53 protein-coding genes, 1 tRNA gene and 3 pseudogenes (2 of these 57 running past the window's edge) are annotated in these 56,410 nt (G+C 72.3%); 39 read left to right on the forward strand and 18 right to left on the reverse strand.

Annotation, left to right across the window (positions count from 1 at the left end):
- On the reverse strand, positions 1 to 125 hold the 5' portion of the coding sequence (locus CHB94_RS24540) for a hypothetical protein (protein ID WP_141137494.1). The gene continues 112 nt to the left of window position 1, outside the view; only the first 125 of its 237 coding nucleotides appear in the window; it begins with the start codon at positions 123 to 125; its stop codon lies off the left edge, out of view.
- A 278-nt stretch (positions 126 to 403) separates the two neighbouring features.
- On the opposite strand from CHB94_RS24540, the gene CHB94_RS13660 reads away from it, so the two are divergent.
- From CHB94_RS13660 to CHB94_RS13695, 8 genes are all read left to right on the forward strand, one after another.
- On the forward strand, positions 404 to 922 hold the full coding sequence (locus CHB94_RS13660; protein WP_089337118.1) for a CarD family transcriptional regulator: 519 nt from the start codon (positions 404 to 406) through the stop codon (positions 920 to 922).
- A gap of 172 nt (positions 923 to 1,094) precedes the next feature.
- Entirely contained in the window at positions 1,095 to 2,084 is a 990-nt protein-coding gene (locus CHB94_RS13665) for a LysR family transcriptional regulator (protein WP_089337119.1), read from the forward strand.
- 63 nt (positions 2,085 to 2,147) lie between these two features.
- The gene (locus CHB94_RS13670) at positions 2,148 to 3,524 is read left to right on the forward strand and encodes an MFS transporter (protein ID WP_089337120.1); all 1,377 of its coding nucleotides are present in this window, start codon (positions 2,148 to 2,150) and stop codon (positions 3,522 to 3,524) included.
- A 1-nt stretch (position 3,525) separates the two neighbouring features.
- Complete coding sequence (locus tag CHB94_RS13675; RefSeq protein WP_089337121.1) at positions 3,526 to 5,415, forward strand: FAD-dependent monooxygenase; 1,890 nt, start codon at positions 3,526 to 3,528, stop codon at positions 5,413 to 5,415.
- Positions 5,416 to 5,430: 15 nt separating this feature from the next.
- On the forward strand, positions 5,431 to 6,645 hold the full coding sequence (locus tag CHB94_RS13680; protein ID WP_089337122.1) for a homogentisate 1,2-dioxygenase: 1,215 nt from the start codon (positions 5,431 to 5,433) through the stop codon (positions 6,643 to 6,645).
- Positions 6,642 to 7,526, forward strand: a complete 885-nt coding sequence (locus CHB94_RS13685) for a hypothetical protein (protein ID WP_089337123.1) — start codon at positions 6,642 to 6,644, stop codon at positions 7,524 to 7,526. Before CHB94_RS13680 ends, CHB94_RS13685 begins: the two co-directional genes overlap by 4 nt.
- Positions 7,523 to 8,707 carry a fumarylacetoacetase gene (gene fahA, locus CHB94_RS13690; RefSeq protein ID WP_089337124.1) on the forward strand — a complete coding sequence of 395 codons (1,185 nt, stop codon included), beginning with the start codon at positions 7,523 to 7,525 and terminating at the stop codon, positions 8,705 to 8,707. Before CHB94_RS13685 ends, fahA begins: the two co-directional genes overlap by 4 nt.
- A gap of 125 nt (positions 8,708 to 8,832) precedes the next feature.
- Positions 8,833 to 9,327 carry an inorganic diphosphatase gene (locus tag CHB94_RS13695; RefSeq protein ID WP_089337125.1) on the forward strand — a complete coding sequence of 165 codons (495 nt, stop codon included), beginning with the start codon at positions 8,833 to 8,835 and terminating at the stop codon, positions 9,325 to 9,327.
- Positions 9,328 to 10,474: 1,147 nt separating this feature from the next.
- On the opposite strand, the pseudogene mobF (CHB94_RS13700) reads toward CHB94_RS13695, so the two are convergent.
- A pseudogene (gene mobF, locus CHB94_RS13700) lies at positions 10,475 to 13,622 on the reverse strand (MobF family relaxase); the annotation flags it as partial.
- A gap of 426 nt (positions 13,623 to 14,048) precedes the next feature.
- Between mobF (CHB94_RS13700) and CHB94_RS13705 the strand changes: the two are divergent.
- Complete coding sequence (locus CHB94_RS13705) at positions 14,049 to 16,133, forward strand: CapA family protein (protein WP_089337126.1); 2,085 nt, start codon at positions 14,049 to 14,051, stop codon at positions 16,131 to 16,133.
- 209 nt (positions 16,134 to 16,342) lie between these two features.
- Complete coding sequence (locus CHB94_RS13710) at positions 16,343 to 17,620, forward strand: GAF domain-containing protein (protein WP_254920637.1); 1,278 nt, start codon at positions 16,343 to 16,345, stop codon at positions 17,618 to 17,620.
- Here the strand turns inward: CHB94_RS13710 and CHB94_RS13715 are convergent.
- From CHB94_RS13715 to CHB94_RS25200, 3 genes are read right to left on the reverse strand one after another with little or no spacing between them, the layout of a single operon-like run.
- Positions 17,592 to 18,611, reverse strand: a complete 1,020-nt coding sequence (locus CHB94_RS13715) for a poly-gamma-glutamate biosynthesis protein PgsC/CapC (protein ID WP_089337128.1) — start codon at positions 18,609 to 18,611, stop codon at positions 17,592 to 17,594. The genes CHB94_RS13710 and CHB94_RS13715 overlap by 29 nt on opposite strands.
- Positions 18,604 to 19,983 (reverse strand): poly-gamma-glutamate synthase PgsB, encoded by a 1,380-nt coding sequence (gene pgsB, locus CHB94_RS25195; protein ID WP_176445556.1) that lies wholly within the window; start codon positions 19,981 to 19,983, stop codon positions 18,604 to 18,606. Before pgsB ends, CHB94_RS13715 begins: the two co-directional genes overlap by 8 nt.
- Positions 19,980 to 20,873 (reverse strand): GGDEF domain-containing protein, encoded by an 894-nt coding sequence (locus tag CHB94_RS25200; protein WP_176445557.1) that lies wholly within the window; start codon positions 20,871 to 20,873, stop codon positions 19,980 to 19,982. Before CHB94_RS25200 ends, pgsB begins: the two co-directional genes overlap by 4 nt.
- A 207-nt stretch (positions 20,874 to 21,080) precedes the next feature.
- Between CHB94_RS25200 and CHB94_RS13725 the strand changes: the two genes are divergently transcribed.
- Entirely contained in the window at positions 21,081 to 21,977 is an 897-nt protein-coding gene (locus CHB94_RS13725; protein WP_141137495.1) for a hypothetical protein, read from the forward strand.
- 482 nt (positions 21,978 to 22,459) lie between these two features.
- Here the strand turns inward: CHB94_RS13725 and CHB94_RS13730 are convergent, their stop codons facing one another.
- Positions 22,460 to 23,560 carry an IS110 family RNA-guided transposase gene (locus tag CHB94_RS13730; RefSeq protein WP_089337131.1) on the reverse strand — a complete coding sequence of 367 codons (1,101 nt, stop codon included), beginning with the start codon at positions 23,558 to 23,560 and terminating at the stop codon, positions 22,460 to 22,462.
- 295 nt (positions 23,561 to 23,855) lie between these two features.
- Between CHB94_RS13730 and CHB94_RS13735 the strand changes: the two genes are divergently transcribed.
- From CHB94_RS13735 to CHB94_RS26195, 3 genes and pseudogenes are all read left to right on the forward strand, one after another.
- The gene (locus CHB94_RS13735) at positions 23,856 to 24,923 is read left to right on the forward strand and encodes an NlpC/P60 family protein (RefSeq protein WP_089337132.1); all 1,068 of its coding nucleotides are present in this window, start codon (positions 23,856 to 23,858) and stop codon (positions 24,921 to 24,923) included.
- 773 nt (positions 24,924 to 25,696) lie between these two features.
- Positions 25,697 to 26,508: pseudogene (locus CHB94_RS13740) on the forward strand (tyrosine-type recombinase/integrase); the annotation flags it as partial.
- A 6-nt stretch (positions 26,509 to 26,514) separates the two neighbouring features.
- The gene (locus CHB94_RS26195; protein WP_254920638.1) at positions 26,515 to 26,697 is read left to right on the forward strand and encodes a hypothetical protein; all 183 of its coding nucleotides are present in this window, start codon (positions 26,515 to 26,517) and stop codon (positions 26,695 to 26,697) included.
- A 368-nt stretch (positions 26,698 to 27,065) separates the two neighbouring features.
- Here CHB94_RS26195 and CHB94_RS24545 read toward each other — a convergent pair whose 3' ends face one another.
- Positions 27,066 to 27,491 (reverse strand): hypothetical protein, encoded by a 426-nt coding sequence (locus tag CHB94_RS24545; protein WP_141137496.1) that lies wholly within the window; start codon positions 27,489 to 27,491, stop codon positions 27,066 to 27,068.
- A 353-nt stretch (positions 27,492 to 27,844) separates the two neighbouring features.
- Here CHB94_RS24545 and CHB94_RS13745 point away from each other — a divergent pair, with 353 nt between their 5' ends.
- The 6 genes from CHB94_RS13745 to CHB94_RS13770 all read left to right on the forward strand — a co-directional run bounded on the left by CHB94_RS13745 (position 27,845) and on the right by CHB94_RS13770 (position 31,376).
- On the forward strand, positions 27,845 to 28,144 hold the full coding sequence (locus CHB94_RS13745) for a hypothetical protein (RefSeq protein ID WP_089337133.1): 300 nt from the start codon (positions 27,845 to 27,847) through the stop codon (positions 28,142 to 28,144).
- A gap of 39 nt (positions 28,145 to 28,183) precedes the next feature.
- Positions 28,184 to 28,489, forward strand: coding sequence for a hypothetical protein (locus CHB94_RS13750; RefSeq protein WP_089337134.1), 306 nt, complete (start codon positions 28,184 to 28,186; stop codon positions 28,487 to 28,489).
- Positions 28,490 to 28,585: 96 nt separating this feature from the next.
- On the forward strand, positions 28,586 to 29,575 hold the full coding sequence (locus CHB94_RS13755) for a hypothetical protein (RefSeq protein ID WP_141137497.1): 990 nt from the start codon (positions 28,586 to 28,588) through the stop codon (positions 29,573 to 29,575).
- Positions 29,559 to 30,299: a hypothetical protein gene (locus CHB94_RS13760; RefSeq protein WP_141137498.1), complete on the forward strand. Its 741-nt coding sequence runs from the start codon at positions 29,559 to 29,561 to the stop codon at positions 30,297 to 30,299. Before CHB94_RS13755 ends, CHB94_RS13760 begins: the two co-directional genes overlap by 17 nt.
- Positions 30,296 to 30,766, forward strand: coding sequence for a hypothetical protein (locus tag CHB94_RS13765; RefSeq protein ID WP_089337137.1), 471 nt, complete (start codon positions 30,296 to 30,298; stop codon positions 30,764 to 30,766). Before CHB94_RS13760 ends, CHB94_RS13765 begins: the two co-directional genes overlap by 4 nt.
- A complete protein-coding gene (locus CHB94_RS13770; protein WP_141137499.1) occupies positions 30,753 to 31,376 on the forward strand; it encodes a hypothetical protein in 624 nt (207 codons plus the stop codon). Before CHB94_RS13765 ends, CHB94_RS13770 begins: the two co-directional genes overlap by 14 nt.
- Here the strand turns inward: CHB94_RS13770 and CHB94_RS24550 are convergent.
- Both CHB94_RS24550 and CHB94_RS25205 read right to left on the reverse strand, forming a co-directional pair.
- Positions 31,363 to 32,034 carry a tetratricopeptide repeat protein gene (locus CHB94_RS24550; RefSeq protein WP_141137500.1) on the reverse strand — a complete coding sequence of 224 codons (672 nt, stop codon included), beginning with the start codon at positions 32,032 to 32,034 and terminating at the stop codon, positions 31,363 to 31,365. The two genes, CHB94_RS13770 and CHB94_RS24550, sit on opposite strands and share 14 nt — an antisense overlap.
- Before the next feature lie 26 nt (positions 32,035 to 32,060).
- On the reverse strand, positions 32,061 to 32,639 hold the full coding sequence (locus CHB94_RS25205; protein ID WP_176445558.1) for a hypothetical protein: 579 nt from the start codon (positions 32,637 to 32,639) through the stop codon (positions 32,061 to 32,063).
- 21 nt (positions 32,640 to 32,660) lie between these two features.
- On the opposite strand from CHB94_RS25205, the gene CHB94_RS25210 reads away from it, so the two are divergent.
- From CHB94_RS25210 to CHB94_RS13790, 3 genes are all read left to right on the forward strand, one after another.
- Complete coding sequence (locus CHB94_RS25210; RefSeq protein WP_176445559.1) at positions 32,661 to 33,188, forward strand: DMP19 family protein; 528 nt, start codon at positions 32,661 to 32,663, stop codon at positions 33,186 to 33,188.
- Between the two features lie 271 nt (positions 33,189 to 33,459).
- Positions 33,460 to 34,524, forward strand: a complete 1,065-nt coding sequence (locus CHB94_RS13785; protein ID WP_141137502.1) for a MarR family transcriptional regulator — start codon at positions 33,460 to 33,462, stop codon at positions 34,522 to 34,524.
- Between the two features lie 99 nt (positions 34,525 to 34,623).
- Positions 34,624 to 35,325: a hypothetical protein gene (locus CHB94_RS13790; RefSeq protein ID WP_089337141.1), complete on the forward strand. Its 702-nt coding sequence runs from the start codon at positions 34,624 to 34,626 to the stop codon at positions 35,323 to 35,325.
- Between the two features lie 201 nt (positions 35,326 to 35,526).
- Here CHB94_RS13790 and CHB94_RS13795 read toward each other — a convergent pair whose 3' ends face one another.
- The gene (locus tag CHB94_RS13795; protein ID WP_089337177.1) at positions 35,527 to 36,618 is read right to left on the reverse strand and encodes a plasmid pRiA4b ORF-3 family protein; all 1,092 of its coding nucleotides are present in this window, start codon (positions 36,616 to 36,618) and stop codon (positions 35,527 to 35,529) included.
- On the reverse strand, positions 36,615 to 37,649 hold the full coding sequence (locus CHB94_RS13800; RefSeq protein ID WP_141137503.1) for an SEC-C domain-containing protein: 1,035 nt from the start codon (positions 37,647 to 37,649) through the stop codon (positions 36,615 to 36,617). Before CHB94_RS13800 ends, CHB94_RS13795 begins: the two co-directional genes overlap by 4 nt.
- 257 nt (positions 37,650 to 37,906) lie before the next feature.
- Here CHB94_RS13800 and mobF (CHB94_RS13805) point away from each other — a divergent pair.
- The 4 genes and pseudogenes from mobF (CHB94_RS13805) to CHB94_RS26200 form a co-directional block, all read left to right on the forward strand.
- Positions 37,907 to 39,187 (forward strand): annotated as a pseudogene (mobF, locus tag CHB94_RS13805) (MobF family relaxase); the annotation flags it as partial.
- Between the two features lie 173 nt (positions 39,188 to 39,360).
- Positions 39,361 to 39,981: a hypothetical protein gene (locus CHB94_RS13810; protein ID WP_089337144.1), complete on the forward strand. Its 621-nt coding sequence runs from the start codon at positions 39,361 to 39,363 to the stop codon at positions 39,979 to 39,981.
- A gap of 240 nt (positions 39,982 to 40,221) precedes the next feature.
- Positions 40,222 to 40,434, forward strand: coding sequence for a helix-turn-helix transcriptional regulator (locus CHB94_RS13815; protein ID WP_089337145.1), 213 nt, complete (start codon positions 40,222 to 40,224; stop codon positions 40,432 to 40,434).
- A 57-nt stretch (positions 40,435 to 40,491) separates the two neighbouring features.
- Positions 40,492 to 40,614 (forward strand): hypothetical protein, encoded by a 123-nt coding sequence (locus CHB94_RS26200; RefSeq protein ID WP_254920630.1) that lies wholly within the window; start codon positions 40,492 to 40,494, stop codon positions 40,612 to 40,614.
- 200 nt (positions 40,615 to 40,814) lie between these two features.
- Here CHB94_RS26200 and CHB94_RS13820 read toward each other — a convergent pair whose 3' ends face one another.
- The 6 genes from CHB94_RS13820 to CHB94_RS13845 all read right to left on the reverse strand — a co-directional run bounded on the left by CHB94_RS13820 (position 40,815) and on the right by CHB94_RS13845 (position 44,084).
- A complete protein-coding gene (locus CHB94_RS13820) occupies positions 40,815 to 41,429 on the reverse strand; it encodes a hypothetical protein (RefSeq protein ID WP_089337146.1) in 615 nt (204 codons plus the stop codon).
- Between the two features lie 129 nt (positions 41,430 to 41,558).
- Complete coding sequence (locus CHB94_RS13825) at positions 41,559 to 41,801, reverse strand: hypothetical protein (protein WP_089337147.1); 243 nt, start codon at positions 41,799 to 41,801, stop codon at positions 41,559 to 41,561.
- Position 41,802: 1 nt separating this feature from the next.
- A complete protein-coding gene (locus tag CHB94_RS13830; protein WP_089337148.1) occupies positions 41,803 to 42,609 on the reverse strand; it encodes a hypothetical protein in 807 nt (268 codons plus the stop codon).
- The gene (locus CHB94_RS13835; RefSeq protein ID WP_141137504.1) at positions 42,606 to 43,451 is read right to left on the reverse strand and encodes a TIGR04255 family protein; all 846 of its coding nucleotides are present in this window, start codon (positions 43,449 to 43,451) and stop codon (positions 42,606 to 42,608) included. The genes CHB94_RS13830 and CHB94_RS13835 overlap by 4 nt, the downstream gene beginning before the upstream one ends.
- A 217-nt stretch (positions 43,452 to 43,668) precedes the next feature.
- Positions 43,669 to 43,962, reverse strand: a complete 294-nt coding sequence (locus CHB94_RS25215) for a hypothetical protein (RefSeq protein WP_089337150.1) — start codon at positions 43,960 to 43,962, stop codon at positions 43,669 to 43,671.
- A 49-nt stretch (positions 43,963 to 44,011) separates the two neighbouring features.
- Positions 44,012 to 44,084, reverse strand: a tRNA-Lys gene (locus CHB94_RS13845).
- Positions 44,085 to 44,261: 177 nt separating this feature from the next.
- Here CHB94_RS13845 and CHB94_RS13850 point away from each other — a divergent pair.
- From CHB94_RS13850 to CHB94_RS13865, 4 genes are all read left to right on the forward strand, one after another.
- Positions 44,262 to 45,434, forward strand: a complete 1,173-nt coding sequence (locus CHB94_RS13850; protein ID WP_254920631.1) for a L,D-transpeptidase — start codon at positions 44,262 to 44,264, stop codon at positions 45,432 to 45,434.
- A 74-nt stretch (positions 45,435 to 45,508) separates the two neighbouring features.
- Positions 45,509 to 46,030 carry a hypothetical protein gene (locus tag CHB94_RS26205; RefSeq protein ID WP_254920632.1) on the forward strand — a complete coding sequence of 174 codons (522 nt, stop codon included), beginning with the start codon at positions 45,509 to 45,511 and terminating at the stop codon, positions 46,028 to 46,030.
- Positions 46,031 to 46,157: 127 nt separating this feature from the next.
- Complete coding sequence (locus CHB94_RS13860; RefSeq protein WP_089337152.1) at positions 46,158 to 47,240, forward strand: WD40/YVTN/BNR-like repeat-containing protein; 1,083 nt, start codon at positions 46,158 to 46,160, stop codon at positions 47,238 to 47,240.
- Positions 47,241 to 47,250: 10 nt separating this feature from the next.
- On the forward strand, positions 47,251 to 47,532 hold the full coding sequence (locus CHB94_RS13865) for a MoaD/ThiS family protein (protein WP_089337153.1): 282 nt from the start codon (positions 47,251 to 47,253) through the stop codon (positions 47,530 to 47,532).
- Between the two features lie 3 nt (positions 47,533 to 47,535).
- Here the strand turns inward: CHB94_RS13865 and CHB94_RS13870 are convergent, their stop codons facing one another.
- Positions 47,536 to 47,778 carry a hypothetical protein gene (locus CHB94_RS13870; protein WP_089337154.1) on the reverse strand — a complete coding sequence of 81 codons (243 nt, stop codon included), beginning with the start codon at positions 47,776 to 47,778 and terminating at the stop codon, positions 47,536 to 47,538.
- 210 nt (positions 47,779 to 47,988) lie between these two features.
- Between CHB94_RS13870 and CHB94_RS13875 the strand changes: the two genes are divergently transcribed.
- From CHB94_RS13875 to CHB94_RS13910, 8 genes are all read left to right on the forward strand, one after another.
- Positions 47,989 to 49,188: an acyl-CoA dehydrogenase family protein gene (locus CHB94_RS13875; protein WP_176445560.1), complete on the forward strand. Its 1,200-nt coding sequence runs from the start codon at positions 47,989 to 47,991 to the stop codon at positions 49,186 to 49,188.
- Between the two features lie 32 nt (positions 49,189 to 49,220).
- Entirely contained in the window at positions 49,221 to 50,435 is a 1,215-nt protein-coding gene (locus tag CHB94_RS13880; RefSeq protein ID WP_089337155.1) for an acetyl-CoA C-acetyltransferase, read from the forward strand.
- A 25-nt stretch (positions 50,436 to 50,460) separates the two neighbouring features.
- Positions 50,461 to 52,611, forward strand: coding sequence for a 3-hydroxyacyl-CoA dehydrogenase NAD-binding domain-containing protein (locus CHB94_RS13885; RefSeq protein ID WP_089337156.1), 2,151 nt, complete (start codon positions 50,461 to 50,463; stop codon positions 52,609 to 52,611).
- A gap of 17 nt (positions 52,612 to 52,628) precedes the next feature.
- Complete coding sequence (locus CHB94_RS13890) at positions 52,629 to 53,258, forward strand: TetR/AcrR family transcriptional regulator (protein ID WP_176445561.1); 630 nt, start codon at positions 52,629 to 52,631, stop codon at positions 53,256 to 53,258.
- 11 nt (positions 53,259 to 53,269) lie between these two features.
- Positions 53,270 to 53,473 (forward strand): NAD(P)-binding protein, encoded by a 204-nt coding sequence (locus tag CHB94_RS13895; protein WP_089337158.1) that lies wholly within the window; start codon positions 53,270 to 53,272, stop codon positions 53,471 to 53,473.
- 287 nt (positions 53,474 to 53,760) lie between these two features.
- Positions 53,761 to 54,423 (forward strand): GntR family transcriptional regulator, encoded by a 663-nt coding sequence (locus tag CHB94_RS13900; protein ID WP_176445562.1) that lies wholly within the window; start codon positions 53,761 to 53,763, stop codon positions 54,421 to 54,423.
- A gap of 405 nt (positions 54,424 to 54,828) precedes the next feature.
- Positions 54,829 to 56,295, forward strand: coding sequence for a GntP family permease (locus CHB94_RS13905; RefSeq protein ID WP_089337159.1), 1,467 nt, complete (start codon positions 54,829 to 54,831; stop codon positions 56,293 to 56,295).
- A gap of 40 nt (positions 56,296 to 56,335) precedes the next feature.
- Positions 56,336 to 56,410: the 5' portion of a transketolase gene (locus tag CHB94_RS13910; RefSeq protein WP_089337160.1), read on the forward strand. The gene runs 807 nt beyond the window's last position; the window shows 75 of its 882 coding nt (coding positions 1–75); its start codon is at positions 56,336 to 56,338; the stop codon falls past the right edge of the window.

Raw genomic sequence — 56,410 nt, forward strand, 5'->3', positions numbered from 1 at the left:
CCCTCGCTGACGATCGCTTCGAAACCGAGGCGGAAGAGGAGGTCCCGGATCCGGTCCAGGCCCACTCCCGCGTCGATCAAGGGACGGATGACCCAGTACCGCTGCTCCGGAGTAAGCGATCCCACCTACGACCTTCGCGCGCAACGACCCGTACGGATGCGAGGCCACGACGGCAACTGCGGCCCAGATCACAGGCGCTGCAGGGGCTGCCCCTCTGAGACAATGGAGGCACCGGTTCGCAGGGGATCCGCGCGCTCATCCGCATGACCGCGCCGACCTCTGCGCTCCCACAGGTGTCCCGGCACCGGCCCTCCGCGGTCGGGCTGGAGCGTGGGACGGCCATGCGTCCCGAACGAGGGCGCGGTCGAGCGCGGTGCGGAGCGCACAGCGAAGGTCGTACGACATGCAGTTCCCGAAGGGTCGGACGGTCATCCACCCCCAGCACGGCCCGGCCACCGTCGTCGAGGTGTTCTCCCGTTCGGTCAACGGCGCGAGCAGGGATTTCATCGGGCTCCAGGTGCACCGCAGCGACCTGCGCATCGGCGTCCCGGTCGACCGGGCCGACGACGTGGGGCTGCGCCCGGTCTCCGCTCCCGAGCAGGTCGAGGAACTGCTGGACGTCCTGCGGGGACCCACGGGCGAGCAGGAGGAGACCTGGTCACGGCGGTTCAAGGCCAACCAGGAGAAGCTCCGGCTCGGCGACCTCCTCGTGACCGCCGGCGTGGTCCGTGACCTCACCCGGCGCCAGGAGGAGCGCGCGCTCTCCCTGGGGGAGAAGGACCAGCTCAAGCATGCCCGTGTGCCGGTCCTCGCCGAGCTCGCGCTGGCCCTGTCGCTGGCCGACGAGGAGGCGGAGAGCCTGCTCGCCTCCGCCATCAACCGCGAACCGGTTGCCGTCCGGCCGGACCTCGTCGCCTCCTGACGCAGCCGACGGCCGGCGGAGCCCTCCGGCATCCCGCCGTGGGGGCGCGCCCGGTCGCGACGTCGAGCCGACCACCCGGGCGACCATGCGGGAATGGCGGAGGGGAAGCCGTGGCACTGGTCCAGCCGACTTCCGCGTCGGCGGTCGTGATCAGGGCAGTAGCGTCACTGGGGTGTCCAAGGCCGAGGGCGCCCCTGCCTTCACGATGAACCAGCTGGCTGCCTTCATCGCTGTTGCCGAGGCCGGAACGATCAGCGCCGCCGCCGAGAGGCTGCACGTGTCGCCGTCGGCCCTGTCGGCAGCCGTCACCGAGCTCGAGCGATCCCTGCAGAGCGAGCTGCTGCGACGGCGCAAGGCCAAGGGGGTCAGCCTCACCCCGACCGGAGAGGCGGTCCTCCCGCGGGCGAAGTTCCTCCTGCACCAGGCCTCCGAGCTGGAGGCCGATGCCCGCGGAGAGGAGCGGGGGGTGTCCGGGGTGGTCCGGATCGGCTGCTACCCGTCCCTGGCGCCCACGGCGCTGCCCGCCCTGATCAGTGACTTCACGCAGACCCATCCCGATGCGCGCCTCGAGGTGCACGAGAACACCCAGGACCAGCTCGGCAAGGGTCTCGAGACCGGCGAACTCGACCTGGCGATCATGTACGACCTGGACCTGGATCCCACCAGACAGTCGGCGGCCCTGGCGCATCTGCCGCCGCGCGTGGTCCTGCCCGGTGACCACCGGCTGGCAGGGAGCGAGGGCCCGGTCGACCTGGCGCACCTCAGGGACGATCCGATGGTCCTGCTCGACGCCCCGCCGAGCTCGGCCCACGCGTACTCCTGCTGCGCCCAGGCAGGCTTCACGCCCCGGGTGATCTACCGGGCCCGCACCTACGAGACAGCCCGATCCTTCGTGGGTCGCGGGTTCGGCTGGACCCTGCTGCTGCAGCGCCCCAGCGCCAACGTCACCTACGAGGGCCGGCCCGTGGTCGTCAAGGACATCTCCTCGCCGGTGCTGGCCCCGGTCGCCGTCGCCGTGGTCTGGCACCCCGACTCCCTCCTGAGCAGGGCATCCAGGACGTTCATCACCCATGCCGTGCGCATGGCGCGGAACGGCTCACTCGGTCTACCTCGACAGAACCGGGGAACCAGACCGGAAAGCTCTGCTTTTCCGACGAGGTGACCGCGGCCACTCTGTAACGGCGGCCACAGGGGCCGTCCCCCCACAGAGTGCGAGGTCATTCGCATGACTCATCCGACAACGCAGGAGCGAGCGCCGGCCGAGACGGGCGCGCGGCGAGCGGTCGCCAGCAGCTTCGTCGGCACGGCGATCGAGTGGTACGACTTCTTCATCTACGGCACCGCGGCCGCGCTGGTACTGGGACCGCAGTTCTTCCCGGCCACCTCCGACCTCGCCGCCACGCTCGCCGCCTTCGCCACGCTCGCCGTCGGCTTCATCGCACGGCCCTTCGGCAGCGCGATCATGGGCCACTTCGGGGACCGGATCGGCCGCAAGTCGATGCTCGTCGTCTCCCTGTCCATCATGGGCGCGGCGACCGTCGGCATCGGCCTGCTCCCCACCTACGACGCCATCGGGGCGTGGGCGCCGATCCTGCTGGTCGCACTTCGCTTCCTGCAGGGCATCGGTGTCGGGGGCGAGTGGGGCGGCGCGGTCCTCATGGCCACCGAGCACGCCCCGAAGGGCAAGGCCGGCCTCTACGGATCTGCTCCGCAGATGGGTGTTCCCGCCGGAGTCGTCCTCGCCAACGTCGTCTTCCTGGTCTGCACCCAGCTCATGACCGAGCAGCAGTTCCTGGCGTGGGGCTGGCGCGTCCCGTTCCTGCTGAGCTTCGTGCTCATCGGCGTCGCCCTGTGGATCCGCCTCGGCGTCCTGGAGAGCCCCGCGTTCCGGGCCGTGGCGCGCGAGGGGCGCATCGCGCGCATCCCGATCCTCGAGGTGCTCACGACCAGCTGGCGGACCGTCCTGCTGGCCGGCGGCACGTTCATCGCGACCAACGGCATCGCCTACGTCTTCATGGTCTACGTCCTGAGCTACGGCACCACGGAGCTCGGCTTCAGCCGCGGCACGATGCTGACGCTGCTCATCGCCTCCTGTCCTGTCTGGATGGTCGGCATGGCGCTGTCGGCCTACCTGTCCGACCTCGTCGGCCGGCGCCGGGTCTACGTCACGTCCGCCGTGGCGCTGCTGGTGGTCTCCGCGGTGTTCTTCACCCTCATCGACACCGCCTCGCTCCCGGTCATGCTCGTCGCGATGCTGGTCCTGGCCTTCGTCCTCGGGTCCACCGTCGGCCCGCAGTCGGCGCTGTTCGCGGAGATCTTCCCGGCCCACATCCGCTACACCGGCGCCTCGCTGGGCTACCAGGTCGGCGCCATCCTCGGCGGCGGCATCGCCCCCTTCATGGCGACGTGGCTGTACGCGCAGTACGGCACCACGGTCGCCATCTCGGCCTACTTCGTGGCGGTGAGCCTGGTCAGCCTGACCTGCACCTTCGTACTGCTGCGCCGACCGCACGACGCGGATATCCCCGCGCCGGCCGCCACCGTGGCGCCCGTCGAGGCCGCGCCGGTCGCGCCGGCCGTGGTCCCCGGGGCGGTGCGCTGACATGACGACCGCGACCTACTACGTGCCCCGGACCTACGCGCCCGCGGACGTGCCGTCGATGACCGAGTCGGACGCGCCACTGCCCGTCGTCGTGGCGGGCGCCGGCCCGGTCGGCATGGCCGTGGCGCTCGGACTGGCGCAGCGCGGCATCGCGGTGACCGTGCTGGAGGCGGCCACCCAGGTCTCCTTCGGCAGCCGGGCCATCTGCGTCTCCCGGCACAGCCTCGAGGTGGCCGACCGGCTCGGCTTCGGCGAGGAGCTCTCGCGGCGGGCGCTGCCCTGGGCCGGCGGTCGCAGCTTCTACCGCGACACGGAGGTGCTGCGGTTCCTCATGCCGAACGAGCCGCACGCCGTCCGGGCGCCGATGGTGAACGTCTCGCAGTCCGAGCTCGAGCAGATCATGGCCGACGCGCTCACCGCGCACCCGCTCGTCACCCTGCACTGGGGTGCGAGCGTCGCGCGGTACACCACCCACGCCGACGGTGTCGACCTCGAGGTCGACACCGCCGGGGGCGCCCGGCACCTGCGGGCCCGCTGGGTCGTCGCGGCCGACGGCGGTCGCAGCCGGATGCGGGAACTGACCGGCGTCAAACTGCAGGGAACGAGCTACGAGGGCCGGTACGTCATCGCCGACATCCACTGGGAGTCCGACCTGCCCACCGAGCGGCGGGTCTGGTTCGATCCGCCCAGCAACCCCGGCTCGACGGTGATCATGCACCGCCAGCCGGGCGACATCTGGCGCATCGACTACCAGCTCGATCCCTCCGAGGACGCGGAGGCGGAGACCCAGGAGGACCGCATCCGGGCCCGCATCGCCGGCCACTTGGCCTGGCTGGGCGACGACCGTCCCTGGTCGCTGGAGTGGTACGGCTTCTACAAGGCGCACGCTCTGGCCCTGGAGAGCTTCGTCCACGACCGCGTGATCTTCGCGGGGGACGCGGCTCACCTGGTCCCGATCTTCGGGGTGCGCGGACTCAACTCCGGCATGGAGGACGCCGAGACCCTCGCGTGGATGCTCGCGGCGGTGATCGGCGGCGCGGCCGGCCCCGGACTCCTGGACGCCTACGCGGTCGAACGGCACCACGCCTGGGAGCAGAACGTGGCCAGCGCCGGCAAGTCGACGCTGATCATGACGCCGGGCAGTCACGGACACCGGACCACCCGCGACGCCCTGCTCGCGCTGGCCACCGTCCGGCCCGAGTTCAGCCACCTCATCGACCCGCGGCAGAGCAGCGCCACCCACGCCCGCCGTTCACCCTTGACCGTCGCCGCCCCGGCCGGCACCGGCGGGATCCTGCCCGGCGACCCGGTGGAGGACCACCGGGTCCGTCTGGCGGACGGCAAGCAGACCTCCCTCAACGAGATCCGTGGGCCGGGCTTCGCCGTCTTCGGCGTGGGGCTGGACGTGGCCGCGGTCGAGCTCGCCGTCCGGCTGAGGCAGGACCTGGCCGCGGCTCTCCCGGCGGAGCAGGTGACCCTGGCGCTGGTCGGCGGCGCGGACGATCGGCATCCGTTCGTCCCCGTCGTGGACGACCGGTCCGGAGACCTGAGCCGGGCCTGGGAGGCTCGGGCCGGCGAGGTGTTCGTCGTCCGCCCCGACGGGCTGCTGCTGGCCCGCGGACGGGCCGAGGAGCTGACGGGCCTGCCGGCGCGCGTGCTGGCCGGCGGTGCCGGGGGCCCCCTCGCCGACGACACCGGCCGGGGACACTCCGTGCTGCCGCCCGAGCAGGCCCGGCGGGAGGCGTCCTGGCTCGCGCTCTCGGAGGGCATCGACACCGTGCCGGAGGACGACCGCGAGGGGTTCCTCACCCGACTGGCCCTGCTGCTCGGCGACCAGGTCGGCACCACCGAGTTCCTCGCCGCCGTCTCGACCGCCGCGACCACCCGCTGAAGAAGGAGACCCCAGATGGCTCACTACCGGTCGGCCGGCTCCGTGCCGCCCAAGCGACACACCCAGCACCGCACCCCCGAGGGCGGCCTGTACTACGAGGAGCTGATGGGGGAGGAGGGCTTCTCCTCCGACTCCTCCCTGCTCTACCACGTCAGCATCCCGTCGGCCGTGGTCGACGTGCGCGTCTGGGACCTCCCGGACCTGACGCTCACACCGAACCATCCGCTGGCCCCGCGGCACTTCTCCACGCACGACCTCTTCGACGGTCAGAGCTCCGGGGTGGACGCGGTCACCGGGCGCCGGCTGCTGCTCGGCAACGCCGACGTGCGGCTGTCCTACGTGGTCGCCGACGCGCCCAGTCCGCTGTACCGCAACGCGATCGGTGACGAGTGCCTCTACGTCGAGTCCGGCCGGGCGGACGTCGAGACGCTGTTCGGGGACCTTTCGGTCGGCGAGGGCGACTACGTGATCGTCCCGCGGGCCACCACCTACCGCGTGCTGCCCTCCGGCGGGCCGGTGCGGATCTACGCGATCGAGGCCAACTCGCACATCGGGCCGCCCAAGCGCTTCCTGTCCAAGTACGGCCAGTTCCTCGAGCACGCCCCCTACTGCGAGCGGGACCTGCGTGGGCCGGGGGAGCCGCGCGTCGTCGACGGCGAGGACGTCGACGTCTACATCAAGCACCGCGGACCCGGGCCGGGCGGCATCGCCGGAACGGTGCACACCTACCCCCAGCACCCGTTCGACGTCGTCGGCTGGGACGGCTGCCTCTACCCGTACGTCTTCAACATCGCCGACTACGAGCCGATCACCGGCCGCGTGCACCAGCCGCCGCCGGCGCACCAGGTGTTCGAGGCGCAGAACTTCGTCATCTGCAACTTCGTGCCGCGCAAGGTCGACTACCACCCGCTGGCGATCCCGGTGCCCTACTACCACTCCAACGTCGACTCCGACGAGGTGATGTTCTACTGCGGCGGCGACTACGAGGCCCGCAAGGGCTCGGGCATCGGCCAGGGTTCGATCAGCCTGCACCCGGGCGGCCATCCGCACGGGCCGCAGCCGGGCGCGGTGGAGCGCTCGATCGGTGCGGAGTTCTTCGACGAGCTCGCCGTCATGGTCGACACCTTCCGGCCGCTCGAGCTGGGTGAGGCCGCGCGGGCCACGGACGACGGCCGGTACGCCTACAGCTGGTCCGGCCGCCGCCTCGAGCGCGCGGAGCAGCCGCGGTGACCGCCGGGACCGCTCTCGACGTCCCCCCGCTGCTCCGCGGTCTCTGCGACGACGCGGCGATCTTCCCGCCCGGCAACCTGCCGCTGGACCGGGCCGTCCCGGCCCACCGGGAGCACCGCGCTGCCGGCCACGCCGGTCTCGTGGGCGCGTTCGTCCTCGACGCCGATCGGCTTCCGCAGCTGGCCGGGCTGGTGGCCGGCCGGCCCGGCGGGAGCCTCGATGTCGCGCTCACGGTGGCCGACCCCGCGTCTGCGGCCGCGGCGCTGTCGGTCGCCGAGGGGATCGCCGCCGTCCGGGTCGTGGGGCTGGAGGTCGCCGTCCCCGCCGGCCTCGCCGTCGGCGAGGTCGTGCCGGTCCTCGACGCGGCCGTCGACGGACGCCGCGGGGTCACCGTGTTCGTCGAGCTGCCGCGGGACGAGCGCCGCCCCGACCTGGTCCGCGCGCTCGCCGGCACGGGTCTGCTCGCGAAGCTGCGCACCGGCGGGGTCCGCGCGGAGCTGTACCCCGGTGAGGAGGAGCTGGCCCGGGCCGTCGTCGCCACCGCGCGGGCGGGCCTGCCGTTCAAGGCGACGGCCGGCCTGCACCACGCCCTCCGCAACACCGACCCGCGGACCGGCTTCGAGCAGCACGGCTTCCTCAACGTGCTGACCGCGGTGGACGCCGCCCTGTCCGGAGCCGACGTGGACGACGTCGAGCAGCTGCTGGCCGAACGGGACCCCGACGTCGTGACCGGACGGATCCGCGCCGCGGCTGGGCGGGCGCCCCGTGTGCGCGAGCAGTTCCGCTCCTTCGGGACCTGCAGCATCGCCGAGCCGCGGGACGAGCTCGTCGCCCTCGGCCTGCTGGACAGCGCCGACCCCACGAACGGAGACCCTCGATGACCACCGTGACCGTCCCGGACGACTCGCTGTTCGGGGTGCACAACCTGCCCTACGGCGTCTACTCCGTCGCGGGCTCGCCACCCCGGGTCGCCACCCGCCTCGGCGACACCGTGATCGATCTCGCCGTCCTGCTGGCTGACGACGTGTTCGCCGCCCCGTCGCTGAACGGCTTCATGGCCCAGGGGTACGACCGGTGGGTCGCCGTCCGACGGGAGATCGCCGAGCGCGTGACCGGCGACCTCCCGGACGAGGCGCTGCACGACCTCGCCGACGTCACGCTGCACCTTCCGGTCGAGGTGGCCGACTACGTCGACTTCTACGCGTCCGAGCACCACGCGGCCAACCTCGGCCGGCTCTTCCGGCCGGACAACCCCGATCCGCTGATGCCCAACTGGAAGCACCTGCCGGTCGGCTACCACGGGCGTGCGGCCTCGATCGTCGTCTCGGGCACCGACATCGTGCGGCCGTGCGGCCAGCGCAAGGGCAAGGACGACCCGGCCCCGGTGTTCGGGCCCTCGGTGCGGCTGGACATCGAGGCGGAGCTCGGCTTCGTCGTCGGCACCGGGTCGGCGATGGGGGAGACCGTGCCGGTCGAGGAGGCCGAACGGCACATCTTCGGGGTCGTGCTGTTCAACGACTGGTCTGCCCGCGACATCCAGGCCTGGGAGTACGTGCCCCTGGGCCCCAACCTCGGGAAGTCCTTCGCGTCCACCATCTCGCCGTGGGTCGTGCCGCTGCTGGCGCTGGAGCCGGCCAAGGTGCCCACCCCCGTCCAGGACCCGGAGCCCCTGCCCTACCTCGCGATGGAGCGTCCGTGGGGGCTGGACGTCGACCTGTCGGTGCAGTGGAACGGTCACGAGGTCAGCCGCCCGCCCTACCGGGAGATGTACTGGTCGCCGGCCCAGATGCTGGCGCATTTGACCGTGAACGGCGCCCCGTCGCGCACCGGGGACGTCTTCGCCTCGGGCACGATCTCGGGTCCGGACAAGGACACCCGGGGCGCGTTCATCGAGCTCACCTGGGGCGGTGCCGACCCGGTGTCCGTCGGCGGCGAGCAGCGCACCTTCCTCGAGGACGGCGACGAGGTGACCCTCTCCGCATCGGCCCCCGGGCCGGGTGGCACCAGGCTCGGCTTCGGCGAGGCCCGCGGACGGATCCTGCCCGCGCGGAAAATCTCCTGACACCGCTGACCGGCCCGACCGGGAGGCGATGACGTGGACGTCCGAGCGGGGTGCCGACAACCCAGGAGCGAGGCGCCCCCGAAGTCGCTGGGGCGAGCAGGGAGGTCTGTGGGTAGGGCTCGAGGGTGATCGAGTCGGATCAGGTGGACGTGGTCATCGAGAGTCCTCGCGGCAGCCGCAACAAGTACGAGTTCGATGAGGAACGCGGCGTCATGCGGCTCGACCGGCGCATCGTGGGCGCAGTGACCTTTCCTGCCGACTACGGATTCGTCCCGGGGACGGTAGGGGAGGACGGGGAGCCGCTGGACGCCCTGGTTCTTCTCGACGAGCCGACCTATCCCGGCATCTGGGTGGTGGCCCGAGTCGTCGGGGTGTCGTGGATCGGTACCCGCACCGGACGCGAGGCGAAGCTGCTGTGCGTCCCTGTCGGTGACCCCGCCTACGAAGACGTCCACGACCTCCCTGACCTTCCCCGCCATGTCGTTCAGGAGATCGGGCAGTTCTTCGACGTCTACAAGCAGCTCGACGACGGCACGACGACGACCGACGAAGGCCAGGACGGGCGCGATGTCGCCATCCGGGTTCTCGCCGAAGCCCGCACCCGGTATCCCGGGACCTGATCTCCGCGGAACAGCGGCGGCGGAGTCTTCCCGGTGGGTGCTGGGCTCCATCGGGTGGCGCGGCGCCTGGCCGCGACCGCCGGCACGGGGCACGCCTGGTCATCCATCAGGGCCGCTCCGGCCCCACGGCGTGGGAACTGGCTGTGACAGTCGGGTATGTCCGCGGGCGGCGAGCAGATTGACGTTCACACGGCCTTCGGGCCGGGTGAACCGTGGGTGCGTGATGGTTCTGCCGGTCAGCACCCGCTCGGCGCGGACGGTGGCCCCCCTGGTGCCGCTCCTCGGCAGCTGTCCTGCTCGGCCACGGCCGTCCGCGTACGCAAGTGGAGAGCACGGGGGGCTCGAGGGTCCCTACACAGGACAGCGGCGACACCGCTCGGGTGTCGCCGCTGGTCAGGATCGTGCGTGGTGCGCCATCAGGGACTCGAACCCCGAACCCGCTGATTAGAAGTCGCGTGAGTTGATCACTCCTGGATCTTGTGGAGAAGTGTTGTAAACGGGCAGGTCAAGGCATGCATCGATTGATGGCCAAGGTCGAAGATCGTCGGTGGATGCCGGGCGTTTCTGATGAGTAAACGGTGACTAACCGATGGCCGACGTCCGTATGCTGTGGCCCCCGAACGTCGCTCTCCGGCGCGACCGTGACTCCGAGCGGGGGCCTCGTGGCAAGACCCGCATCTGGAACTCGGCACCCACGGGCGCGTCCGGATCTACCCGGACCCCGGCCGGATACCGCGCCGTGTGCCGCTACCGGGACTGGGACGGAGTCACGCGCCTGGTCCAGCGGCAGGCCAAGACCAAGGGCGCGGCTGAGCGCGCCCTCGCCCGGGCTGCGAGACCGGGGGCGATCGGGGAGGGACCACGCGATCACGCCCGACACCAAGATGGCCGTGCTCGCGGAGAAGTGGTTCAGCGAACTCGAGGGCAGAAGTCCGTCGACCATGCAGGCATACCGCGATCGGCTCGATCGCCAGGTCCTCTCGGCGCCAGGCAACGTGCGGGTGCGTGAGATCAGCGTCGGTCTGCTCGATCGTCACCTGGCGGCCGTGCGGGCATCGCACGGCGCGGCGCTGGCGAAGATGACCAAGTCCGTCATCAGCGGCATGTGTGGCCTGGCCTGCCGCCACGATGCCATGAAGTCCAACCCCTGCCGGGACGTGGCCCGCATCCCCAGCCGGGCGTGCTCGCGGGCATGCTGGGTGGTGTCGGCGGCGGCGCGCAGCGCGGCGTGCTCGGGGTGGGCGTGTTCGGCGGCGCGGCGCGCGGAGGCGTTCAGCGCCGCCGACAGTGCGGGTCGATCGTCGAACCAGCCGGCGACCCGGGCGAGCTGCCCGGGCTCAGTCGGCAGCGCCGGCACGTGCGGGCGCCACCGGTTGGCCCAGTCGACCATCTGCTCGCCCGCTCGCGCGACGGCGGCCCGCCGGAGTCCGAGCCGGCCGGGCCCGTCGAGTACGACTCGCGCCGCCGCGTGGGCGGCGCCGCGTTCCTTGTCCCAGCGGCGGAGCAGCGTGTCGCGGAGCCGGTCTGCCTCGGCGGCGACCCTCGCCCCGCTGGTCTCAGCTCGCTGCTGCGCCTGTTCTGCGGCGAGGGCGGCCCGCCGGTAGGTGCCGGTGAGGGCGGCCAGCCGGTGGGCCCAGTCTGGCTGGAGCACGATGAGCTCCCGCAGCGCCTCGCGGATCGGCTCCTGGTAGGCGAGCCGGTCCCGGCAGCGCTGCTCGGCCGTCCATGCCGCGTGCAGCTCGGTGAGTATCTGGACGAGCGGTCGGGGTGGGGCGTAGCGGGCGGCCTCGTCGGCGGCGAGCTCGGCGGCGAGCTCGGCGGCGTGGGCGGGGCCGAGGTCGGCGCGGTGGCGGGCGAACACCGCCATCCACTGCCTGCGGGCCTCGGCGAGATCAGGAGCGACGAGGTGGGCGGTGTTGGCGGTGCGCCCGCGGGTCATGCCGACGTAGGCGGCCGCGGCGCCGGTGTGCTCGCCGATGACTACGTGCGCCGCGGTGACGGTCCAGGTGTCGCGGTTGGCCACGCCCAGGTCCCGGTCGTTGCGGCGGGTGGCGATCTGGTCCCCGGCGCCGATCCGCTGTCCCGCCTTGGTCGCGACAACGCTCGTGTCGTCGACGCGGCCGTCGGCCACCCGCCGGGCCCGAATGGCGGCGTTGAGCGCGGCGGCCTGCTCGCGGGTGTCCACCACCACGGCCACCGCCCCCCGTCGGCATCCGCGGCCGAGGCAAGCAGGGCCAGCGACTCCTGCCGGGCGACAGGATCGGCGTGCAGGCAGATCTGGCCTCGAGGTGCAGCGCGTCGAACACCGCCTTCGGGTCGTCGTCGCGGCGCATGGCCAGGGTCAGCTCGGCGTAGTCGGTGTCCGGCACCGTCCGACCGGCATCGTCGGTGCGGACGAACCGGTGCACCGCATCCAGGGTCAGGCAGGCGGCCGGGTCGGCTGCGCGGAGGGCGAGGTCGAGGACGCCGCCGCGGCCGACCGCGGGCAGCTGGTGGCGGTCGCCGAGCAGGGCGACCCGGACCTGGCATTCGTCGGCCACGGTCAACAAGCCGCGGGCCGTGTCCTGGTCGAGCATGCCCGCCTCGTCCACCACCAGAAGATCCCCCGGCCGCAGCCGTGCTCCGTCGCCCGTCCCGGCGTAGACGGTGCCGGTGACGGGGTCGGCCTGCCCGACGGTGAGCCGAGTCCAGGCGCCGTCGCCGGTCCAGCGCCAGCCGTGCTGGAAGGCCAGCCAGGCCGCCGAGCCGGTGGCCACGCCGACCTCTCCGGAGGCGACCTTGGCCGCCTTCAGCGTCGGGGTGACCACCATCAGCCGGCGTCCCCGGTCGGCCATCAGCTTCCGGGTGGCGGCGAGGGTGGTGGTCTTGCCGGCGCCCGCCGCGCCCTCCACCACGACCAGCGGCCGGTCGCCGGCGAGCGCCGCCGCGGTGGCGGCCTGCCCGGCATCCAGCTGGTCCCGGCCGGCCGCCAGGTCCGGCCGGAGGTCGGCGTCAGACCCGCGATGGGTGCCGCGGGCGGCGAGCCGGGCGGCCAGGTCGGCCTCGACCTCGACCACCGCCGGCGAGGTCCACGCCCGGACGTGCTCGGGCAGGGCAGCGTGCTCCAGCAGCGGCACGCAGCGGGTCAGGGCGCGGGCGGTGAGGTCCTCGGCCAGCTCGGCGCGGACCCCGGCCTCGACCACCATGCCCGCGCCGGCGATGAGCCGTTCGGCCTCGACGCGGAGGTCGGCGGCGTTCCACGCCGAGCGGCCCGCGGCCAGCCGGATGAGGATCTGCTCCACGGTGCGGTCGCGGTCCAGCGCGCCGACCGAAGTAGGCCGCAGGGCGACCGGCTGCTCCGGGTCACGGTAGCCGAGCGCGGCCAGTTCGCCCCGCCACCGCGCGATCAGGTCGGCGCTCGAGCGGGGGGTGACCTTGTCCGGGCGGCCGTCGGCCCACGCCCGGGTATCCCACGCCCACCGCCGCGCCGGGCCCGGGTGTTCGCCGGGGTGCGCCGTCATCCAGTCGCGTTCGTAGCGGTCCCGATTGCGGCCGATCTGCGCCGCCCGCGCGCTGAACGGACCGATGTACTCGGCGAGCTCCAGTATTTCTCCAGTTGCATCAACGGTGTAGCCGTGGGCGGCCAGCGCGGCCTGGAACTGCGGATCGCAGGCGACCGCGGCGTGGCCGATCCCGTTGACGGCAGCGAGGAAGTCGCGGACGCCGACGGTGTGCAGGCCGCGCCATTGCCCGGCCGCGAAGACTCGCGCGTTGATCTGCAGGTGCAGGTGCAGGTGCAGGTGCAGGTGCAGGTGCAGGTGCAGGTGCATATGCCGGTGCGGATCTCCGGCGCGGGAGGTGTAGTGTCGCACTGTCACCGCCTCCAGCACCTCGACGGGTACCTGCACCTGCCCGCCCCGCGGGCCCACCCGGGTGGTCGCATGCCCAGTGAGCCAGCCGATGATCTCGGTGGCAGCATGATCTTGGGCCGCGTCGTAGGCGGCGGCGATGTCCGGGTGCACCGCCGCCGCCAGCGACCAGGATTTCGGGCCGTTGACCACCACCTCGACGAACCGCACCGCCCGCTCATCGGTCCGCAGCCGCCCGCGCGGCTCACTGGTGTCAGGATCCCGGCCGGCCACCCAGGTCTCGTAGGTCTCGCCGGTCAGCGCCGCCCGCTCCTCCACTCGCCCGCCGAGGCCCGCGAAACGGCGGGCCAGGCCGCTCCCCTCGGCCAGGTAGTAGTCATCCGCCCGGCCCCGGTCGGCCTCCAGGTACTGCCGGGCGGCGGCCGGCGGGCCGGCGTAGACCTTCATTCCGCCATGCAATTACCAACGCCACCCAACAACGGCCATCACATCACCCCGTTAAATGCCGGTGGGCCCCGCCAGGCGGGCCCGAACTACCCATATTGGTAGCATGCGTGCCGTCGGGAAGTGAAGGCTTGAATGCTGACGGAAATGATTGTGACTCTTGGTTGACGGGGCCGGAAGGAGGTCAGCCTATTGGCTATTTATGGCGGCTTTCGATTGTTTCGGGAGCTGCCGGGCCTGGCAGATAGGGTGTCTCGGCGGACACAAACCCCGGTCTGGGCCCGTCTGGGCCCGGATGCGACCGGACTCCGAGGGGCGGACGAGGAGGGCATCGCGTCCAATTGACCGGAGAGAAGTCGTCGGCGGGTCGGGGGCTCGAGTCGGCCCCGGGTAGACCGCGCGCTCGGGGAACGACGAGCAGGGGGAGCGATGAAGCGCTGGTGGCTGCCGCTCGCGGCGGTCTTCGTCGTCGCACTCGCCGCCACGGTCGTGGTCCTCACCCGGTCCGGCGAGGCGTCCGGTCCGGCCGAGGACGGAACCGGGTTGGTGGCGAGGATCGTCGATGAGCAGGGTCGCCGGCTCGCGCGGACAGAGGTACGCCTTGGCACGGGCGAGACACTGACCACCGACGACGACGGCCACGTCCGTGCGCCCCTGTCCGGCGGCGCCCAACTCGTGACCGTCACGGCGGAGGGCCACCTGCCGAGGACACAAGCGGTGGCGCCGGGGACACCGACCGAGGTCCGGCTCACCTCGGACCCCGAGGGAACCGTCTCGCTCCGCTTTGGCGGGGACGTGATGTTCGGTCGCCGGTTTTATGACTACAACGACGACGGGGACCGCAGCGACGGCCTGCTTCGAGACGGCGCGTCCGTCGCCGAACACGCCGCGCTCCTCGCCGAAGTCCGCCCCCTGCTCGAGGACGCCGACGTCACCGTGGTCAACTACGAGACGCCTGTGGCGGACCAGCCCTGGGTCGACCCGACCCAACCGCGACCGCCGAGCTCTCACCCGACCAAGGACTACGTCTTCGCCAGCGCGCCCGCCTCCGCGCAGGCACTCGTCGACTCTGGAGTCGACGTGGTCTCCCTGGGCAACGACCACGTGTTCGATGCCCTCGCGGGGGGCCTGGATCAGACCCTGGCAACGCTCGACGAGGCCGGACTTCCACACTTCGGGGCCGGGCGCACGGTCGGCGAGGCCTGGACGCCTGCCGTCATCGAGCGCAAGGGCCAGCGCCTGGCCTTCCTCGGGTGTACCACGATCACCGGCACCGAGCACCCCATTCCCTACGTCGCCGGCGAGGGGCAAGGCGGCGCCGCCCAGTGCAGCACCGAACGCCTGCAGCGCGAGGTCCGCAACGCCCGCGCCGAGGCCGACGTCGTCGTCGTGATGATCCACGGAGGCGGGGAGTACGAGGCTCGACAGACCGAACACGTCCGGCAGCTCTCCGCCGTGGCCACCGCTGCGGGAGCAGCGATGGTGGTCGACGGGCATCCCCACGTGGTCGGTGGGGTGCGCCTGGAGGGCGGAGCGCTGGTTGCCGAGACGATGGGCAACCTGCTGTTCGACCAGACTGTGTGGCCGACCTTCCTGTCCTATCTGCTGAGGGTGGACGTCCGCGGCGGCCGGCCGGTCCAGACGACCGTCGACCCGACCTTCAACGAGGGCTACCTCCCGCGTCCCACGGTCGGCGCCCTCGCCGACGCGGCCGCCCGCCGGGCCGTCGGCCTGACCCCCGGGCCCAGCGCCCACTTGCAGCCTCCGGGAGCGGTCTTCACCGCCGCCGAGCCCCCACCGGCCGAGACCGTCGAGTACGACCTCGACGGCGGGACCGTGGCCCGTCTCGCACGAGGATGGTGGGTGCAGGGCGTCCGTGGGGAGGCCGGCTCGCAGGTGGGGATGGGTGAGGACCTGCTGTGGACGGGGTCGTTCGAGGACATGGACACCGACCCGCAGACCGACGGCGCACACGGCTGGTCCCTGAGCCCGACCGCCCAGGTAACTGCCGCGGCCGCCTGCTCCGGTGCGGTCGGCGTCGAACTGAGTCGGAGCCCGGTCAGCACGGAGGACGCCATCGCCACCCCCGAGCACCGACAACTGGTCACCCCCGGGGCCCAGCTGTCCCTCCTCGCCGACGTCCGCGACGCCTCGGAGGGAGCCACGCTCGAGCTGCGGTGGTATCCCGACACCAAGGGAGGCAGCACGTCCACCACCACCGTGTCCGTCCCCGCCGGGTCCTACGACGAGGGCTGCCGGCAGGTCCGGATCGACGCGACGGTGCCCGAGGGGATCGTCGCGGTGCAGCCGATGGTGCGCCTACCTCCCACCCTCGACGTCCAGTTCGCCGCCCATCTGGCGGTGGACGACGTCCAGCTGGTCCAGTGGACGGCGCCTGGGGAGTACGGCCGCCGGTATCCGGTCGTGGACATCCGGGCCGACGCCACCCTGGTCCTGGCCCGCGACAGCGCGCTCTCCGACGAACCCATGGCCGGGACCTCGGCGTCGCCCTGAGGACCCCGACCGGACGTCCCGACCGGACCTCCGCGCAACTCTCCAGTGCGCCCCGGTGACCGGCAAACGGGACGTCCGGTGGTCGACCGCCAGGGCCCCGGGAGGCGGACCATGGTGACCGGCGCGACGGCTTGGCTCGGTCCTCGATCGGTCACACCGTCACCTCCCGCCGACGGACCCCGACACCGAGGAGTGGTGGACTCGTGACGATGACAGCGGGCAGGTCTGCCGATGCGGTCCTCCCCGCACTGACGGATGCAGACCGCCTCACGGAGATCGAGGACACCGGCCTGCTGGCCGGCGCAGACCCCACCATGGACCGGCTGGCCCGGCTGGCCGCGGCCCTTGTCGGCGCGCCCCGTGCCTTCGTCACCCTGGTGACACCGGAGCGCCAGCACCTGCCCGGCATGGTCCGGTTCGACGACCCCGACGACACGGCGCGCGAGACGCCACTCAGCGGTTCCCTGTGCCAGTTCGCGGTAGCCACCGAGGAGCCGTTGATCATCCCGGACGGTCGTGCCGACCCGCTGGTCCGCGACACCGAGCCGGTCCGCAGCGGAGACATCGGCGCCTACGCCGGCGTTCCCCTGCGTACCTCTGCGGGCCACGTCCTGGGCACCGTGTGCGTGGTCGACCCGGACGCCCGCTCCTGGGAAGAGGACCGTCTCCCGCTCCTGCAGGACCTGACGGAACTGGGCGCCGACGAGGTCAACCAGCGGCTGAGCCGGGCACGGGAGGAGCGTCTGCGTCGCCTGGTCCAGGACATCACGCGGCAGGTGCCGCCGTTGGCCGACGCTGTCCACAGCCTCGTCGACCTCGCCGAGCAGCAGGAGGAGCCGCGGCTGCAGCGCTACGCCGCGCTGACGCGCTGCCGCATGGAGCCAGTGGTCTCACTGGGGCGCCGGCTGGAAGCGGCCGTCTCCTCCGGGACGGCCGCCGCCACGGCACGGGGACGGGCGTCGGCCGAGCTCGGGAGCGTCCTGGAGAGCTGCGTGCGCAGCGCCGGCGCGGCGACCGGGTCCAGTGCGATCCGGCTGGAGCTCCCGGACATGACTCTTACCGTCCGGTGTGACCAAGTCGGGCTGGAACGGTTCATCACGCACGTCGTGGTGACCGCGCTGCACCACTCACGCGGCGACGCATCGCTGGTGCTCCACCTGAACGGCCCCACGTCGGGCGGCGCTCATGCCGCCGACGAGCAGGACCGCCACACCGCGACCCTGCAGGTGCTGGCGGAGGACTGTCCCGTGCCGACCGGTGAGCTGGCCCGGCTCGTCGCCCGCTTCCATGGGGCCATGTGCGAGGAGGCGGCCCCGCAGAGGCAGGAGGCGCCGGCCAGCGTCCGGATGAGGAACGGCACCGTGACCGTCGAGAGCGGTTCCGTGTCCGGCCAGGTGTCCCGGGACGCGCGCCTGGTCCTGCTGGTCCGCTGGCGCCTCGACGCCGGGCCGGACGGCGTCAGGCCTCGAGGATCCCGCCCGCGATGAGCGCGGCGGACAAGAGGTTCATGACCGAGAACGTCCCCAGCGCGGTCAGCGTGGCGCCCCAGGCCGTCTTCTCCCACCCCTGCCGCTGGGCGTCGTTGGCCAGCAGGGCCGGGACCATGAGCGTGATGATGGTCAATCCGCGCCAGGGCACGTAGTCGCCTCCGGTCCACGCCACGACCGCCGCCTCGGCGGCCCAGCCGAGGATGGCGCCCACCAGCACCATCGTGGCCAGCTTGCGCCGACCGAACAGCAGCAGGCGGGGCATCAGCAGGTGCACGACGACGAACCACGTGGCGACGGCGACGACGACCGCGAACACGAGGTCCAGCCAGCGGGGGGCAACGAGGGCGATGTACGCCCCGGAGATGAACCCGCCGGAGCGCAGCCCCAGGCGCGAGAAGACCAGCATGCCGATGCCCACGCTGGCCGCGGCGGCGACGACGACGAGCTCTCGCGGGAACCCGGTGACCGAGACCAGACCGCCTACGGTCTCACCGGGTTCGAGGGGAGCGATTGCGAGCAGGGATGTGTACACGTAGATGAACAGGCCCAGGATCGCCGTCGTCGCGAGGACGGCGACGACGGTCTTGCCTGGGCGCTGACGCGCCATGTCGTGGGCGAGGATGCCGGGGATGAGGAAGCCGATCCCGGCGAGCCCCAGCAGGACCGGGTCCAGGGTAGCGAATCGGTGGGCGGTCAGGGTCAGGACCATGATCACCGCCAGGCCGACGAGCATCTCCACCTCGAACTTGCGGCGCCCGTAGAGGATCACCCGGCGGGCGAGGACCCGGTTGACCACAAGGTAGGTGCCGTAGGCGGCGCCCACGGTCGTCAGGATGAACAGCGGCCGGGGTATGTGCAGGGCCAGGTACGCCGGGACGATGGCGCCGCCGGTCGTGAGCTGTACGCGCTCGTAGAAGAGCATGCTGACGATGACGCCGATGACCAGGGCGACGCGGACGACCTCGGGGCGGAAGAGGTACTCATGCACCGCCGGTGACGTCCTCCCGTCCCGGTTCGTCACCGGGGTTGCCTGCCGCTCTTGACTGGCTGCGCCCCGTGGCGACGTGGGTGCCGGCCCGGCGGATCCGGCGGGTGCCCGCCGGCATGCGGACGGGGTCGCGGGACTCGTCGAGTTCGCTGCGGTGCTCGGCGCCCTGGAGGTGCTCGAAGTACTCGATGAGCAGCTCCGCCTGGTCCGTGTGGATGTTGACCATGCCGATGAGGACACCCTCGGGGCCGCCGACGAGCCCGGCGATCGTGGCCAGGATCTGGTCGAGGGTGGGTTGTACCGTCTCGCCGAGCAGGTGCACCCGGTCGGCGGGATAGCCGAGCTCGACGATGGTGCGGCTGACCTGCTCCTCGTAGGCCCCAAACGTGATGACCTGGTCGAGGTACGACGAGAGGTCCGTGGGGACCATCTGGGCGAACAACTCGGCGCGGCGGCCACGGTCACGACGGTTGTTCAGGATGCCGATCACCGGTGCGTCCGGCGGGAACTGGGCCTGCAGGATCTCGAAGGTGAGCACCACGCTCTCGCGGTCATTGGCCGCGAACAGCGGGACCCAGAGAATCCGCTTGCCCAAGACGTCGTACCAGCGCAGCCGGACGACCCCGATGTCCGGGATGGACTTCCACATCCCCTGCAGCGCGACCTGCCGCCGGATGCCCAGGAGGCGGGCGATGGCCAGGCCGATGGCGACGTTCTCCTTGAACTGCAGGTAGTCGAAGCCGCGCATGTCCTCGTCGCCGACCCCTCGCGGGTCGGCGTAGATCAGCCGGCTGCCCCGTTCCTCGGCCCGCTCCCGCAGCCGGTCCCGGAGATGCGGGCGGTCCTCGGCGGTGATCAGGATCCCGTTGCGTGGGACGGTCAGCGCCAGGGAGTCGGCGATCTGCTCGAGGGTCTCCCCCATCTCCTCCTGGTGGTCCTCACGCACGTTGGTGATCACGGTGATGTCGGAGCGCACCATGTAGTCCTGCGAGTACTGCTGGTAGAGCGGACGCACGGCCATGCACTCGATGACCAGCGCCTCCACGTCGGGGTCGACGTGTCGTGCGACGACGTCGATCTGCTCGTTGATCGTCGCTGCGCCGCGCCGGAAGATCGGCGTCTCCTCGCCCCGGCGCTCGATCATCCGGGCGGCGCTCCCCGTCGTCTTGGCCACGGTGACGAAGCCGCCCTCCCGGAGGACACCGGCCACCAGGCGCGTCACGGTGGACTTGCCGCGGATGCCGTTGACGTGCACACGGACGTCGAGCTGGTCGAGTCGGGACCGGTGCCCGGAGACGGACGTGCGCCAGTACACGATCAAGGCCAGAGCCACCGCGACGAGGAAGAGGAGGCTGAACAGCCCGGCCGTCACGCCGCGGTCCCCTGGGGCGAGGAGTGCCGTGGCTTCGCGGCCGCCTCGTCGACGCCGGCCGATCGCCGGGCCGCCTGCAGGAGAGCGGTCGCGTCGCTGGTCTGGCCGTCGAGGCCGGCCAGACCCACGTGCAGCTCCGCGCAGTCGACCAGGCTGCGTCGTTCGTCGGTCTCGCGCACGGTGAACGCAGCCCGCGATGCCGCGTCGAGGACCGGGCCGACGACCTCCCAGGCAGTGGCTACGTCCGTCTCCGGCAGGATGGCGCCGAACTCGTCCGGTCCCGAGGCGAAGGGCACGTCGGTCTCGCGCAGCATGCTCTCGACGAGACGGGCCACGGCGCGCTGGGCTGCTTCGCGGGCGCTGACGTCGAGGCCCAATTCGGTGATCGTCACCCGCATCACCACGACGCTGAGCGGCCGCCCGTAGCTGCGGGCGCGCAGCAGCTCCTCGTCGAGCCGGGCCACGGCGACCTCCGCGGTCACCAGCCCCAGCGAGCCGTACGCCGGTGCCACCCTCCCGCTCTCCTCGTCCGCCGGGCCGCGCCGCGCGTGGATGCCCGCGGAGACCATGCCCACCAACCACCCCAGCGCCACGAGGCCGAGGACGAGGGCCAGGTCCGTCACGAAGGACGCCGGCGCCCAGCGATCCCCCAGCCGCAGCGCAAGGACCGCCACGGCCGCAGCCGCCACCCCGAGAACGAGACCACCGAAGGCATCGAAGAAGAGCGCGCCGAGCCCGGTCGCAACCACCGTGGCCACCGCATACAGCGAGTAGGGCGGCGCCTCGGTCGCCGCGACGCAACCGGCGAGGGCCGCGACAACCAGGGCCAACGCCACCGGGACGTGCTGCTCAGTCCAGGCCGACATCAGCTTGCGCATCGGTCGTCTCACGCTCCCTCCACCGCCACCGAGCGGCCAGGAACAGGAGGACGAACGCTGCGGCGCCCCCGCCACCACGCAGCAACGCCTCGGACCACGTCCACAGATCGGGTCCCATGGCTCCCTCTACCCTGCGGGGAGGATTCCAATCGGTGTCAGAGACGTTGAGGAGTGGTCACCGGGACCCTTTCCTTCGATCTCAGTGCTGGTGAGGGCCACATGCGGAGGACACGGCCGGGCATCGTCTCGCCGCGGGCGCTGAGATCGTCGGCCGTTGGGGCGGTCACGCTCCTCGTGCTCATCGGATGCGGCGGTCCGGTGGAGCTGCACGCCACCATCGAGCAGGTGCTGGACGCCGGACCGGGGCGGGGCTCCTCCGCGTACCGCGCCCCGGGTGTACTGGTGAGCCACGAGTTGGGCGGTGCGGTGCTGGCTCACCTGACGGGCGTCGAGGATCCCCCGGTCCCCGACGGTGCCCGGGACCTGGAAGTCCTCGACGCCGAGGGCCGGGAGGTCCGGGTCCTGACCGAGGACGTCGATCAGGGAACGGCACAGGGGTGGGGCCTCTACGCCGTGCGTGAGGGCGCCGGTGCACCGCCGCACCTCGTCGTCGAGGTCCCACATCCACGCGCCGACCTGTGGACGGAGGACGTCGGCGCCGAGCTCTTCGCGTCCCTCGATGCCGCGGCACTGCTCGTCGCCGGGGCGCACCGCACGGCCGGAGGGAACGCGGCCGACGTGGCGCACCAACCCACCAGCGCCTTCGCCACGGTGGACCGGGCGGTGGTCGGCCCGGGAACCGTCGTCCTTCAGGTGCACGGGTTCGACGAGTCCCGGCACCCTGGCTCGGCCCAGGTCGTCCTCTCCAGCGCCGAGTCCATGCCCGGCACCCTGGTCCAGGAGCTTGACGACGCCCTTGAGGACGCCGGTTTCGAGACGTGCGTCTACGACGGCGAGCAGTGTCATGCGCTGGCCGGCATGACAAACGTCGAGGCCGCGCACGCCAGGAGCGTCGGAGCCACGTTCATCCACCTGGAACTGGCCGAAGACCTCCGGCGCAGCGGCCCCGTCCGACAGCGGCTGGTGGACGTCCTGGCCCACGTGCTGGTCGACTGATATGTGAGGCCCGGCTGTCAAGTGGCAGGGCGAGGCGCCGCCAGGGCTGGCTGCTCTGGCGGCGCCTCGTTTGTGCTGGCCCGGGCGGGCGGTCGGCGGGGGTGGGCGTGTCGTGCGAGGCGCGGTCGATACTGATATTCGCGGGTTGGCTACCGCAGTACGGCGTTCGGCTGGGGCGCTTCGGCGTGTCTGGGGTCGAGCGTCACGTTGCCTCCCCGGTGTCGGGTCGACGTCGTGGCTCACAGTCGAATCGCCGGTCGGGCCCCTCGCGCTGCTGCCGGTCGGTGCTGGTGCTCGAGCCAGGTCTGTGAGTGGGCGGTGATCTTCGGTGTGTTCCCGCGCCGGTGCTGGTTCGGCGTCGCCCGCAGCCGGGGTCAAGGCTGGGCCGGAGGCCCACCCGGAGGGCTTTGGCCTTGACCGTGGCGAGGACGTCGCCACGGGTGCCGGAGGGGCGGGAGCGCGCCGGTCACGTCCCGGTGGGGTCAGGTATCGGTGTCCGGCAGGGTGGCCAGCGACCAGCACCAGCCGGCCAGTTCGCGGGCGATGGCCACGCAGGCCACGGTGTGGGTCTTCTTGCGCCGGGACAGCTGGGTCCAGCGGGCGTGCAGACGCTGGTTGCCGGCGTGCTCCCGGACCCGGGCGGCCGGGGTGGCCTGGTCCCAGCGGGCGCGCATGGTCGCCCCGATGCGGTAGCCGGGCTGGTGGTGCCAGGCCCCTTCCACCAGCAGCCGCCGCACGTGGGTGTTGCCGGTCGTGGTGATTCCGCCCTGGCGGCGGGAGTTGCCGGTGGAGTGCTCGGAGGGGACGAGCCCGAGGTAGGCGCCGATGCTGGCGCCGGTGAACCGGGACCAGTCCCCGATCTCCACCGCCAGAGCGAAGCCGGTCAGCGTGGAGATCCCGCGCAGGCAGCACAGCCGGCGGGTGACCGGGGTGAACTCGCTGTCAGCGGCCATCGTGGTGATCTGCTCGTCCAGGCGCTGCCGACGCGCCAGCGTCAGCCCGAGGGCCTCCAGATCGGCGTCGTAAGCGGCCTGGGTGCCGGTCTGCTGCGGGTCGGCGAAGCGGATGCCGCGCAGCCACTGCTCGTGCTTGGCCGTCCAGGCTTCGCCGCCGTAGTAGACGTGCCCGTGCCGCAGCAGCAGTTTGGAGATCCGGTGCCGGACGCGCATCAGATCCCCGCGGGCGTCCTCGCGGGCCCGGACCAGGTCCCGGGCGGCTTCCTGAGCCACGGTGGGCACCCGCACGGCGACGATGTCATCCAGCCGCAGCAGCCGGGCCAGCAACAGCGCGTCGCGGGCGTCGGTCTTCACCCGGTCCCCCGACGGCCGAACGATCTTCGACGGCGCGGCCACCTCGCAGCGGATCCCGGCGCCGGTCAGTGCCCGGGCCAGCCCGAAGCCGGTCGGCCCGGCCTCGTAGGCCACCGCCGCCGGACCGGGCAGGCCGCGCACCCAGTCGACGATCACTCGCTGGTCGGGGACCAGTCGCTGTCTGATCAACTCCCCAGTGACGCCGTCGATCGCCGCCGCGGACACCGATCGTGCGTGCACGTCCAGCCCGACGCTCGTACGCTCCAGACCCATCGGGGCCTCCCACACATGTCGGATAGGCCGGGCAGGGGTTTCTCCCCGGCAACCCACGAACCTGTGTGAGTGGGGCCCCGACCCGCAACCGCTCCTCACAGAGCCGTCGCGTCATACCGTCTGACCGGGCAACCGCTCACCAGGCGCGGCCGAACCCGCATACCATCCCCCCGACGAGGGGAACGGCCACCACCACAGGTGAGATCCCGCGCCCAGCCCTCAATCCACCGTCACCGCCCCCCCGATGCACCACGACCAGTTCGGACGATCGGGCGCCTGAGGGCGCAGGACGGGGATGACGTCGATGGCCGCGCGCATGCGCAAGGGTGAATCACGGCTGCTGCGGCCGGCGCAGGGGGCGGCACTCACCGCAGGGCTGCTCGGCTTCGCCGTCGTCGCATTCGCGGTGCCCAGCGCCGAGATGACCGCCGTCAGCGCCAGAAAGCCGTCCGCGACGTCCACCCCGACGGCGACGACCACGAACCCGGCGTCCACCGCCCCGGCTTCCGGGACCACCGGCGCACTGCGCGAGCAGCGGCTGGCCTCGCCGGACCGGGTGGTGGTCCGCGACGACCTGGGGCCGGTGGCGACCTTCACCGTCGGCTCCCGGACGGTCGGTCTGCGTGGTCCGCAGCGGACCTTCAGCGAGTCGACCACCACGGCGAGGGTCATCAGTACCACCTGGGTACGGCTCCTGGCGCAACCCTTCAAGGGGACCGTGGACTACGGCTGGCTGGCCGCGCGAATCGGGGACACCAGCGAGGACGTTCTGGAACTGGCCCGCCAGTACGTCACCGGGGCGCCCGAGCGCAGGGACGCTGCGGGGCTGCGGATCGCCGGCGATGCCTCCTACGGCCCCCTGCAGGCGGACGGGACCCGGGCGGAGGGCTCCGACTTCAACGACTACCTCGGCATGCACTGGTCGTACCGGACCGAGGTCGACCAGCCGGAGACCGACCAGTTCGGCGCCCTGGACTGCTCGGGATACGTCCGCATGGTCTTCGGCCACCGGGCCGGGATCTCCATGACGCTGCAGCCCGATGGCCTCGCGCTTCCCCGGCGGGCCGTGCAGATGAGTGACTCCGCCCCCGGGGTCGTGGTGATCCCGGACTCCGGCACCCGCCCGACCAGCCTGGCCGCGCTCCTTCCCGGGGACCTGATCTTCTTCGACGCCAGCACCGACGACGGAACGCTCATCGACCACGTCGGCATCTACCTGGGGATCGACTCCGCTGGTGCGCCCCGCTTCCTCTCCAGCCGCAAGAGTGCAGACGGTCCCACGATGGGCGACATCCGCGGCCGCTCCACCCTGTCCGGGACCGGGCTGTACGCCACCGCCTTCCGCGCCGCCCGGCGGGTCTGACCTGCTAATGGGCTGCGACTGGTCGAGACCAGCTGGTAGCTGCGTCGTCTTCCCCCATGGGGGCGGGCCTCAGCGCTTCGTGAGCGGGCGCAACCGACCGGCGGCAGTCCGGGCCGCGCGCACGGGCGGCGTCCATGGCGTCGACGACTTCGTCGACTCGTCCCCGGTCGGCGGACCCGGTGGTGCGGCACCGAGGGGCGATCTTGCCCCGAGCCCAGGAGCGCCCCCGGACGCATGGCGTTTCGATGAGTTCCGATGGCCCTCGCCAACGATGATCATCGCAGCGGAAGGTCACCTTCTAACCTCCAGGTCATAGGCGGGAAGCCTGTGGAGGAGTGCGCCATCAGGGACTCGAACCCCGATCCCGCTGATTAAGAGCCGCTATTGGACGCCATTCTGCGCCCATTTCGGATCGTGCATCCCTGCTGCTCAGGGGGCTGTTGCGCGTCGCTGACCTGCGGTAACGTCGGCGACGAGGTGGTGGCGGGAATGTTGGTGACAATTAGCCGACGTCGGCTGAGAATGGCTGGAAACGGCTCTGCTGCGGACTCCCTGCGGACAGCCGCAATTCTTCGCCCTGCTGATGGCTGCGATCGGCAGGCGGCGGCGGGCGCCTGCGGCAGCGTCGTGGGGGCCTGACGGTGGTCAGCATCGCCCGCCGGCCCAACGGGCAGTGGCGGCCCCGCTACCGCGATGCGGCCGGCAAGGAGCACGCCCGGCACTTCGACAAGAAGGCCGACGCGCAGGCGTGGCTGGACTCGGTCACCACCTCGGTGCTCACCGGCGCCTACGTCGACCCCAAGCGGACCCGGGTCACCCTGGCCGAGTGGGCCGGCCAGTGGCTGGAGAGCAAAGTCGACCTCAAGCCGACGACCTACCGCTGCTACGAGGTCTCGCTGCGGGTGCACATCCTCCCGACCTGGGGCCCGGTGCGGCTCGGCGACATCACCCACCAGGGCATCGCCGCCTGGGTGGCCAAGGTGTCCAGGTCGGGGAAGAGCGCCTCCACCGTGCGCCACGCCCACCGGGTGCTGTCGCTGATCCTGGGCCTGGCGGTGCGCGACGGCCGGCTGGCCCGCAACCCGGCGGTCGGCGTGCCGCTGCCGCGGACGGTGCGCGGAGAGCAGATTTTCCTCACCCACGCGCAGGTCGACGACCTGGCCGCGGCCGCCGGCCGGGACCGGCTGGCCATCCTGTTCCTGGCCTACACCGGCGTGCGGTACGGCGAGATGGCCGCGTTGCGGGTGCGCAACCTCAACCTGCTGCGCCGGCGGGCGCTGATCGCCGAGGCGGTCGTCGACGTCAACGGGCACGCCGTGTTCGGCACGCCGAAGAACCACCAGCGCAGGCAGGTGCCCCTTCCGCGGTCCTCGCCGAGGAGCTGGCGGCGCACGTGGCCGGCAAGGCGCCGTCGGACTTCGTCTTCGCCGCGGAGAAGGGGGGCGTGCTGCACCTGCGCAACTTCCGCCGCAAGAGCTTCGACCCCGCCGTCCGCGCCGCCGGCCTGGACAAGCTCAACCCGCACGCGCTGCGGCACACCGCCGCCTCGCTGGCCATCGCCAGTGGCGCGAACGTCAAGGTGGTGCAGACCATGCTCGGCCACCAGTCGGCGACGATGACCCTGGACCTGTACGGCCACCTGCTGAACGACCAGCTCGACGAGGTCGCCGACGCGATGGACGCGGCGCGCGCCGCCGAGGCGTCGGCGCGTCGCCCGGCAGCAACCGTCGCGGCGCTGCCCACGGGTCGCTCGGTCGGCGGCCCGGTCGCATGACCCGACCAGCGCGCGGTCGGTGTAGCCGTGGCTCGACCGCTTCCCACCCCCGAGCAGGATGCCGGCCGTCTTGGTCGCCGGAAGGGCGCTGCCGCGTCGCTTCTCGATGGGCCTGCGGCCCACCCTTCCCCCGACCTGCGCCAGCCGGCCGGAGGCGGGTTGTGGGATGCGGCCAGGAGTGCGTGAGGCCACCCGGGGTTTCGCACGGAAGGTCCGGCCGCGTGCCTTCCTCGAGCCGGGCCCCCCGGAGCGGGACGCCCGCGTGTCAAGCAGGGCCGTGGACGAGGAACGAGCCGTCCACAGCTATGGGGAGGAAGCGATCCGGCGACACCGAGGCCGCCCAGGCCAGCGGGCTTGACCGCCGACAGTCAGGCAGCCGTCTGCCACCGCACACGGTCCGGATGCGGCATCGGCAGCGGGTCGTCGTCGAGGGAGTACACCTCCAGGCCGGACAGTCGGCCGCCATCGACGAACAGGAGGAGCCCGCCGATGGGCTCGCCGTCCGCTCCGACCACCGTTCCCTCGACTGGCACGGGAGAGCACGCCGGTGAGCGCGGCACGGTGTCGGGCACCTGCAGGTCGAGGCTTCCGCATCCGCAGGTGCAACCGGGCGACGCGCACACCTGGTGAGCCTGCACGCGCAGTTCGTGAACGCCATGGAAGTCATGACGAAGTAGCGCATCGAGGAGTGCAAGCTCACTGCTCGTCAGCGGCCGGACGCCGACCTCGTCGCGTTGTGAATCTCCGGTCACGTCCTCAGTGTCGTCCATTCCGCCGTTGGTCAGCGTCAGCATCTGACGGGGGATACGACCATCGCGTCGGCGACCGCGGCGACGAAGAAGTCCTGGCCGGCCGGAGGGCACCGGTCGACGTGGCCGCCGAGGACCACGGGTGCACAGGTCATCGTGCAACTCGACGAGGACGTCGGTGAAGCCGATGTCGCGCACCCCCGCTCGGTCTCGTCGGGCGCGGCGAACGTTCAGCCGATCGACGTGCTGTTGTCGCTGGTCACGCACCACACGCCTCGACGACGGAGGCCATACTGGAAGTTCACGGGCTACGGCGACGAGCCCGGTCGAACAGCGACGGCTCCACTCGGCTCCGCGGTCTCGGGGCCGGGTGCCCCCGGCGGAGAGAGCAGGTAGGCGTGCGCGAGCCGTCCGTGGTCCCGATTGACGTGCTCGAAACGGCCTTCCGCACGATCGTGGCGCATCTGCGTGAGATCGCCGGGGACGATGTCCTCGTCGAAGTGGACTACTACTGGTCGATCCCCGAAGAGGCCGCGTACGACGTCTACCGGGAGCCGGGGAGTTTGACCATCGGCCAGCTGAGCGAATGCGTCGATCATCTGAGGCGCCTCGCGGACGACTCCCCGGCGGTCCTGAGCTACGCGCTGGTCTGGCTGGGCGAGGTCCTCATGGCCATCGGCCGCACGGTGGTCAGATAGGGACCTCGGGGCACCGTTGCGGACGTCGAGGGAGATCTTGTGGGTGAGGATCGGGACGTCGGACCGCACGTCCACGTCTGGGAACGGCCTGAGGTGGTGGTGAGCCGGTGGGTGCTCACCGGCGTCGAGCCCATCAGGATGGTGGTTCACCACGAGGTCGGCGGCTGGTCGGTGGTGTGCGGCACGGTCGACTCGCCCGACGAGCTGGTCGGGATGCCACTCTCCTGGCTGCGGGACCGGCGGGACGTCGGGCATCTCGTTACAAGCTTGGCGCCCGGGCGCATGGTCACGAGGGACGACGTGCTGGAGGACTGGGTCGAGGAGGATGCCCCGGCCGACGCCTGAGGTGCATGAAATCGCGGGGCACACGCTGGTCCTCGGTGGGTCAGCAATGAAGCTGGAGAGGGAGCCGAACGAGCACGTGCCGGGCGGGTGGCCGTGATGTCGAAGCCGAAGGTCGTGCCCATGGCGCGCACGATGCTGCGGCCGGTGATGGAAGCCTCGGGTTATCCGAAGGCGGACAGGGCCGGGCCGGGCCTGGAATGGTCGAAGCGCGTCGGCCCGTTCGGCCTGTCCTTGGGCCTGGCCAGCGGCCCCTGGAACGAGTTGACCGGGGGGAGGCTCACCGTGGGCTTCGAGGTCGTCGAGCTGCCTCTGTGGTGGGTCTCGTTCGCCGAGCACCTGGCGCCGTCCGAACAGCAGGAGTGGCGGGCCGTGGCGGGCGCCGTCTTCGACCGGGCGCTCGGCGTCGGTGGCGCGGGAGGCGAGCTGGATGCAGAGCTGATCGACATCCGCCGCAGCATGCTGGAGATCGAGCTCGAGGGACTGGCCGCCGGTTACCTGGACGCCTTCGGCTGGCCGTGGTTCGTGGAGCAGGACCTGGTCGCGTGGTTCGACCTCATCACCCGCTACTTCGCGGACGTCGAGTCGGCGCTCTTGGCGGGAGCCCGGTCGCGCCTCGACGAGGGCGGCTGGGGGCGAAGGGATGTCGTCGACATGCCGCCGCCCATGGTCGTCGCCGCGCGGGAGGACATCGCCGAGCAGCTGTGGCTGCACGGGGAGGAAGAGCTCGCAGTACGGATGCTCGACACGGACGACGCCACGTGGCAACGCGTCATGCAGGTGGCGGTGGACCCCGCGCAGTTGCGTGGTCGCAGCAGTGCCACCGTTGACTTCGCACTGACCCATGCCGCGGTCGAGGTGCTCACCGGCGGCTCACGTGCGCTCGCGCGCCGGCGCCGCCGTCCGTCGCGGGAGGTGGCCGGGCTCTGGCAGCAGGTGGGTGCAGCGCGCGACCGGCGCCCGGCACGCGGCCCGCTCAGCGTCCCGGGTGACGTCCTCGTCGACCTGATGACGAGATCTCCCGCGGAAGCCGACTCGGACAACGGCCTCCATCAGAAGGATGCGTCCGTGGATGAACATGACCGCTGAGGTCGACGTCCGGCTCCCGGACGGGGAGCGGCGCCTTCTTCAGGCCGGGATCGGCGAGTGGTCGGGGTCGGCGCGGTGCTCGCCCGGCCTGGCGCTGCTGCTCGAGTTCGGCAGCTGCGACCACATGGAGGCGTGGTTGCCCGGTGCCCAGCGGGCCCTGGCGGCCGGTGACTCGCTGCTGCCGCGGGACTGGCGGCGGTGTCTCGTCCTGACCGAGCTCGCGTTCGCCAGCGATGTGCTGGGCTCCGGTTGCGAGTGGTCCACGACGACGGGGCTGTCGGATGCCGAAACCGTAGTTCTGTTGCGCATCGTGCAGCGCCGGCTCGCTCCGTTCGTCTTCGACGACCGGGGGAGCGCCGCAGCGACGGGGGCCCGACGCCCGTCCGAGGCGGCGCAGGCCGTCCGACGTCGGGTGCCGTGGCCGGCACGGACGAGACATTCCGAATGGGCTGGCGTGGCACCGGACGGCTACGCAGTCCTCCTGGCCAGCGACGTGCACGAACGCAACGGTCTGGGACTCGAGCTGTACGACCCGGCCGGGCACCTGGTCATGGATGCCTTCCGCGACGACGACCGGGGCGAGCTGTCGCTGACGGTTCCGTCCGGGGAGGGCGTGCCGCTGCCGGTCGCGGAGTGGTTCATACGCTCGGCGCGTGAGCGGCTCGGGTCCCGCGGCCCCTCGCCAGCGGGGCGTCGCAGCTGGCTACGGGCGCAGCGGCGATGACCACGACGATCACGTACGCAGACCTGCAGGCCGGTGCGCGGCCGGCGGGGAGGTGGCTCCTCGGCGCAGGGTCGACCTCGCCGCCGAGGATCATCACTTCGCGTGAGGAGGTCGCCGAGCAGCTGTGGCGGCACGGCGAGGACCAGCTGGCGCTTCGCATGCTGGACACGGATGAGGCGACCTGGGTGCGCGTGATGGAGGTCGCGATGGCCTGTCCGCAGGCACTGTCCCGCTCGTCGGCGGCCATGGTGGACACGTGTCTGGCGTACGGCGCCGTAGAGGTCCTCACCGGTGCTGCGCGAGCGCCGGCCTGGCGGCGACGCCGCCCCGAACGCGGGCTCCCCGCCTTCTGGGCGGAGGTGGGCCCGGAGCGGGACCGGCGCCCCGCCGACGGCATTCTCGGCGTACCCCTCGAGACGGTCGTCGATCTCACCATGCGGGCAGCCGACGACCGTGACCGGCCCTGACTGGGGCCGGCCGCGCCCCTCGCCGGGGCCCGAGAGCCCCGGGGAGGTGCTGGAGCCGGTGGTGGCCGCGGCGCTGCGCCAGCTGAGCGTGCTGGACGATCGGGGCCTGCCGATGCTGGCGGCGTACTGGGTCGCCCAGGGCCGGGACGGCGAGGTGCTTGTCGAGCTCGCCGGCCTGCACGGCGACGAACGGAAGGTCGCCGACCTGTGGCCGGCTGCGCTGGTCGAGCTCGGGGTCACCGTGCCGGTTCCTCGTGACCGGTTGGTGGCGCTGCCCTGGGTCGCCGGTCAGGTGGCCGGCGGCCGGCGGCCCCTGAGCTGGCTGGTCACGGTGCTGTGGCCACCCGTGTACGTCGGTTCTGAGCCCGACGCCGCGGCCTCGGACGCCGAGGATGAGCTGTTGGACGAGATCGTCTACATCCTCGACGACATCCTCCAGTTCGCCGAGCGGGTCGTGGGCGATGCTGCACAGCGGACACGGTGGTGGCGGCGCCACGGGCGCGAGGAGGCGACCCGGGTGCAGGACGCGCTGCGGCAGGGCGAGCAGGCGGTCGCGGCGCTCGCCCGCAAGGACCTGACCGCAGCGAGGGCGGCGCTCACCGGCGGATGAACCGCCGCCAGGTCCGCGCCGAGGGGGCGGCGCGGCCACCGGCCCGGGCCAGCGCCCGCAGGCGGCGGAGCTGGGCGCGGGTCGGCCGGGCGCGGCCCACGCCGGGGTGGCGGAAGAACTGATCGGGCGCGTCGAGGAGATCCAGCGCCGCGCGGGCGGCGTGGGCGGCGGTGTCGCGGTCACCGAGCCCGGCCGCGGCCTCCGCCAGCACCACCCGGTAGCCGAAGACGGCCGAGTTCATGGTGAGCGCGGCGTCGTCCACGTCGTCGAGAGCCGCCAGCGCCTCCTCGTGCCGGCCGAGGCGGACGAGCGCGGACGCCAGCGAGATGCGCGCAGTCCCGGTGGTCCCGTTGAGGTCCGGTCGCCGTCCGAGCAGCCGCCGGTACCAGTCGACCGCCTCGGCCGGGCGGCCGTCCTGGGCGGCCAGGTCGCCGAGGGCCTCCATGGCCGACGGTGCGTCGAAGGCGTCCGGGTACTCCGCCAGCAGCCGTCGCAGCAGCTGTTCGGCGTCGCGGGGACGCCCGGCTCCGGCCAGCCCCCGGGCCTTGATGCGCAGGTACTGGGACCGGTTGTCGGCCCGCGCGCGGCGCAGCCGCGCCTCGAACTCCTCCCGGGCCGGAGCGTCCCAGGCGGTGGTGCGATACCACTGCGTGGGCACGGCGTGGTCCTCTCCGGCGGTCCCGTTCACAGCTCGTAGTAGCAGTACAGGTGGTGCAGGTGGTGCCCGGCCGTGGTCGCCTGGCGGGCCAGGTCGCGCAGTCGGCGCAGGAACTCCGCGTGATCTTCGACGGAGACGTCCTTCCAGCCGTCCTGCTGCAGCTCCTCGGTGCGGCTCCACCGGCCGGCCACCTCCGCCAGCTGCGCATCGGAGACGGCGGCCAGCGCATCGCGCAGGGAGTCGGTCAGCGACACGACACCCCGGCTCTTGTCCTCGTCCGCGTCGGGGGAGGGGTCGGCGCCCCAGCGCGGGTCGGCGGTGACCTCGTCGAAGGGCCGGCCGGTCAACAGCTGCTCGAGGGTGGCCAGGAGCACCGTCGGTTCGTAGCCGCGGGCAGTGAAGCCCGGACAGGCCGGGCCCAGCTCGGCCATCATGGGCTCCCGGCGGAACAGGCCGACCCTGCGCTGCCCGGTTACGTACGGCCAGCCCAGCGGGCCTCCGGGTCGCGCCCCGGCCTCGGTCGCGTCGGCGTCACCGGGGACGGTGAAGTACGCCAGATCCATGCCCATGCCGACACCCTGCCCGCGGCTACGCTGCTCGTCCACGCACCACACCATTGGGCCCTGGTGGGCGAGGTCTCGCTGCCGGCCGGGCTTGCCCTCGGACGGCCGGGCCAGGAACTCAAGGGAGGACACATCAGCGGCTTCGATGCGGTCGAGACAGCACTGCAGCCCCTGTGGCCTGCCTTCGATCACGCCGTCGAGTCGACCGGCGACTTCTCGACTCTGACCGAAGGCCAGCGAGCTGTGGCGTTCGCCTGGGTCCTGTCGGGCCTGGTCGACAACGGGGGCTTCGCGTCGTGGATCGAGTCCTTCGGCGACCGGACGCCCCAGGCGCGAGCCGCCATGGAGCACCTCGGCGCCGTCGAGTACGTCGCGCTGCTCGACGAGGCCGTCCGCCTCTACCCGCACTGGGCTGCCGGCACGCCCGCCGAGCGATCGAGCGCCGCGGAGGGGTGGACGGACGCGGAAGAGGCCCGGCGGGACGCCCTCGATGAGGCGTTCTACCGATTGGCCGCGGAGCGGAACCTGGTCGAGCACTACGCGGCCGGATACGTCGCGGCTCATCCCGAAGAGTTCCCGACGGCCTCGTGAGGCGCCAGATGGGGGACGCGACCGGTGAACGCGTGCCCCGTGAGTGCCGTCGTCCCCGGCTGCCTCCTGTCCTGACCGGCAACTGCTCGGCAACGCCCGGAGACTGGCCGGGATCCCCCGTCGTACTTGTGCACGGCCGCTACGACCTCAGCAGTCCATTGGACACCGCCTGGGCGTTGCACCAGGCGTGGCCAGACAGCGGGCGCGCCGCCGCAGGCGTCATTGGCAAGCCCCATCGCATGCTATAAGCATTGTCAGGAAGGAGCTGGTAATGCTTATACCTAAGGATGTCTGGGCGGCACTGCTCGAGTCCGGGGTCACCGTACGGCCCACGGGGCCGGCCGAGGTGGAACTCGTGGCCGCCGAGGGGGATGCGGTGGCCGTCACCGCGGTCGTGGAACGCCGGCCCACGGCGCTGTCGCCCAGCCATGTCCGCAGCCACCTGTTGCACGGTTCGCCGGCGCGGGGGGCACTGCTGCTGGTGGTCCCCTCGGCCAGTCCGGCCGCCCTGGACGCGGCCGCCGCGGCCGGCATCTCGGTACTCGTGGCCGACCCGACCGGCACGTCTGCGGTCACCGGACGGATCGTGCTGCCCGACCGGACCATCGAACTGGGCGCCGAACTACCCCGCCCGGACGCGGGGCAGCCGCCGAGCCGACCCGGTAGGCGACCGTGGGGCGCGCTCACCGTCGTCCGTCGGCTGCTCACCACCGGCCCGGCCACCCAGGTCCACCTGGGACGGTCAGCCGCGGTGTCCCAGGCGCGGGTGTCCCAGGCGCTGTCCGGGCTCGTCGCCGACGGACTCGTGCGGCGCACGGCCGACGCCGGCCGGCCCCGCTGGGCCCCCGCGGACTGGGACGCGCTGGTCGACTGGTGGCTGGCGCACTATCCGGGCCCCAGCGGCATCACCACCTACTGGTACGGACTGGCGGGCGTCCCCGAGCAGGCGCGGGCGGCCGTTGCCGCACTGAGCGCCGCCGGCATGCCGGCCGCGGTGTCCGGCGACGTTGCCGCCGACGTGATCGCGCCCTGGCGGCGGCCCGGCCGGGCAATTGTCTATGCCGACCCGTCCGGGCGGCCCGTGCACGACGAGCTGACCGCGGCCGGGCTGACGCCGTCGGGTGCCGGGGAGGCCACTCTCGAGCTGATCGTGCCGGCCGATCCCGGCGTATGGCCGGCGCCGGGCACGACCGCCGCCGAGGCCGACCCGCCGCTGGCCGACCCCCTTCAGCTGCTCTGGGACGTGGCCCGCGCCCCGGGTGCCGACGTCGACCAGGCCGTCACTGCGCTGCGGAGGGTGCTGAAGGCCCGCGCCGCGGCCGCCGCGTCGCGGTGAGCGCCGCTCCACGGCTGATATTGGCGTCGGCCGGCCGGGCCAGCGACGCGGCGTTCCTCGCCGCGGGCCGACCTGGCCGCGATCGCCGCCGAACTCGACGTGCCCTACCGGCTCGTCGGCGGCAACGCCGTCACCTTGCTCGTCGCCGTGCACGGCGTCAGTGACCTGGTGCCGGCACGAGAGACCGCCGACGCCGACTTCGGCGCCGCGTACCCGGTGGTCGCCGACCCGCGGCTGCTCGCCGCGCTGCGCGAGCGCGGGTACCGACAGCAGTCCGGCAACCGGTTCCTCCGCACGCACACTCTGGGGCCGACCACCGGACGCGCGGCGCCGAGCTGGGACCTCGTCATTGACGTGCTGGCCCCGTCCTACGTCGGCCGCCTCCTGCCCAACCAAACCCACGGCGAGCTGGTGGTCGACGAGGTGCCGGGCCTGAACCTGGCGCTGGCCCGCGAGGGCACCCCGGTCACCGTCGAGGTGACCCTGACCTCCGGCCACACCGTGACGACGGCCCTGATGCTGCCGGACGTGGTCTCCGCGATCTGCCTGAAGGCCTACGCCTACGCCGGACGCCTCACCGAGCGGGACGCCGTCGATCTGTGGCGCCTGCTGGAGGCGGCGTACGCCGCCGGCATCACCGCCGCCCTGTGGCCGACCGGACCCACGGCCACGGAAGCGGCAGCGGTGCTGCGCCAGCACTTCGGTCGCCCCGGCGCCCCCGGCCTGGCCCGCGCCGGCGACAGCATGCGCGCCCGCACCCGCATCGCCGCCCTCGTGACCCACGTCGTCGGTCCACCCTGAACCCGCGGCCTTCTTCGACGTCGCGCCGGCGCAGGACGTGGCCTGCACTTTTCACGCCAGCGATGCTTCGGCGTGAGATCCGGCCCTGCAAATTCACGCCTGCCACCACTCGATTCCAGGTCCGGCCGCGCCGGATGCGGGATCGTTCCTCGTTCCCCGCTTCGAAGCCGGGCTGCTGGCGTGCTTGCGAACAGCGGCCCTTCAGACGAGGTCGGCCAGCAGGGTCGCGCCGGGCAGCAGGGAGCGGGCCGACGGTCCGGCGGTCCACGCGGGTCGGGTGGTCGCGAGCAGGTCCAGCGCCTCTAGCTGGTTCTCCAGGCGGTAGAGCTCGTGTTCGACGTCCGTGACCGTGATCGGGTCGTTCCCGCGGCACCAGCCCTGGCCGAGCATCGAGAAGACCTCGGCGGCGAGATCACGGGTCGTCAGCGGTCCTCGCGCGGCGACGATAGCCACCGCGCGCTCGGCGGCCATGGTCGAGAAGCCCCGCGGCGGGAACCAGGTGCGCAGCCGGCGGACGGTCTCGACCTCGTCACCGGCGGCCTTCGTCGGGCGGAGCACGCCGCCCGCCAGTCGCAGCAGGCCGACGTGGCGGAGAATGTCGTGCAGCGCGGCCAGCGGGAGCAGGTCCTCCTCGATCGATGCCGGCCGGCCGAGCGGATACCAGGCCGGGCGCTGTTCCTGAACGGCCCGCACCACGGCGCGGGGTAGGCGCCCGCCCGGGGTGAGCTTGACCCCGTCGACCAGCAGGCCGAGCAGCAGCCGGACGCTCTCCGGGACCTGGCCGACCGCGTTACGCACCCGCCGGTCGGTCGCCTGCTGGTCGAACGGGCGCAGCCGGTCGCCGACCCACTCGCGCATTGCCTGGTGCTCGGGGTGCCGTGGATCGGCCAGCGCCGCCAGCAGCTCGGCGTAGCCGCCTGGGCCGCCGCAGTCCTCCGGCGGGCAGGCGCCCTGGCCGTCGACGCAGCCGGCGGCGCTGCCGCCGGGGCCGACCACTTCGACGTCGTGGGCCCACCCGTCGCCGTAGTCGTATAGATAGGTGAACTGAGACGGGAGGGCGGACAGCCGCACCCCCCACTCGTCCGTCTCGCCCTCATCGTCCCAGTCGTCGAGCGGTACCGAGTAGACAGCCGAGTCGGTGCGGTACTGGTGCAGGTGCGAGTCGGTCCAGCCGAGCGCGACCTGCAGCACCTCGTGCAGCTCGTCGAGGGTGATCGCGGCCGGGACGTCGATCACCCGCTGCGCCGCGGGCGTGACCTCGCGCAGGGTCACCCGCAGCCGGGTGGTCCTCACCGAACCCCACCGGCGCCCGGCGCGGCGCAGCACTTCTTGTACTTGCGCCCTGAGCCGCACCAGCACGGCTCGTTGCGGCCGGGCGGCCAGTTGATCACCCGCGTCGGGTCGTTGCAGAGGTCGGCGGCGTAGCGGGCGCGCAGCTGCGCCGGTTCGCCCTCCTCCCGGCTCTCCTCCTGCCAAGCGGTGTAGTCCGCCCACCGCAGCGGCGCGATGCGGATCGCGGTCATGCCGGCATCCGACGCCTCGCGCAGCCGCCCCTCCATCCGGCGGCAGTAGGTTGCATGGCCGATCAGGCCGCCAGCCTCGTCGCGGACGGTCGAAGCGTCGGCGATGTCGGGCCAGCGCTGTTCCAGGTGCGGGTACTCGTCGGCGGGCAGCCATGCCCAGGCCACCGGCGGCTGCTCGACTCGGCCGCGCGTGACCTGCGCCGGCGCGTCGGCCGGCCTCGGTCGGGGTGCCGGCGTGCGCGCCGCCGGCCGGGGCTCGGCGGTTTGCAGCCCGTCCGGCTCTCGCCCCAGCGCGGCCAGGCTCTCCGCCCGCAGATCCCGCAGCTGACCCACCAGCCGCTCCGGGTCCCCGGTGCGCACGGCCAGCTCGAGGCCTTTCGTCAACCAGCCGAGCGCGACCTCGTGCTCGCCCATCGCGCCGTACTCGAGCCCGGCGTTGTTGTAGAGCCACACGTCGTCCGGGGTGTCGCGGGCGACCTCGTCCCAGATCGTCGCCGCCTCCTGCAGCCGGCCGTGGCGGGTCAGGATCTCCGCCCGCCGGCAGCGCGGATCCGGTGCGCTCCGGTAGCCGCGCTCGACGAGCACGTCCGCGTGCCGCAGCGCGTCCTCCACCCGGCCCAGCCGGTCGTAGGCCTCGGCGAGCTCGTCGTGCAGCTCCAGCACGTCGAGACATTCATCCGCCGCTGGGTCGGCCGCGCAGGCCGCGAGCGCCCGCTCCAGCACCCGCGCGTACGTCTCCGGCGGGCCGGCCGCCGCCTCCCTGAGCTCGCGGTAGACACGGTCCGCCTCGTCCACATGCACGGCGCCATCATCGCTGACCCGGCACTGCGAACACGGCGCGCCTACATCTCCACAACCGGCAACGCTCACCAATAACTTCCGATATCGATGGCCGTCGTGCTTTCGGAAATGGCTCAGAGGAACTTCTGGAAGCCCTTTGAGAATGACGGCACGCATGCTATCAAGATAGGCAGGCCGGCCCCGTTTCGCGGGGCCATCGTCGTTTCTCGGGGTGACGTGTTGGACATTGTTGGATCGCGTTGAGAATGCACGGCGGAATGAAGGTGTACTCCGGCGCGCCGGCGGCCGCCCGGTGCTATGTGGAGGCCGACCGGGGCCGGGCGGACGACTACTACCTCACCGAGGGAACCGGGCTCGCCCGACGGTTCACCGCCACCGATGGCCGGGTGGCTGAACTGGGCCCGCTGAGTGGCGACGCCTATGAGACTTGGGTGGCCGGGCGGGACCCGGAGTCCGGTCAGCCACGGGGCCGGCTGCGTTCCGACGCGCAGACGGTGCGGTTCGTGGAGGTCGCGGTCAACGGGCCGAAAAGCTGGTCGCTGGCGGCGGCTTTGCACCCGGACATCGCCGCGGCGTACGAGGCGGCGCAGGGCCGAGCCGCGGAGCAGATCGTCGCCTGGCTGTCCGAGCACGCGACCACCCGGATCGGGCCGGCCGGCGGTCAGGTGCAGGTGCCGGTGGAGGTGTTGGAGGCAGCGACGGTGCGGCACTTCACCTCCCGTGAGAACGATCCACACTGGCACCTGCACCTCCAGTTCCTGTCCAGGGTGTACGCCGCGGCCAAATGGCGTGGCCTGCACACCGTCGGCGTCCGCGATTTCCTGAACGCGATCAACGGGATCGGGCACGCCGCGATGGGCACCGACCCGGAATTTAACGCCGCACTGGCCGCCCGCGGCTACACCAAAGACGCGACAGGAGAAATACCGCAGCTCGCCGACTACGTGGGCCCGTTCAGCGCCCGGCACGCGCAGATCGCGCGGAATGTGGACCGCTACGAACGGGAATGGACCGCCGCGCACCCCGGCGAAACCCCCGGCCCCGCGCTGCACCGCGCCTGGGACGCCCGCGCCTGGGCCGAGGACCGCCCGGAAAAGGTCACCCCCCAGCCCGGTGCGGCCGTCAGCGAGCGCTGGCGGGCCGACCTCGCCGAGCTCGGCTTCCGCGCCGCCGCGCAGCCCGTGGTGCTGGCACCCGCCCCGGTCGGGGCCCTGGACCGGGACGCGCTCGCGGCCCGGGCGCTGACCCGGCTGGCTGCCGCCCGCTCGGCCTGGAACGCCGCAGACGTGCGGGGAGAGGTGGAGCGGCTGATCGCGGCCGAAGGCGTCGTCGTCGAGGCGGCGGTGCGCATCGAGCTGGCCGAGGACCTCACCGCTCGCGCCATGAGCGAGTGCGTGCCGCTCCTCCAGCGGGACGCGGTGCCTGAGCACATCCGGGCCTGGACCTCGCCACTGGTCCTTGCCGTGGAGGCCGACCTGACCGCCCGACTGACCGCCCGCCACGCCACCGCGGCACCTGACACCCGCCTGACACCCCCGCGGACCGACAGCTGCAGGCCCGCCACCGGCAGGCCTGCCACGACGCCGAGCAGGCCCGGGAGCGGGCCGACGCCAGCGCCGCGACCGTCGCCGCCGACGCCGCGAAGGTGCGCGACCGGCTGCTGGCCGCCTGGGACGCCCAGCGTGGCGACGCCTCTTCTGCCGCCCGGATCGTGCAGGTCGGACCGGGCCGGTTCGGCCGCCACCGCGGCGCGGTTACTCAGGCAAGGGAGCAGCTGACCGACTGGGCCGACGGCTGGCGGGCGCAGCTGCCGGGCCTGCCCACCGACCCGCAGCAGATCGCGGCGGTGGCCGGCTGGTTCGACGACCTGCCCAAGCTGTGGCGAGCCTTCGACGTCGCCGCCCGTCGCGCCGCCGAGGCGGCGCATCCCGAACGCGCCACCTTGGCCGCGGCAGCCGAGGCCGCCCGCGCCGCCGCCGAGGTGGCGGGGCGGGCGTTGGCAGAGGCCCGTCGCGAGGACGACGAGCGCGCTGCCCGCTTCGGCAATCTGGGCGACACCGCTGACCCCGCCACCCGGCTCGACGACGCCGAACGCGATCTCAGCGCCACCCGCGAGCAGTTGGCCGCCACCCGCACGCGCATCGCCACGCTGCAGGGCGAGCCTGCAGGCCGGCGCGGCCCCAGCCAGCTCGACCGGCAGCGCCCGCGCCCGGTCCCGGCGAAGCAGCCCATCGCGCCGGAACGGCGCCTCAGCCAGCCACGGCCCGAGGACCTGCGCCACCTCGGCTACCTCCAGCACCGCTCCGGCCCCGGCCGCGGCATCGGGCGCTGAACGGGCGGCAGCCGGCGCCCTGCTACCGCAGCGAGGGGGACTGACCTCACCTGCCCGGTGGGGCGGCAGTAGAACAGCAGAAAGGCGACCGGCTGGATGCGGACTGGGGGCCAACTGGACGCGTACCGAAGAAGAACCGCAGGTCGCCCCAGAAACTGGCCGTCGGGTGTCAGCAATGGCTCGAAACGGACGCCTTCTATCGGTGTCGGACCAACCACGCGATCTGCTCGGGAGACAGCCATGTTCGACCACCCCGCCGGCCACGAGACCGACCTGCTCACCATCGCCGAGGCCGCGGAACTGCGCACACCCGTCGCCACGCTCCGGTACTGGAGGCACCGCAACACCGGCCCCCGCAGCTTCCGCCTCGGCCGCCGCGTCCTCTACCGCCGCGGCGATCTCCAGGCCTGGATCGACGTGCAACGCGAACGCGCGGTGCCGACCGACGCATGAGTCGGCCGGCAGGAGTCCCGGCGGAGGTCTTGAGTCCCGTCCCAGCCCTCGGCAACCATGATCCTGGACTTGTACGGGTACCTGCTGGCCGACCAGCTCGACGAGATGACCGACGCGATGAACGCGGCCCGACGGAGGGCCTGGACCGGCGCCAGTCGCGTGGGTCGGGGTGCTCGCTGAGGCGCGCCACAGCGACTCGGCGGTCCTGACGTCGTCCTCCAGTACTTCTCCGGTGTCATCGCCTGACCGGCTCCGGCGTACTGCAGAAGAACTACACGCTCGCGCTTGCCCGGGCCCATTGGCCAGGCACCAGGCCGCGGCTCTCACGGGCGCGCTCCCGTCGACCACCCGCCGGCCGTGCGCCCCGTCGCCCGGGAGGGTCACCAGAAAGTCTGCTGTCCCAGCTCGGTGATGCGGAGCCAGTCGCTGGCCCGATAGTCGCGCGCCCCCACCCCGTCGACGCTGCGGAAGCGGACCGGATCGAGCTGGATGTCGCTGACGCACAGCAGCCGCCGCTCCTGGGTCCGCCACTTCCGCAGCGGCTCCATCTCTTCCGGGGAGAGCTTGTCCGCCAGCGTGACGGCCAGCACCGCCACATTCTTGGGGTGGAGCCGGTCGCCGCGGGTGATCAGTAGACGGAACTGTTCGATCTCGTCGGGCCACACCGCTCCCGCCTTCTTCGCCTGCTTGACCGCCTGCTCCAGCCCGGCGACGAGCCCCACGCTGAGCTCGTCGTGCAGTGCGGCCCGGCGGAACTTGCCGGCGACACGCTCGGCGAAGGCATGCGCGCCGGCCGGGTCGTCGAAGCCGTGGTGCCGCTCCTGCTGCAGCAGGACGGCCTTGCTGACCGGCAGGGAGATCCGCAGGTCCGCCGCCCAGCTGCCGCCGCCGGGGACCGTGGACACCGGGGCGAGGTCGACGTTCATGTGCCGGCGGATCGCGGCAACTTTGTTGGGATCGGCGCCGGTGAGGTCGAGCAGCGGGGAGACCTGCACGGTGGGATGCCGGGCGCCGGGGCCGGTGGCGACGACGTCGCACGTCTGGGAGGTGATGATCCCCCACTCAGGTACCAGCGGCGGGCCGTCGGGCTGGTCGGCTGCGGTGCCCGCCGGTTCGTCCGCCGGTCAAGCGGCCACGCCGTCCCAGGCAACCACCGGCCAGCGGTGGCCGGGGCTGACGGGGACCTGCAGACCGGTCAGCGGGTCGTCCTCGGTGCCCGCCCAGAACAGCCCGATGTCGCGGATCAGGTCACCTTGACGCCACTCGGCGAGGCCGTCGGTGAACGCCGGTGTGCCCAGCGCTCGCGCGATGTAAGCGGCGTCGAGCCCACGGCGGATGTGGCCGGCGGACCGGTGCTGCTCCGGCACGTCAGCGGGGCCGCCGATCGATGCGTCGGCGGGGTGCGGCCACGGCCGACAACGTCCGCCCACGGGCGAACACGGGGCGCTGGTCGTCGTCGGGCTCGACGTGGTCGCCACCGACGCCGTAGGTAGCCGGGTAGCCGGGAGCATCGGCGGTGAGCGCGGACGCCGGCGGTTCGGCGACTCGCAGCAGCGCGTCGAGCTCGCCGCGGCGCAGCAGTGGGAGGCGGGCGGGATCGGCGAGCAGCCAGCCGCGCAGGCTGCCGCCGACCAACTCTTCGAGGTCCTCCACGGCCTGCGCGAGCACCCACAGCCGCCCCTGGCTGGCGACCCGCGGTCGCCGCGCCTCGGGCGCCTTCCACGTGTAGAAGGTGCTCTTGCGGATTCCGGCGGCGGCGAGCACGTCACGGACGGGCAGGTCCAGGCGGGCGGTGAGCGCGTCGACCACTGCCACCGCGTCGTCGCGCCCGGAGATGGCGGCGTCGACCTCGTCGTCGGCTTCGGCGGCCGCGGTGCCGGCGTCCAGGGCGGCGCTCGCGGCCGTCGCCTGCGCGGCGATGGTGGAGACGACGTCGAAGAACTCTGCTCCACGGTCCAGCAGGAAAGTCTCGGTCAGCCCGGTCGACGACTGCAGCGCCCGCACCATGCTCATCGGCGACGCCGAGACGCTGTCGAAGAGGTGCAGGGCGCCGCGCAGCGCCGGATCGGCGATCGCCCGCAGCCGGGTGTGCTGCTGGACGGACTCCATGTCATGGGCGGCGAGCCGCTCGTATTCGCCCAGCGACGCGCCGGTGGGCGCCAGGGCGAGCGTCATGGCGTCGTCTCCTCGATGCGGTCGTCGTCCTGCGCGCGCTGGAGCGTACGCAGGTAGTCGGCGGTGACCGTCGCCTGGAACAGCGAGGCAGCGGTCCGGTTGAGCACCTCGGCCCGGGTGACCAGGTCAGCAGAGCGGAAGCGGCTGGCCTCGGCGTCGTAGACGTCGATGTCGACCAGGTAGCTGATCGCGCCGCTGACGGCGAGGTCGAGGAACGGGCCGTGCCGGAGAAGGGCCCCCTGCGCGGGCCCGAGGTTGAGCTCCAGTTGCTGCTGCGCGCCCCGCACGTGCTGTCCGAACACCGGGTGCAGGACGGCGCCGAGCAGGTCGGGGTGGATGCGCTCCCGCCAGCTCGCCGGAGTTCGGGCTTCTGGGTCGGTGAACCGGTCGACGTAGCGCAGTCCGATCCTCTCCACGAGCGCAGGGGCCAACAGCTCCTCGGTGACGGTCATCAGCGCCTCGAGTACCGGGTTGAGGGTCCGGCTCCACCGCTCGTACCGGGTGGTCTGCAGAGCCACCGACCCGGGCAGGAGGGTGATGTGCCCGGTGCCGTCGGTGGCGTTCAGCTGCCAGCCGCGGGCGACCTGTTGCACCTGGGACATGGGGGCGGCGCCGGGCTGCATCTGGATCTCGATGCGCCCTTCCTGCGCCTCCTCCATCCGGGCGTAGGAGTGCCCCAGGCTGGCCAGTCGGTCCCGAGCCTGCAGTGCGACCTCGGGGGCGACGTCGGCGCCCTCGGCACGGAAGCGGACCTCAAGAATCGCCAGTTCCAGTGGCGGTCGGACGAGCAGGGTCCGGTCCGCGGGGGGCAGCCCGGCTAGCGGACCGGTCTCTTCGCTCATGTCCAGCACACCTCCTTCTTCGGCACGGGGGACTTGGACTGTAGTTGGACACAGTGTCAGCGACCAGAGCCCCGGTCGACAGGTCGCTCGCCCGGGGTGGCGCCTGCCCCGGTGCGTCCGGTGCCGCGTGCAGCATGCGGGAGCGGTGTGACAGTTCCGCGGGCCCGTACCGGATGAGCCGCCGCGGCGCTGCGGCCCGGATCAGCCGGTGCAGCGGTCAGCGCGAGTCCGCGGCGACCGCGCCGGCCGGCGCCTGCTCGTGCGCGCGGAGCACCTGTAGCAACTCGTCCAGCTGCGCGGGGAAGCGCCGGGCCGGCAGGCGGGACGCCGGCACACCCTCCGCGGTGAGACCGCCGGTGGCGACGAGGACGGGCACGGCGATCGTGAGCAGGCATGGACCGCGCCGCTCCGTGGCACCGGATCGGAGGTGGCCGCCCAGGCCGTTCCCAGAATGGCTGATCGCGGACTTCTGCGGACTGTTTGCGGACAGCTGGCCGGTCCGGCCCCTCATCGATCTTGTCAAGCTGGCCGAAGCCGCAAGTCAGCGGCCTGTTGCTGTGTGCGCCATCAGGGACTCGAACCCCGAACCCGCTGATTAAGAGTCAGCTGCTCTGCCAATTGAGCTAATGGCGCGTGTCGCCCGGCCTGCTGGGCAACGAGGGAGAACGATACCAGCGCCGCGTCGCCCGCAGGCGAGCACCCGGAGTGATGCTCGACTCCTCGATCTGTCGTCCCCTCCGTGGACACTGGGGTCTGGTCCACGGTCCGGGCGTCACCGGGTCGACATTTCCAGGGAGAGGACGGGGCAGGGTGCGACGGACAGCCGCCATGATCGGCGCGGGAGCGCTGATCTTCCTGACCGGGTGCGGTAACGCCGACGGCGGGTCCAAAGACGTCGCCGCCGAGGCCCCGGACGCACAGGTGGCCCTCGCCGTGCCCGACGGCTCGGTCGACGTCTCGCCCGTGGTCCCGCTGGAGATCACGGTGACCGACGGGGAGCTCGGCGACGTCACCCTCGTCGACGGCGCCGGCGCTGCGGTTGCCGGCACGGTCGCCGCGGGGGACGGAGCGGACGGCGCCGTCTGGACGCCGGAGGCCCCTCTGGACTACGGCACCGAGTACACGCTGACCGCCTCGGCGGTGAACGAGGACGACGAGGAGGTGACGGCGTCGTCGACCTTCACCACCGTCACCCCCGAGACGCTGTCGACGCCGTCCATCGGCCCGCTCGACGGGCAGACCGTCGGCGTCGGCATGCCGATCCGCGTCTACTTCGACGACCCGGTCGCCGACAAGGCCGCCGTGGAGAGCCACCTGAAGGTCACCACCTCCCGGCCCACCGACGGCGTGTGGAGCTGGCTGGGCGACGCCGAGGTGCACTTCCGGCCGTCGCAGTACTGGCCGGCGGACACCGAGGTGACGCTCGACGCCAACCTGTACGGCGTCGACTTCGGCGAGGGCGTCTGGGGCGAGAAGAACCGCTCGGTGTCCTTCTCCATCGGGGCGCGGCACGTCTCGATCGCCGATGCCGCCACCCACACCCTCGAGGTCTACGACGGCGACCGGCTGGTGCAGAGCTACCCCATGAGCGCCGGCGGGCCCGAGTTCCCGAGCCGCAACGGCCCCCACGTCGTCACCGAGCTCAACCGCGAGCGCGTCATGGACTCCAGCACCTTCGGCGTGCCGGTCGACAGCCCGAACGGCTACCGCACCCCGGTCGAGTACGCCGTCCGCCTGTCCAACAACGGGGAGTTCGTGCACGCCGCCCCGTGGTCGGTGGCCCAGCAGGGCAACAGCAACGTGTCCCACGGCTGCATCAACCTCTCCACCGAGCGCGCCGCCTGGTTCTACGAGTTCTCCCAGCCGGGCGACGTCGTGGAGATCAAGAACTCCATCGGCCCGGACCTCTCCGCTGCTGACGGCGACATCTACGACTGGACGATCCCGTGGGAGGAATGGCAGGCCGGCAGCGCGCTGAAGTGAGCGCCTGACGATCTTCCGGCGTTTCGTCGGGCGACCCCGGGGCACAAGATCAGCGCTACCGAGGAGGGGTCGCTGTGGACACGTGGGTCATCGTCCTGATCGTGGTCGTCGCCGTCGTGCTGGTGGCAGTGCTGGCGCTCGCCCTGGCCAAGCGTTCGCGGGTGGGTAAGGCCCGTAAGCGGGAGCAGGCGCGCGAGCACCTGCAGCAGGCGCAGGTTCGCGGCGCCCAAGCGGAGAAGGAGCAGGCGCTCGCCGAGGAGCAGGCCGCCCGTGCGCGCCGCGAACGAGCCGAGGTGCAGGAACGGACGGCGCTGGCCGAGCAGGAAGCGCGTGAGCGCGCGGCGCGGGCCGGAGAGGCCCGCGCGGAGGCCGACCAGCTGCGCGCCAAGGCCGAGAAGCTGGCGCCGGACGTCGTCCACGACGGGCACTCCCGACACGACGCCGACCGGGCCGGTCACTCCGGCCAGACGGGTCACTCGGGGCAGACCGGTCAGCCGGGTCAGCCCGGTCAGCCCGGTCAGCCCGGTCAGCCCGGTCAGCCGGACCGGACCGCGCACCCCGAGCAGCCTGGAGGAAGCGGCGCGACCCGCCGCTGAGTTCCGGCGCGCCGGACGGTCTGTCTCTCCGTGAGGGCGTCCGGGACCACCCCGGCAGGTCCCGTTCCTGTCGGCACCCGGCCCTACGGTCGCCCTCACGTCGATCCGTCGACCTCGGAGGGGCGTCATGACAGACCTGCTGGCCATCGGTACGCGCAAGGGGCTGTGGCTCGCCCGCAGTGACGACGGCCGCCGTACGTGGACGGTGGACGGCCCGCACCTCCTCGCGCAGGAGGTCGCGGCCGTCTCGATCGACACCCGGCGGCCGCAGCCCCGCCTGCTGGCCGGCATCCAGTACGGGCACTGGGGCCCGACCGTCATGTGGTCCGACGACCTCGGGGCCACCTGGCAGGAGACCGACCACGGGGCGACCCGCTTCTCCGAGGGTGAGGACGCCGCGCTGGCCCGGATCTGGCAGCTCCGGCCGGACAGCGCCGACCGCGCCGACGTCGTGTGGGCCGGCTGCGAGCCGCACTCGCTGTGGCGCAGCACCGACGGCGGCTGCTCCTTCGACCTGGTCCGGGGGCTGTGGGACCACCCGCACCGGAGGACGTGGGAGCCCGGCGGCGGGGGAGGTGCGGTGCACACCGTGCTGCCTGACCCGGCGTCGGACCGGGTGACCGTCGCCATGAGCACCGGCGGGGTCTACGTCAGCGAGGACGGCGGGAACGACTGGCAGCCGCGCAACCGAGGGGTCACCGCGGTCTTCCTGCCCGATCAGCTGCCCGAGTACGGGCAGTGCGTCCACAAGGTGGCGGTCGACGCGAGGGGCCCGGACCGGCTGTACGCGCAGAACCACTTCGGGGTCTTCCGCACCGACGACGGCGGTGGCTCGTGGACGTCGATCGCCGAGGGCCTCCCCGCCGACTTCGGATTCCCGATCGTCGCCTCCCCGCACGCCCCGGGCACCGTCTGGGTGATCCCGCTGGTCGCCGACATGCAGCGGGTGCCGCCGGGCGGCCGGCTGCGGGTGCACCGCAGCCGTGACGCGGGGGAGACCTGGACCGAGCTGGGCGCGGGCCTGCCCGACGGCAACTGGAGCGCCGTCATGCGGGACGCGTTCTGCGCCGACGGCCACGACGCGACCGGTCTCTACTTCGGCACGCGCGACGGCTGCGTCTACGCCAGCGCCGACGAGGGCGACTCGTTCACGTTGCTCGTCGACCACCTGCCCGACGTCCTCACCGTCCGCGCGGCCCGGCTGGCGTGAGGCGAGCGGGATGAGCGTGGAGGTGGTGCTGCCCGGCGTCCTGGCCGACCTGGCCGGCGGGGCGAAGCATCTCGACCTGGAGGTGGGCGGCGGTACCGTCGCCGACCTCCTCGACGTGCTGGCCACCGAGCACCCGCTGCTCGGCCGGCGGATCCGGGACGAGACCGGGCAGGTGCGCCGCTTCGTGAACGTCTACGTCGACGGCGACGACGTGCGCTTCAGCGGGGGACTGGCGACGCCGGTGGCCGACGGGACGGTGGTGCAGGTGCTGCCCTCGGTCGCCGGGGGCTGAGGCTCAGAGCGCGGCGAGGGTGGCGCAGTTCGGGCAGAGCTGCTGCTCGTGGTATCCCTCCGGCGGCCACGGCTGCTGCTCGTCGATGGAGACGTAGGCGCCGCACAGCGCCTTGCGGCTCTGCCCGCTGACCCGGCCGATCGTGGCGTGTGCCGGGCCGATCTGCCGCGGTTTGAGGCCCTCTGCGCCGTACGAGCCGACCATCACGACCGCGTGGGCGGTTCCGTACGCGTAGACGCTGGTCATGTCGACCAGAGTCCGAGCCTTCCGGCCGTCGCGCCAGCACCGCCGGTTCCGTGTCCACCGCTCCCGTCACACGCGTCGCACCAGTTGCCGTGTGCGCACCCAAGCACCGATCGGCGCCGGCGGTCAGGTGCTCTCGGGCGCAACGGCACCGATCGGGGATGGGTGCGGCTGTGTGACGCGGCTCGCGCAGATACAGAACGAACGGTCTGTATGTTGTCGTCCACGGCGACCGCCGCGCCGATCTGGATCGAGCTCCCGGAGGCTCCTGTGCAGTCCGCGCTCTACGAGGCCAGCCATGTTGCGTTCCGCGCGATGGTGCGCGACTTCCTCGCCAAGGAGGTCGTGCCGCACCACGAGGCATGGGCGGAGGCGGGGATCGTCGACCGGTCGGTGTGGCTCAAGGCCGGTGAGCAGGGACTGCTCGGCATGGACGTGCCCGAGGAGTACGGGGGCGGCGGGGTCAAGGACTTCCGCTACAACGCGATCCTCGCCGCCGAGGTCAGCCGGGTGGGGGCGAGCGGCCTCGGCTTCGGCCTGCACAACGACGTCGTCGCGCCCTACCTGATCGACCTCTGCACCGACGAGCAGAAGGCGCGCTGGCTCCCGGGCTTCGTCAGGGGCGAGATCATCACCGCGATCGCCATGACCGAGCCGGGTGCGGGCTCCGACCTGCAGGGCCTGCAGACCACGGCCCGCCGGGACGGCGACGACTGGGTCCTCAACGGCTCCAAGACCTTCATCACCAACGGCATCAACGCCGACATCGTGATCGTCGTGGCCCGCACCGACCCCCAGGCCGGGGCCCGCGGCTTCTCGCTGCTCGTCGTCGAGCGGGGCATGCCCGGCTTCGAACGCGGCCGGAACCTGGCCAAGATCGGCCTCAAGGCGCAGGACACCGCCGAGCTCTTCTTCGACGACGTGCGGGTGCCGTCGGCCAACCTGCTCGGGACCGAGGGGCACGGCTTCTTCCACCTGATGAACAACCTGCCCCAGGAGCGGCTGTCCATCGCCGCGGTCGCCGTGGCCGCGAGCCGGCTGATCCTCGACCTCACCGTCGACTACTGCAAGAGCCGCACCGCCTTCGGCCGGCCGATCGGGAAGTTCCAGAACACCCGGTTCGAGCTGGCCGAGATGCACACCGAGGTGACGATCGCCGAGACCTACCTGGAGAAGGCGATCCTCGAGCACAACGCCGGGCGGTTCACCGTCGAGGACGCCGCCATGGCCAAGTGGTGGACGACCGAGCTGCAGAAGCGGGTCGTCGACCGCTGCCTCCAGCTGCACGGCGGCTACGGCTACATGCTCGAGTACCCGGTCGCGCGCGCCTATCTCGACTCCCGCATCCAGACCATCTACGGCGGGACGACCGAGATCATGAAGGAGATCGTCGGCCGCTCCCTCGGCGTCTGAGCCCCCACTCCCAGGAAGACGAGAGGTCCAGCATGTCCGCTGAGGCGTTCATCTACGACGCCGTGCGCACGCCGCGCGGCAAGGGCAAGAAGACCGGGTCGCTGCACTCGGTGAAGCCGATCAGCCTGACCACGGGACTGATCGACGAGGTCCGCCGTCGCAACCCCGGCCTGGACCCCGCGCTGATCGACGACGTCGTCCTGGGTGTCGTCTCGCCCGTCGGCGAGCAGGGCGCGGTCATCGCCAAGACCGCGGCGCTCGCGGCCGGCCTGCCCGAGACCGTGCCGGGCGTGCAGATCAACCGGTTCTGCGCCAGCGGCCTGGAGGCGGTGAACCTGGCCGCGCAGAAGGTCCGCTCCGGCTTCGAGGACCTGGTCCTGGCCGGGGGCGTCGAGTCGATGTCGCGGGTGCCGATGGGTTCCGACGGCGGGGCCTGGGCCATGGACCCGGAGACGGCGGCGCGGACGGGCTTCGTGCCGCAGGGCATCGGCGCCGACCTCATCGCCACCCTCGCGGGCTGGAGCCGTGAGGACGTCGACGCCTACGCCGCCGAGTCCCACGCCCGCGCCGCGAAGGCCTGGTCCAACGGCTGGTTCCAACGCTCGGTCGTCCCCGTGACCGACCGCAACGGCACCGTCGTGCTCGCCACCGACGAGCTCGTCCGTCCGGGGACGACGGTCGAGTCACTGGCCGGGCTGCCCTCGGCCTTCGCCGGCATCGGCGACATGGGCGGCTTCGACGCGGTCGCGCTGCAGAAGTACCACTGGGTCGAGCGGATCGACCACGTGCACACGGCCGGCAACTCCAGCGGCATCGTCGACGGCGCCGCGCTGGTCGTCGTCGGCACCGAGGAGGCCGGGACGCGCAACGGGCTGACCCCCCGCGCGCGGATCGTGAGCACCGCCCTGTCCGGCGCCGACCCGGTGATCATGCTGACCGGTCCCGCGCCGGCGACGCACAAGGCGCTGGCCAAGGCCGGTCTGACCGTCGGTGACATCGAGCTGGTCGAGATGAACGAGGCGTTCGCCGCCGTCGTCCTGCGGTTCATGAAGGACACCGGTTTCGACCACGAGCAGGTCAACGTCAACGGCGGCGCGATCGCGATGGGGCATCCGCTGGGGGCGACCGGCGCGATGATCCTGGGCTCGCTGGTCGACGAGCTCGAGCGGCGCGACCTGCGCTACGGCCTGGCCACCCTGTGCGTCGGCGGCGGGATGGGCATCGCCACCGTCGTCGAACGAGTCTGAGCGCGAAGGCTGAGGAGCACCCCGCATGAGCAACAGCACCATCCGCTGGGAGCAGGACGCCGACGGAATCGTCGTCCTCACCCTCGACGACCCCGCGTCGTCGGCCAACACCATGAACGACGCCTACGTGCGGTCGATGGGGGAGACCGTCGACCGGCTGGAGCGGGAGAAGGACGCGATCCGCGGCGTCGTCCTCACCAGCGCCAAGAAGACGTTCTTCGCCGGCGGCAACCTGGGCAGCCTGATCCAGGCGACGCCGGAGACCCGCGGCGACGTGCTCGAGCAGGTCACGCTGGTCAAGAGCCAGCTCCGCCGGCTGGAGACCCTCGGCATCCCGGTGGCCGCCGCGATGAACGGCGCCGCGCTCGGCGGTGGCCTGGAGATCGCGCTGGCCTGCCACCACCGGGTCGTCCTCGACGACCCGAGGGTGAAGCTGGGCTTTCCCGAGGTGACCCTCGGCCTGCTGCCCGGCGGCGGCGGGATCGTCCGTTCGGTGCGGCTGCTCGGGCTGACCACCGCCCTGCTGGAGCTGCTGCTGCAGGGCCAGCAGCTCCGGCCGGAGAAGGCGATGGAGCTCGGGCTGGTGCACGAGCTGGCCGCCGACCGCGACGAGCTGATCGCCAGAGCGCGGGCCTGGGTGCTGGCGAACGAGACCGCGCAGCAGCCGTACGACGTCAGGGGCTACAAGGTCCCCGGCGGCACGCCCTCCTCGCCGTCGCTGGCCGGCAACCTTCCCGCCTTCCCGGCGAACCTCACCAAGCAGCTCAAGGGGGCGCCCTACCCGGCGCCGTACTCGATCCTGTCCGCGGCGGTGGAGAGCCTGCAGGTCGACGTCGACACCGCGTTCGTCGTCGAGGGCCGGTACTTCGTCGACCTGGTGGTCGGTCAGACCTCGACCAACATGATCCAGGCGCTGTGGTTCGACCTGAACGCCGTCAACGGCGGCGCCTCCCGCCCCGAGGTCGCCGAGACGTTCCGCGCGACCGAGGTCGGGGTCCTCGGCGCCGGGATGATGGGCGCCGGCATCGCGCACGCCTTCGCCAAGGTCGGCGTCGAGGTGGTCCTCAGGGACGTCAGCGTCGAGGCGGCCGAGAAGGGCAAGGCGCACGTCGCCGGTCTGGTCGGCAAGCAGGTCTCCCGCGGCCGGATGGCCCAGGAGCAGGCCGACGCCTTCCTGGCCCGGATCACGCCGACCGCCGACGCGGCCGACCTGGCCGGCTGCGACGTGATCGTCGAGGCCGTCTTCGAGGACACCGCACTCAAGCACCGGGTGCTGCGCGAGGCGGAGGCGCACGCCGCGCCGGACGCGCTGCTGGCGTCGAACACCTCCACGCTGCCCATCACCGGTCTTGCCGAGGGGGTGCAGCGGCCCGCCGACGTCGTGGGCATGCACTTCTTCTCGCCCGTGGACAAGATGCCGCTCGTCGAGCTGATCGTGGGGGAGCGGACCAGCGACGCCGCGCTCGCCCGCGCCTACGACGTCGTCCGGCAGATCGGCAAGACTCCGATCGTCGTCCAGGACAGCCGCGGGTTCTTCACCAGTCGGGTGTTCGGCACCCTCGTGCTGGAGGGCGCCGCGCTGCTGGCCGAGGGACTGGCGCCGATGAGCATCGAGCGCGCGGCGCTGCAGGCCGGCTTCCCCGCCGGGCCGCTGACGCTGCTGGACGAGGTAACCCTAAGCCTGCCGCTGAAGATCAGCGACGAGGCCGCCAAGGCGGGGTCGGTCGAGGACCACCCGGGCCTGGAGGTGCTGCGCGCGCTGGTCGAGCGGGGCCGGACCGGCAAGTCCGCCGGCCGCGGGTTCTTCGACTGGGAGCCGGAGAAGCGGGTGTGGCCGGGCCTGGGCGAGCTCTACCCCGCGCACGACGGCGTCCCGTTCACCGACGCCCAGGAGCGCCTGCTGTTCGCCATGGCCGTGGAGACGGCGCGCTGCGTCGAGGAGCGGGTGCTGACCAGCGTCGAGGACGCCAACATCGGCTCGATCATGGGCATCGGTTTCCCGCCGCTGTACGGGGGAGTCCTGCAGTACGTCGACCAGTACGCCGGCGGGGTGGCCGGGTTCGTGGCACGGGCCGACGAACTCGCTGACGCCTACGGGGAGCGGTTCCGGCCGCCGGCGATCCTGCTGGAGCGGGCCGTCCCGGCGGGCAGCCTCCGGGCCGCGGTCGGCGCCTGAGCAGGGAACCGGCCACAGTGGCCACAACGGCCGACGTCGGCCCGCCGCTTCGCCGTACCCAGGCGGAGCGGCGGGCGGGAACCCGCACGGCGCTGCTGCGCGCCACCGTGGAGGCGCTGGTCGAGCTGGGCTACGCGCGCACCACCACCCAGGAGGTGCAGCGCCGGGCCGGGGTCTCCCGCGGGGCCCTCACGCACCACTTCACGTCGAAGGCCGAGCTGATGCTCGCCGCCATGGATCACCTCTACGAGGAGTTCAGCGCGAGCGTCCGCCGGGCGGCCGCCGAGCTGCCGGAGGAGTCCACCGCCCGGGTCCGGCTCGGCGTGGAGCTGGTCTGGCAACGGTTCCACGGCCCGCTGTTCGTCGCGGCCATGGAGCTCTGGACCGCGGCCCGCACCGATCCGGAGCTGCGCGCCGCGCTCCTCCCGCACGAGCGGCGGCTGGGTGCGCAGCTGCGGCAGCTGGCGTTCGAGGTCTTCGGCGAGCAGGTGGCCCGGCACCCCGCTGCGGAGGCGATGTACCAGGTCCTGCTCACCTCGATGCGCGGTCAGGCGCTGACCTACGCCCTGCAGCCGGACGCGCCCCGCGACCAGTTTCTGCAGCACTGGCTGACGATCATCGAGGCGTTCACCCGCCCGGCCGCCTGAGGAAAGGTGTCATGACCAGCGTCGCGATCATCGGATCGGGCTTCGGTGGGCTCGCCGCCGCGGTGCGGCTGAAGCAGTCGGGCGTCGAGGACCTCGTGGTCTTCGAGAAGAGCCACGACGTCGGCGGCGTCTGGCGGGAGAACACCTACCCCGGCGCGGCCTGCGACGTGCCGTCGCACCTGTACTCGCTGTCGTTCGCGCCGAAGGCCGACTGAAGACGAGCCGCACGTCCATCCGCGGCTGCTGGCCGTCCGGGAACGCCTGGTCCTCGCCCCGCACGTGGGTAGCGCGACCCTCGACACCCGGCGGCGCATGGCCGACATCGCCGCTCGGGACGCACGGGCGGTCCTGGAAGGGCGGCTCCCGCCCATCCGGTGCAGGTCTGAGCGCGCGACGCGCCGCCGGCACGGCGGGAGCTCATCGCCACGACGGGGGAGATGTCGACTGTCACCAGGTCACTGTCGACACCCTGTGTCTAGGCTGACGGCTGAGGAGGTGCGTCGTGAGCATCGAGCCACTGGCCAGCTTGGATCGCAGCACGCTGCGGGAACGGGCCCTGGAGTCGGTCCGATCGGCGATCATCTCCGGTCAATACCGCCCGGGCGACCATCTCGGTGAGGTGGAACTGGCCAACTCTCTCGGGGTCAGCCGCGGCACGGTGCGCGAGGCACTGCGGCATCTCCAGCAGGAAGGTCTGGTCACTGCCGGCAATCGCGGAATGCTCCGGGTCAACAGCCTGACCCCTACCGAGGTCCGTGAGCTGTTCCAGGTCCGGGCGGCCCTCGAGGGGATGGCGGTCCGCGAGATCATCTCGTCCCCGCGACGCGAGGCCGCCGTCGCTGCGCTGCGCACGGCCCTCCAGGAACTGCGCGACGAGGACGAGGACTTCCGGGCGCGGATCGACGCGGACCTGGCGTTCCATCACGAGCTGTGCCGGCAGGCCGGCAACTCCATGCTCGTCGAAGCGTGGCGGCACCTCGAGGGCCGGATGAGAGTCGCCATCCTCAACGGTGCGGCGTGGCAGTCGCCCATGATGGCGCGCGACAGGCACGCCCCGATCGTCGACGCCATCGAGCGCGCCGACCTGACCGCCGCTCTGCATGTCGTCGAGGAGCACATGGCGTCCGCGGCGGAACGCTTCGCCCAGTCGCCCGAGTCCGCCTGATCTCCGGCGGCCGCAGCACTGCTGCGCGCGCCGCCGTTTCCGCGCAACCGACCTCGGCCGCCGCGTCATTCCGCCTGGCGGCCGCCTCCCGGCGCTGCCCCCCGGGCGGCAGGCCGTCGGCGAGCTGCGACGGAGTGACCCTTGACACTGTGACGCGGGCCATTCACACTCGTTGCCAGTTGACTGTTAACAGTTAACGACAGCGGGGATCGACGCCCATACGCTCACCGGAGGTCACCATGACCGAACGGCCCCCACCTCTCCGCGACCCTCGATGGGAAGAAGCCGCGGAGTGCCACCCGACCGAGAACTCGCCGGAGACGGTGAGCGCCGGGTGCGCGGTCCCGCCGATCACCATCGGGACCTGCGGCTTCATCAGCTCCGGCGAACCGGAGGGAAGCTGACATGGCCGGCACCACGGCGCTCCTGCTCCACACCGCGATCACGGTTGCCCTCGTCGTCGGGCTCATCGTCTTCGCGAAGATCAACCCGGTCATCTCGCTGGTGATCGGCGCCCTCTATCTCGGCATCGCCGCAGGACTCGGCTACGAGGCGACGACGACCGCCGTCACCGAGGGCTTCGGCAACCTGATGGCCGAGGTGGGGCTCATCATCGGGTTCGGCGTGATGCTCGGGACGCTGTTGTCGGCGATGGGGACGCTCCACCGCGTCGTCGACGGGATGCTGCGGCTCGTCGGAGCCAAGCGTTCCCCCTACGTCATGGGCCTGACCTCGGGCATCGTCTTCCCCGCGATCTATTTCGACGTCGCGCTCGTGATCCTGGGGCCCATGGCCCGGTCGATCGCCCTGCGGACCGGGCTCAGCATCGCCCCCCTGGCCGGCGCCTTGGCCATCGGCCTCGAGGTGGCGCTGCTGATGGTTCCGCCCGGGGCCGCCGCGCTGGCCATCGCGGCCGCCCTCGACATCCCGCTCGGCACCATGCTGGTGTGGGGCATCCCGTTCGGCATCGTGGTGATCGTCGTCAGCATCGCCCTGCACGTCCTGCTCATGCGCTACACGTGGAACGAGGAGCGGGATGACGACCCGCTGACCGACCCGCAGCACACGGGTGAGATCGCTGGCTACGGTGGCCCGTCCGCCGCTGAGCCCACCGGTGGACAGCCGGCCGCCCCGGGTGGCCAGCCGGCCGGGGAGCCGGGCCGCGGCGGGGGAACGACGGCCGTGGCGCGTGACCCGCAGCCCGTCAGCACCGGGACGCCGGGCAGGCAGTTGCCGCTGATCGTCGCCCTGCTGCCGCTGCTGGTGCCGCTGGTGCTCATCGTGCTCGACACCACCACGAGTGCCTTGGGTGCGGAGGTGGCCCTGCTCGGGTTCCTCGGCAACCCCGTGGTGGCCCTCCTCATCGGACTGCTCATCGGCGCCGCCCTCGCCGTGCCGTCGCTGGGCCGACTCGGCCTCGAAGAGGTGGTCGTCAGGGCCGCTGGGACCAGCGGCGTCATCCTGTTGTTCACCGGCGTCGCGGGGTCGCTCGGGCAGGTCATCGCGGAAACCAACATCGGGGACCTGGTGGCCGGCCTCTTCAGCGCCAACGCCGCCTATCCGCTGGTGCTGGCCTGGCTGGTCGCGGCAATGCTGCGCCTCGCCCAGGGTTCCGGGTCCGTGGCCGCCATCACCGCGGCGGCCCTGCTGGCGCCGGTCGTCGGGAGCCTGGGCCTCTCCCCGGTGCTGATCTGGCTGGCTGCCGCGTCCGGGGCCGCCTTCGGCGGGCACGTCACCGACAACACCTTCTGGATCTTCAAGACGCTGCTGGGCCTGTCCGTACGCGGCACCTTCCAGGTGTACACGGTCGCCCAGGCGCTGTTGTCCTTCGTCGGCCTGGGCGCGGTCCTCGTGCTCGGCATCTTCGCCTGACGGAAATCGAGCAAGAAATCGAGCAAGGGAGACATCCAGCATGAACACATCCACGAGCCCGGCCGTCTCCGGCACGGCCGGCGCGGTCGACCAGGCGGAACGGATCGAGCGGATC

The organism is Blastococcus mobilis (assembly GCF_900188025.1).
Classification (GTDB): domain Bacteria; phylum Actinomycetota; class Actinomycetes; order Mycobacteriales; family Geodermatophilaceae; genus Blastococcus_B; species Blastococcus_B mobilis.

Coding starts and splice junctions, on each gene's coding strand:
- CHB94_RS13705 (WP_089337126.1), top strand. CDS start 14,049: ATGAAGCGCTGGTGGCTGCCGCTCGCGGCGGTCTTCGTCGTCGCACTC.
- CHB94_RS26200 (WP_254920630.1), top strand. CDS start 40,492: ATGATCCTGGACTTGTACGGGTACCTGCTGGCCGACCAGCTCGACGAG.
- CHB94_RS13760 (WP_141137498.1), top strand. CDS start 29,559: ATGAACATGACCGCTGAGGTCGACGTCCGGCTCCCGGACGGGGAGCGG.
- CHB94_RS13905 (WP_089337159.1), top strand. CDS start 54,829: ATGGCCGGCACCACGGCGCTCCTGCTCCACACCGCGATCACGGTTGCC.
- CHB94_RS13725 (WP_141137495.1), top strand. CDS start 21,081: ATGCGGAGGACACGGCCGGGCATCGTCTCGCCGCGGGCGCTGAGATCG.
- CHB94_RS13885 (WP_089337156.1), top strand. CDS start 50,461: ATGAGCAACAGCACCATCCGCTGGGAGCAGGACGCCGACGGAATCGTC.
- CHB94_RS26195 (WP_254920638.1), top strand. CDS start 26,515: ATGCTCGGCCACCAGTCGGCGACGATGACCCTGGACCTGTACGGCCAC.
- CHB94_RS13660 (WP_089337118.1), top strand. CDS start 404: ATGCAGTTCCCGAAGGGTCGGACGGTCATCCACCCCCAGCACGGCCCG.
- CHB94_RS24545 (WP_141137496.1), bottom strand. CDS start 27,491: ATGCTGACGCTGACCAACGGCGGAATGGACGACACTGAGGACGTGACC.
- CHB94_RS13860 (WP_089337152.1), top strand. CDS start 46,158: ATGACAGACCTGCTGGCCATCGGTACGCGCAAGGGGCTGTGGCTCGCC.
- CHB94_RS13680 (WP_089337122.1), top strand. CDS start 5,431: ATGGCTCACTACCGGTCGGCCGGCTCCGTGCCGCCCAAGCGACACACC.
- fahA (WP_089337124.1), top strand. CDS start 7,523: ATGACCACCGTGACCGTCCCGGACGACTCGCTGTTCGGGGTGCACAAC.
- CHB94_RS13670 (WP_089337120.1), top strand. CDS start 2,148: ATGACTCATCCGACAACGCAGGAGCGAGCGCCGGCCGAGACGGGCGCG.
- CHB94_RS13865 (WP_089337153.1), top strand. CDS start 47,251: ATGAGCGTGGAGGTGGTGCTGCCCGGCGTCCTGGCCGACCTGGCCGGC.
- CHB94_RS13830 (WP_089337148.1), bottom strand. CDS start 42,609: ATGACGCTCGCCCTGGCGCCCACCGGCGCGTCGCTGGGCGAATACGAG.
- CHB94_RS25215 (WP_089337150.1), bottom strand. CDS start 43,962: ATGAGGGGCCGGACCGGCCAGCTGTCCGCAAACAGTCCGCAGAAGTCC.
- CHB94_RS13755 (WP_141137497.1), top strand. CDS start 28,586: ATGTCGAAGCCGAAGGTCGTGCCCATGGCGCGCACGATGCTGCGGCCG.
- CHB94_RS13785 (WP_141137502.1), top strand. CDS start 33,460: ATGCTTATACCTAAGGATGTCTGGGCGGCACTGCTCGAGTCCGGGGTC.
- CHB94_RS13730 (WP_089337131.1), bottom strand. CDS start 23,560: ATGGGTCTGGAGCGTACGAGCGTCGGGCTGGACGTGCACGCACGATCG.
- CHB94_RS13815 (WP_089337145.1), top strand. CDS start 40,222: ATGTTCGACCACCCCGCCGGCCACGAGACCGACCTGCTCACCATCGCC.
- CHB94_RS13875 (WP_176445560.1), top strand. CDS start 47,989: ATGTTGTCGTCCACGGCGACCGCCGCGCCGATCTGGATCGAGCTCCCG.
- CHB94_RS13765 (WP_089337137.1), top strand. CDS start 30,296: ATGACCACGACGATCACGTACGCAGACCTGCAGGCCGGTGCGCGGCCG.
- CHB94_RS13880 (WP_089337155.1), top strand. CDS start 49,221: ATGTCCGCTGAGGCGTTCATCTACGACGCCGTGCGCACGCCGCGCGGC.
- CHB94_RS13870 (WP_089337154.1), bottom strand. CDS start 47,778: ATGACCAGCGTCTACGCGTACGGAACCGCCCACGCGGTCGTGATGGTC.
- CHB94_RS13710 (WP_254920637.1), top strand. CDS start 16,343: ATGACAGCGGGCAGGTCTGCCGATGCGGTCCTCCCCGCACTGACGGAT.
- CHB94_RS13675 (WP_089337121.1), top strand. CDS start 3,526: ATGACGACCGCGACCTACTACGTGCCCCGGACCTACGCGCCCGCGGAC.
- CHB94_RS13735 (WP_089337132.1), top strand. CDS start 23,856: ATGACGTCGATGGCCGCGCGCATGCGCAAGGGTGAATCACGGCTGCTG.
- CHB94_RS13835 (WP_141137504.1), bottom strand. CDS start 43,451: ATGAGCGAAGAGACCGGTCCGCTAGCCGGGCTGCCCCCCGCGGACCGG.
- CHB94_RS13895 (WP_089337158.1), top strand. CDS start 53,270: ATGACCAGCGTCGCGATCATCGGATCGGGCTTCGGTGGGCTCGCCGCC.